The following is a 56,754-nucleotide window of genomic DNA, read 5'->3' as shown; positions in this document are numbered from 1 at the left end:
CTCTTCCGGGATGGGCTGCCCGCAGACGGTGCAGCGCCCGTACGTCCCTTCGTCCATGCGGGTGAGCGCCTGGTCGATCTCCTTTAGCGTCTCCCGGTCCAGACTGTCCAGCGCGAGGTCTTTTTCGCGCTCAAACAGCTCGCTGCCAATGTCGGCCGGGTGATTGTCGTACATGGAAAACTCCTGCAGGGATGTCGCCATCTGCTCCCGCATGCCGTAGTGGGCCTGCACCCGCTCCTCCAGCTCCCGCTTTTCCTGCAGCAGCCGCTCCCTGAATCCAGCCAGCTTCTCCTTGTCCACGCATGCCACCCTCCTCTGTTTGATTTCCTTGATGGGTAGTATGTCTTGCGGACAGTGAAAATAACCCTCGCCTGCCCCTCGGCAGTACCGGCAGCGGTTGGCCGCCTTTTTGGAGGGACCCGGCAGACAAAAAAACAGCCCTGCCTCACCACAGGGGCACAGGCAGGGCCGTACAGCTTGTCGGATGAAGTTATTCCGCCACGTGGGCGTAGTGTTCGTGTACAATTGTCGCGCAGCGCTTGCAGAGGGTCGGATGGGCGCTGTCCGCTCCGACGTCCTGCTTCACCACGCGGCAGCGTTCGCACTTGACACCGTCAGCGGGAGCGACGACGACCGCGATGCCTTCCAGCGCAGCCGCTTCGGCCGGCACGCTGGCACCGTGCGGATGCAGATCCACATGGGCGACGATGAACAGGTCGGCCAGGTCATCCATGGCGGACAAGACGCGTGCCACCTCTTCCGTTTGCGGATAGAGCGCCAGCTTGGCGTCGACGGAGTTGCCGAACACTTTGTTGCGGCGTGCTTCTTCCATCGCTTTCAGCACTTCGTCGCGCACCGCCAGGAACGCGTCCCACTTGCTCTCCATGTCTGCCGCGAAGCCGAGATGCTGTTCGTTTGCCTCCGGCATGTCGGTCAGCTGCACGCTTTCCTCGGCCACGCCCGGGATGTAGCTCCACACTTCGTCTGCGGTGTGCGGCAGGATCGGCGCCACCAGCTTCACCAGGTTCAACAGGCAGTCATACATGACGGTCTGCGCGGCGCGGCGCTTGATGCTGTCGGGCGCTTCCACATAGAGCCGGTCTTTGCAGATGTCCAGATAAAAGGCGGACAGGTCAATGACGCAGAAGTTGTGAACGGCGTGGAACACCGTGTGGAATTGATAGTCGTCGTACGCCTTGCGCACCCGTTTGACCACCTGCGCCGCCTTGGCCAGCACGTAGCGGTCCAATTCGCCCAGCTGCTCGTACGGGACGCGGTCCTTCGCCGGATCGAAGCCGTTCAGGTTGCCCAACAGGAAGCGGAACGTGTTGCGGATCTTGCGGTACACTTCGGCGATCTGGTTGAGGATCGCGTCGGAAATCCGCACGTCCGCCTGGTAGTCCACGGACGCTACCCACAGGCGCAGGATGTCCGCCCCCAGCTTGTCGATCACCTCTTGCGGCACGATGACGTTGCCGAGCGACTTGGACATTTTGCGTCCTTCGCCGTCGAGGGCGAAGCCGTGGCTCAGCACCGCCTTGTACGGCGCCGTCCCGTAAACGGCCACCGACGTGGAGAGCGACGAGTTGAACCAGCCGCGGTACTGGTCCGAGCCTTCCAGGTAGAGGTCAGCCGGCCATTTCAGCTCTTCCCGCTCTCTCAGCACCGCTTCGTGGCTGGAGCCGGAGTCGAACCACACGTCCATGATGTCCGTCTCTTTGCGGAACTCCGTGCAGCCGCACTTTTCGCAAGTCAGGCCCGGCGGCACCAGTTCGCTCGCTTCCCGGGCAAACCAGACGGAAGAGCCCTCTTTGCGGAACAGCTCCGCGATGTGGTCGATCGTCGTGTCGTTGATCACCGGCTCGTTGCAGGATTTGCAGTAGAAGATCGGAATTGGCACGCCCCAGACGCGCTGACGGGAGATGCACCAGTCGCCGCGGTCGGCCACCATGTTGGCCAGGCGCGTTTCGCCCCAGTGCGGAAGCCACTGCACGTTTTTGATCGCTTCCAGCATCTGTTCGCGGAAGCCGTCGATCGATGCAAACCACTGCTCGGTCGCCCGGTAGATGACCGGCTTTTTCGTCCGCCAGTCGTGCGGGTAGGAGTGGGTGATGAAGCCCAGCTTCAAGAGCGCTCCCGCTTCTTCCAGCTTTTGTGTAACCGCCTTGTTGGCGTCCTCGTAGAACATGCCTTCGAAGCCCGGCGCTTCGGCGGTCATCTTGCCCTCGTGGTCAACCGGACAGAGCACGCCGAGACCGTATTTCTGGCCGACGTTGAAGTCGTCTTCCCCGTGACCCGGAGCGGTGTGGACGCAGCCCGTACCGGCGTCCAGGGTGACGTGTTCGCCCAGGATCAGCGGGGACGGACGATCGTAAAACGGGTGCTTGGTCACGACGCCTTCCAGTTCGCTCCCCTTGAAGGCAGCCAGCACTTCCACGTTCCCCCAGCCGATCTCCTTGGACGCTGCTTCCAGCAGACCGCTCGCCAGCAGGAATTTGCGGCCGTCCGCCTTCACCACGTTGTACTCCAGTTCCGGGTGAATCGAGATGGCCAGGTTGGCCGGAATCGTCCACGGTGTGGTGGTCCAGATGACAACGCCGGTGTCCGTGTCCAGTTTGCCCTTGCCGTCGGTCACCTGGAAGCTGACGTAAATGGACGGCGAGCGCTTGTCCTTGTATTCGATTTCCGCGTCCGCCAAAGCCGTCTCAGACGACGGGGACCAGTAGACGCAGCGCAGCCCTTTGTAGATGTAGCCTTTTTTCGCCATCTCGCCGAAGATGCGGATCTGCCGCGCTTCATACTCCGGTTTCAGCGTCACGTACGGATTTTCCCAGTCGCCGCGGACGCCGAGCCGCTTGAACTGATCCCGCTGCTTTTCGATGTAGGACCAGGCGTACGCTTCACAGCGTTTGCGGAAGTCGTTTACCTCAATGTTGCGGCGGTCCAGCCCCTCGGCGTTGATGATCGCCTGCTCGATCGGCAGCCCGTGGGTATCCCAGCCGGGCACGTACGGCGCGCAGAAACCGGCCATCGACTTGTAGCGGACGATGAAGTCCTTGAGGATTTTGTTCAGCGCGTGGCCGATGTGAATGTTTCCGTTGGCGTACGGAGGACCGTCATGCAGAATGAATGCGGGACGTCCTTTTGTCCGCTCCTGCACTTTCCGGTAAATCTCCTGCTCATCCCAGCGGGCCTGTATCTGCGGTTCGCGGGTCGGCAGGTTGCCGCGCATGGGGAAGTCGGTTTTCGGCAGCGATAACGTTTTGCTGTAATCCATGGCCTGTTTTCACTCCTACTTGGTATCAAAATAAAAGCCTTCCCTCATCCCAAAAGGGACGAGAGAAGGCTCCCGTGGTACCACCCTGATTGAACGGAACGCATCCTGCCGCAAGCCGGCAGTCGCTGCTCCGCTCCACTCGTTTCATTCGTAACGGGAATGACGCGCTCCCTTACTCGCCCGCCGGACGTGACGTCGGTAGCAGGCTTTCAGTTGTGAACTCCCGGGTGATTTTCGGCGACGGCAGCTGGCCGGGCTTTCACCTCTCCCCGGCTCTCTGGGCAGCGCTTGGTCACGTACTCTTCCCGTTCATCGTTGGTACAGTGATGAAAAGTTTGCAAATATTATAGTACCATCATGGCCTGAACGTCAACGGTTTATTCCGCCAACAGGGCGGACGTCGTGGAATCAGCCTGCTCGAGATCGTCCCACGCCCCGTTTTCCAGCATCTCCAACTGGGCTTCGAGCAGGGTGCGGAAGCGCATCCGATAGACGGAGGCGCGCTTTTTCAACTCTTCGATTTCAATTGCGATCTTGCGGGATTTCGCCAGGGCTTCGTTGACGATCCGATCGGCGTTTTTCTCCGCTTCCTTCAGGATCAACTGCGCTTCCTTGCGGGCGTTGGACTTGACATCCTCGGCCGTTTCCTGGGCCACGAGGATGGATTTGCTCAGGTTCTCCTCCAGGCTCTTGTAGTGCTCCACCCGCTCGTTCAGCATGGCGACGCGCTCTTCCAGTTCCTTTTTTTCCTTTATCAGGAGTTCGAAGTCCTTGATCACCTGATCGAGGAACTCGTTCACTTCGTCAATGTTGTATCCGCGAAAACCCGTGCTGAATTCCTTATTGTGTATGTCCAATGGCGTTAAAGGCACATGAACCCCCCACTTTTCCCGGTAGTCGTACCCATTCTCTTCGACAGGCAGAGCCGCATTTCCTGCCGGATTTTGCAAAATTATTGAGCCTGCTCTCAGGTGAGTAGCCCGACGATCATGCGCAGCCGTCCACTCCGTGTCGGACCGGTCACGTCCAGCAGCTTGAACCGTCCGAATCCGGCCAGCGACACCATGTCGCCCGGCTCCAGCAGATGCGACGGGTCGTCCACCACTTTCCAGTTGACCTTCAGCTTGCCCGCCCGGATCGGCACCAGCGCCTTTGCCCGCGACAGGTTGTACACCTCGCCGACGACCGCGTCGACGCGCGGCGACGGAACAGTGACTGTCTTTTCCGCAAACCGGGGAGCGGGCGGCTGAAACGACTCCCAATCAATCCGCTCGAATTGGACCGGCGTCCGGTGAATATGCGTCACCTGGGAACAGACGAAATCGGCCACTTCTTCCGCGATGACGACATGGATCGCCTCCTCGGCCACGATCATGTCGCCGAACTTCTCCCGCTTCAGCCCCACGTTCAGGAGCGCTCCCATCACATCCCGGTGCTCCAGTGTCCGGAAGCGCTGGTCGGCGGCAATCCGCAGCAGGGCCAGGCGGTAGTCCTCCGGCTCGGGCACGAGGTAATCGGGATGGAGCAGCACGCGCACCCGCTCCGCTCCGTCGTAGCCCCCGCTGGCCGAAACGGAGACGTCACGCACCTGCGAGGTGAGGCTCTGCATGATCGCAAGCTGCCTCGGGTCCAGAAAATCAGTAAGGCGCATGGCCTGCTTCCGCTCTGTCAGCGTCAGCATCTCCAGCGCCCGTTCCGCAAAGGGACGTTCCTCTTTTCGAAAATGATCAAACACGCTCATGCTGTCACGCACCTCACAGCAGCAGTTGCTGCAGGATCGCATTGAGACCCCTGTGGGCGAAGTTGAGCGCGATCAGCGCCACGATCGGCGAGATGTCGATAAAGCCGAGCGGCGGGATAAAGCGGCGAAACGGCGCCAGAAACGGCTCCACCAACCGCTCCAGCAGTTGGCCGATGGGCGTTTCCCGCATCTGCGGCACCCACGACATGAGGACGTAGGCAATGACCATGAATTGATAGACGGTAAAAGCGTAATACACGATGGTAAATATGGCCGTTGTCATTCACTCACCCTTTTTGCTGAGTTCTCTTACTCTTCGACGACACTGGAGATCGTACCCTGGATGTCGACGTGATCCGGCGTGCAGACAAAGATGTAGTCGCCTACCTTTTGAATGTCTCCGTTCAGCGCGTACACCGTTCCGCTCAAAAAGTCGACGATGCGCTTGGCCTGTTCCTTGTCCACCCGCTGCAGGTTGACGACGACCGGCCGGCGGTGACGGAGGTTGTCAGCGATGTCCTGCGCGTCGCTGTAATGCCGTGGTTCACATAGAATCAACCGAATGCCCTCCTTTTCCCGCGCCTGAAACGGCACCACGTTGTTGGCGCGAGGCGCCGGCTGCCGTTTGGTGAAAGACTCCCGCTCCTGCTCTTCGCGCTCCTCTTCCAGTGTCTCTTCAATGTACTCTTCGTTTTCCAATCCCAGGAACCCCATGATCTTGTTCATTACGCCCATGGCCATCCTCCTCTCGTGCGGCGTTTCGGTCATTCCGGCTTAACCAGGACCGACCCAAGCCGGACATATGTCGCTCCTTCTTCAATCGCCACTTCAAAATCGTTGGACATGCCCATCGACAGCTCTTCGATTGCGGCGTGCGGAAAGTTCCATTCGTTGATCCGTTCTTTCCATTCCCGCAGGCCGCGGAAAACGGGACGCGCCTCTTCCGGATTATCGACAAAAGGCGCCATGGTCATTAATCCGACGATCTTTATATGTTTCATATTACTGGTTTCCTGCAAGAAAGCCAATACGTCATTGGGACTAAGCCCAAATTTTGTCTCTTCTCCGGAGATATTGAGCTGCAGAAAACAGGAAACGACACGGTTCAGCGCTTCGCCGCGCTTGTTCAGCTCCCGGGCGAGCGACAACCTGTCCAGCGAGTGGATGAACGGAAACTTCCCTACAACGTCTTTTACCTTGTTGGTCTGCAGATGGCCGATGAAGTGCCACGTCCCCAGGTGGCCGTAGCGCTCGAACTTGGGCAGCGCATCCTGCACGCGGTTTTCCCCGATGTGCTCCACCCCGATGGCCAACAAATCGCCGATCGTGTCGGCGTCGACGTACTTGGTGACGGCGATGACTTTCACCTCTTCCCGCTTCCGGTTGGCCCGGGCGCAGGCGGCCGCGATGCGCTCTTCGACGGCTGCCAGCCTCTCTTTCAGCATTTCCCTCTCTCTCGTCACGATTCGTTCACAGCTCCTTTTCAGACTCTCTCCACCCGATAAACGACGCCATCCGTCCCGTTTTCCCCGCCTCTTTCCGGTGGGAGAAAAACAGGTCGGTCCGGCAGCTTGTACACCATCCCGTACGCAGCACACACTCTGGCGCGACGCCGCATTCCGCCAAAATTTCCTCGTTCAGACGGGGCAGATCCAGCATGTACCGGCCGTTTTCCCGGGGAATCACGGCCGCTTCCCAGCGAGCAGCCGCCGTCCGCACCCGTTCCATGATTCGTTCGTCCACTTCGTAGCAGCAGCCGCCGATGGCAGGACCGATCGCCACCAGCAGCTCCTCCGCCCTGCTGCCGTAGTGACGCTGAAACGCCCGCACCATTTCCTCGGCAATACGCGCCACCGTCCCCTTCCAGCCGGCGTGGGCCAAGCCGATCGCCCGCGACGCCGGATCGAGGAAAAACAGCGGCACGCAGTCGGCATAAAAGGACGTGAGCAGCACGCCCGGCTGATCCGTATGCAGGCCGTCCGTCGCCGGTATCACGTCGTCCAGGCTCTCCCTGCCCGCACCTTTGGATTGGGACGTCACCTGGCATACCCGACTGCCGTGCACCTGGTCCGCGCACGTCCAGGCTTCAAACGGCATGCCCAGCTCCGCCGCCAGCTTGCGCCGGTTGGCCACCACGTGTTCCGGGTCGTCCCCCACGTGCAGGCCCATGTTAAAAGAGTGGTACGGCCCTTCGCTCACACCCCCGGTCCTGAGGGTAAACCCGGCCGCCAAGCCGGGAAAGCGCTCTTCCCACTCCCGCAGATGAAGCAGCGCGCCGCCCTCTCTGCCAACAAACGGTTCGTTCATGTTGTCACCTTCCTTATATGGCTTATGATACCACAGCCCAAAAGAAAAGAAAGGCTCTCTCTCGCCTTTCTTACGCCCGGTATTCGTCTTCCCCGCTGGTTTTCGCCTCTACCCGCAGCGACTCCTCCAGGCGAACCAGAACGACGTCCTTGCCGATCTTGATGATGTTGCGCCAGGGAATCACGTAGTCGTTGCCCGCTGAAAAGAACCCGAGGAATTTGCCCGGTCCGGGGACGACAATCGCCTCCACCCGCCCGTGGCGTAGGTCTATCTCCAGGTCGGATATCTGCCCCAGCCGCTTGCCGTCCAATATGTTCACCACTTCTTTGGTTTGGAAGTCCGAGATCTTGACCATTTTCCTCACCCACTTTTTCTCCGTTAGTTCAAGTATATGACCGGGCAGACAAATATGCCCCGTGAAAAAGCGGAGAAAGATTGGACCGGCGTCACGGCAAGTCGTTTGCGGCGCCATACTGGCCGATCAGCTTGGTCAATTGCGGACACACACTTTTCTTTGCCATACATAAGGGTGAGAGGTTGGCCATGCAATGGAGGTTCTCGGCGGTGGATACAGGCGACACGACCCGGAAACCCAGATTGCTTGATTTTCGCAAAACCATTCATTCCCAATTTGGCGAGGATGGCATTATTGAAAAGATTTTCGAGATCATCGGCACCACGTCAAAAGTATGCGTGGAATTTGGCGCGTGGGACGGCTTCTTTCTGTCCAATACGGCCGCCTTATGGACAAAAGACTGGAAAGGCGTATTGATTGAAGAGGAACAAAACAAGTTTCTTGCGCTGTTGGACAATGTGAGAAACTATTCGTGCGTGCCGATCCTGGCAAAGGTCGGGATCGACGAAGACAACCATTTGGAAACCATTTTGCACCGACGGGGCATCACGGAACCAATCGACCTGCTGTCGATTGACATTGACGGGAACGACTACTACATTTTTCAAAGCCTGACCACCCTCAGACCGCGTGTGATCATCTGTGAATACAATCCGACCATGCCGGCTCATATCGACATCTACCCCGATTACGACAACCACACCGGATGTTCGGTGGCCGCGCTGGTGAGAGTCGCCCGGTCGAAAGGGTATCAGTTGGCCGCGCTGACAGAGGTGAATGCTTTTTTTGTCGTTGAGGAGGAATTTGCGAAGCTTTCGTCATTTGAGACTCGTCTGGAGCAGATCAGAATCGATCGGCACTTGACGTACCTGATCCTGTCATTTTCCGGGGAATACCAATTGGTTTCGCTCCAAAGCGAAATGCCTTTCGAAATCACGGCACCCCTGCGGCACAAATTGCGGGGAACGTTCCATCAGCCCATCCCGCATGTTATCTGCATTAATCCGAAGCGTAAATAAACAGCAAACAAAAACCTCCGTCGCTGTTGGCACGGAGGCGGCATATGATGAGCGTTACGATTGCACGTGTTTTTGCATGTGGGCGATGGCCGCTTTTTCCAGCCGGGAGACCTGCGCCTGGGAAATGCCGATCTCCTCGGCCACCTCCATCTGCGTCTTTCCTTCGTAGAAGCGCATCGAGAGAATCATCTTCTCCCGTTCGCCCAGCCGCTGCATGCCCTCGCGCAGGGCGATCTCTTCCACCCAGGTGGCATCCTTGTTTTTCTCGTCGCTGATCTGGTCCATCACGTAGATGGGATCGCCGCCGTCCTGATAGATCGGTTCAAACAGCGAGACCGGGTCCTGAATGGCGTCCAGCGCGAACACGACGTCTTCCTTGGGCACGTTCAGTTCCTGGGAAATCTCGGTGATGGTGGGTTCCCGCGAGTGCTTGTTGGTCAGATTGTCCCGCACCTGAAGCGCTTTGTAGGCGATATCCCGCAGGGACCGCGACACGCGGATCGGGTTGTTGTCCCGCAGATAGCGGCGAATCTCCCCGATGATCATCGGCACGGCGTACGTGGAAAACTTCACGTTTTGACCGAGGTCAAAGTTGTCGATGGCCTTCATCAGTCCGATGCAGCCCACCTGAAACAGGTCATCCACGTACTCGCCCCGGTTGTTGAAGCGCTGGATTACGCTCAGCACCAGCCGCAGGTTTCCGTTGACCAGCTTCTCCCGCGCTGCCAGTTCGCCGCTCTGCAGGCGTTCGAACAGGTCCCTCATCTCTTTGTTGGTAAGCACCGGAAGCTTAGAGGTGTCCACCCCACAAATCTCTACCTTGTTGCGCGTCACGTCTTTCCCTCCTCGAAGCAAGAAAGTTCCCAACCCGGTTGTCTTGAAAGGCCGCGTACCGACGCATGGCCGGATGAAAGAAAACTCGGCGATGGCCGAGCTTCCGGCGAGAGCGGAGCCGTGTGAAGGCGGTAGTACGAGCAAGTGGCACTGCCACTGTCTGGCACGGTTTAGGAACAGTATCTCCTTCGACTGGGAAAATATGCGCTACACCATTTTGTTGAACTCTTTTCGCAACCGTTTTATAATTCGCTTTTCCAGGCGGGAAATGTACGACTGGGAGATGCCCAACAGATCGGCGACGTCCTTTTGCGTCTTCTCTTCTTCGCCCGCCAATCCGAAGCGCAGTTCCATGATGATGCGCTCCCTCTCCGTCAGCTTATCCAGCGCTTTTTTCAGCAGCTTGCGGTCCACCTGGTCTTCGATATTCTTGTAAATGGTGTCATTATCCGTCCCCAACACGTCGGAGAGCAGCAGTTCGTTGCCGTCCCAGTCGATGTTGAGCGGTTCGTCGAACGACACTTCCGAGCGGATCTTGTTGTTCCGCCTGAGGTACATGAGAATTTCGTTTTCGATACAGCGGGAAGCGTAGGTGGCCAGCTTGATGTTTTTCTCCGGATCAAACGTGTTGACCGCCTTGATCAAGCCGATCGTCCCAATGCTGACCAGATCCTCGATGTTGATCCCCGTGTTCTCGAACTTGCGGGCGATGTACACGACAAGCCGCAGGTTGCGCTCGATCAGCATGCTGCGCACGGCGGGATCGCCGGACGGCAGCCGGCTCAGGAGAATCTCTTCTTCTTCTCTGGTCAGCGGCGGCGGCAGGGCTTCACTTCCCCCGATGTAGTAGATCTCTTCGGCGCGTGCACCAATCCACAGCAGGAAACGGTACCAGAGCAATTGGAGTTGTAGGCGAAGTTTCACATACATACTAGCCCTCCTGTTCGCGTAAGGGAGTAAGGTTTTGGTCATCTTGTATGATGGCGGGGTGCACGATGGCTTGATACCGGCCGTCGGCGGCCAACGGGATCGGATTGAGACCGATCAGCACTTTCCTGGTACAGTAGCGGGCGCCGTTTTGCACGATGATCACTTCGTCCGGCTTGACGGCGAGCAGAACATCCATCCCCCGGGACACGCTGCGGTAGGGAATCAGCCGCAGCCGCGGCTGCCATTCCGCGGGCACCTGCTCGAAGAGGCCGTCCAGGTTTTCCCATGCCGTCGTGCCGCCGGCGATCCGCTGGCGAAGCGAAGCCGGCAGGATATGGGCAACCCGTTCGCTCTCCACAATCATCACCGGCTGGCGGGTAATCGGCTCGTGGAGCTGGTTGCCGGTGTCCACCAGTCCGCGGCAGACGACGCGTTCCCCTGCGATCGTCACCGTCACCTCGGCGAGGAACGCCTCGATCCGTCGCGGCTCCTGAACGGCATGGTAGCTCTTCCGGCTGAGGACGCAGACGAGGGAAAACCCCACGGCAAGAACGCCCAGCGTCGGCTTGAACCCGACGCCGAATCCGTCGCTGTGGAGGGACACCAATCCGTTCAGGATCTCGTTGTGCGAGGCGAGGAAATACTGCAGGCCAAACACCCCGCCGCCGAAGATGAAGGCCACGAAGTAGAAAATGGCGAGATTTTGCAGGAAGGCGCGCAGTCTTCGATTGCCAAACGCGATCCACAGCATGAGGACGGAAAACAGCAGCTTGACGGTCCACTGGTACATCGAGGCGAAGGAAGGGAGAAAGAAAAACACCAGGTACATCGACCCGAACAGAGAAGCCAGCAGGATCCTCCACCATATTACCCGCTCTTTGCGAAAATAGGCCGTAAACCAGAGCAGCAAGGTATCAATGGCCATATTCAGGAGTAGAATGATATCGAGATAGACGATCACTCTGCCTTCACCCCCGCCCGGCAAAGACAGTATATATCAATGTGTATGTAAAGTCTGTCAATTCTTGACCGTGTTTTTTCGGATTTTTTGTAGAAGAGACCAAGCGGGCTGTGGGCGGTTACGGACGGGGCGCATGACCGAAAGCAAACGGAAAGGGCTGTCGCTACGATACGCACGACAGCCCCTTTTTTCGTTTCAATCGTCACAGGCGAAAGGCGCGCGATTTCAGCTCCACCGGAATGCCCGCCGTCACCAGAAACACCTGGTCGCTCGCTTCCGCCACCCGATGATTCATGATACCGGCCGCATCCCGGAACATCCTGCCGAGCGGATTGTCGGGAACGATGCCGTACCCCACCTCGTTGGAGACCAGGATGATCGTTCCCGGAAACGACCGCAGCGCTTCCACCAGTTCGTCCACCTTTTCCAGCGTGTGCTCCATCGGCTGCTGCCGCTCATGTCTCAGCAGCCAATTGGAGAGCCAGAGCGTCAGGCAGTCGACCAGAACCACGCGCTCGCCCGAGCCGATCGCCGGTTCGGAGGAGAGCCGGCGCAAAAAGCCGGCGAGGTCGTACGGGATCTCAAACGTCTCCCACGAAAACGGCGACCGCTCGCGGCGCTGACGATGGCGGCGTACCCTCTCCCGCAGTTCCTCGTCAAAAACGGGGGAAGTGGCGATGTACACCCCTTGTGAACCGAGACGGGCGGCGTACGCTTCCGCAAACGTGCTCTTGCCGCTCCGCGCGCCGCCTGTAACCAGCACGATCATGACGATCCCTCCTCTTGTTTCGGACACGCCCGCGATGAGCCGCTATTCGCTTCCCGATTGCAGCAGGATTTGCGGCGATTGGCGCACCGGGTGATCAATTACGATCGGCTGGGTGCCGTACACTTCCCGAATCACATCGGCGCGCACAATCTCCCGCGGGGTTCCGATCCGGCACGGCCGCCCCTTTTGCAGCAGGAGGAGCCGGTCGCAGTACAGCGACGCCAGATTCAAATCGTGCAGGACGGCGATCACGGTCACGCCCTCCTTTCGCTGCCAGGCGCGGACCATATCCATGAGCTGCACCTGATAGCCGATGTCCAGGTACGTCGTCGGCTCGTCCAGGAGCAGAAGCCGGGGCTGCTGGGCCATCGCCTTGGCCAAGGCCACCCGCTGCTTCTCTCCCCCGCTCAGCCATTCCAGCGTGCGGTGCTGCAGGTCGCTCAATCCGAGCATCTGGATGATTGCGTCAATCAACTGGGCGGCATCCTCCCGCTCTTCCCCGAGCCAATTCTGAAACGGAAACCGGCCCATTTCCACCACGTCCCTGACCGTAAAGCCGACGGCCGGCAGGGGCTCCTGCTGCAGCACGGCAATCCGGCGGGCCCGCTCCTTGCGCGAGTGCGCTTCGATCGGCCGGCCGTCCAGCCAGATGTGCCCCGCATCGGGGGATTCAACGCCGGACAAGAGCTTCAACAAGGTGGATTTCCCGCTGCCGTTGGGGCCGATGATGCCGAAACATTCTCCGCTTTCCACCGAAAAATGAACGTTGTGCAGGATCGGAATGCCGTCGTACGCCTTTCCCACTCCGTCGACCCGTACCATCCGTCTACCTCCTCGCCAGCCGTTTGTTTTTCTTCAGCAGATAGGCAAAGAACGGCGCGCCCAGAAAGGCGGTGACCACCCCAAGCGGAATCTCCGTCGGGGCCAGGATCGTTCGTGCCAGCGTGTCCGCCCACAGCACATACGCGCCACCGTAAATCACCGACAACGGCAGCAGCAGGCGGTAGTCCGGCCCCGCCAGCAGGCGAACCAGATGGGGCACCACCAATCCGACAAAGCCGACGACCCCGGCGATGGAGACGGCAGCGGCGGTCAGCAAAGCGGACACGCACAAGACCACCAGTTTCGTCCGTTCCACATGAACCCCCAGGTGAGCGGCCTGCCGTTCGCCCAGCGCAAACAGGTTTAACGTCCGGCTGTAAGCGGCCAGCACGACCAGTCCGCCACAGAGGTAGGGAACCAGCACGGACGAAAACGCCCATCCCCGGTACGCCAGGCTGCCCATCAGCCAGAAGACGATCTCGTTCACCACCTGGTCGGAGAGCGAGACCATGAACGAGACCAGCGACCCCAGGAACGCCTGGATGACGACGCCCGACAGCAGCAGGGTTTCGACGTGAAACGTGCCGTTCGTGTTGGCCAGCCGGAGGACCGCCCACAGACTGCCCATGCCGGTCAAAAAAGCGGCGATCGGAACGGTCCATTGGCCGAGCAGGACAAACTGGTAGCCGAACAGGATGAGGAAAGCGGCGCCGACGGCAGACCCCGAAGCGACTCCCAGCGTGTAGGGATCGGCCAAAGGATTGCGCAGAACGCCCTGAAAACCGGCGCCGGCCAGCGACAGACAGGCCCCGACGAGAACAGCCAGCATGATCCGGGGAAAACGCACTTTCATCACGATCTGCTCGGACGACGCCGGCCAATCGACGGGGACATGCTGGCCGATCACCGGAAGCTGATGAAGCAGGATGGCCCAGACCTGCGCGAGGGGCAGTTGGGCCGCTCCCAGCGACAAGCTGACCACGACCGACAGGAAAAGGAGCAGGCAGCCTGCTCCTCCCCACAGAAACAATCGCGTTCTCATCATTTCACCCGATCCGGGTAAATCGCTTTGGCCACCTCATACAGCCCCTGGGTAATCCGGGGGCCCGGGCGGGACAGCAGATTCTGGTCAACGCCGACGACCCGCTGATCGCGAACGGCCTTCATCTTGTCCCAACCGCTCCGCTTGCGGATGATCTGCTCCAGGGTCTGGCCGCTTTTCTCATCCGTCACGCCGCTCGCGTACAGAATCACGTCCGGGTCTTCTTTCAGCACCTTCTCCTCGCTGATCGGATTCCAGCCTTCCATGTCGGCGGCGATGTTGACGCCTCCCGCCAGCGTGATCAGCTCGTCCATGAATTCGCCCTTTCCGACGGTCCAGCCGGGCGCGAATTCGACGTACACCTTTTTCCGCTCGTTCGGCTTGACGTCCTGCACGGCGTTTTTCACCCGCTGGATGTCTTCCTTCATCCGCGCGACCACCGCCTCCGCCTGTTCCTGCCGGTTGGTAATCTGCCCGATCAGCAGGATGTTGTTCATGATGTCCGCCGTCGTGCGGGGGTTGGTCTTCCAGACGACCAGGCCAAGCGAGCGCAGCTTTTCCGCCACCTGGTCCTGCATGGAAATGCCCGTAATCACCAGGTCCGGCCGCTGGGCGATGATCGCCTCCTCGTTGGGGTTGACCACGCCCCCCACTTTCGGCTTGGCTTTGGCTTCCTCAGGGTAATCGTCGTAGTCAGAGACGGCCACCACGCGGTCGCCAAGCCCCAGGGCAAACAAGATTTCCGTTTCGGCCGGGGACGTGGAGACAATCCGCTCCGGGGCCTTGGCAAAGGTATGGGCGGTCCCGGTCGCATCCTTCACGGTGAGGGGATAGCTCGTCTGTTTGGCGCCTGGAGAAGTTGTCTGGCCGGACTTCTGTTCTGTGCCGGCCGCCGCCGGCGTGGGCACCTGCTCCGGGCCGCCCGCGGTTTGTCCGCTGCCGCCGCAGCCGCCAAGCAGCGCCATTACCAGCGCACCCATTACGAGCCACAGGGATCGTTTCATCGTTCACTCTTCCTTTCCGTATGTATGAAAACCTTCTGACAGCCTGCCGCAAAGCGAAAAAACCCTTTGCATCCGCCGGGAAACAAAGGGTTAGCAAGCACCCGCTGCCGGAACACGATTCGATGGGACGTACGTCGAGTCCGTCTGTCATTATATCATTGGGGCGGCAAAAAAAGAAGATACACGGCACAGGGAAACCTGTCGCCGCATATTTTCTCCCTCCTGCTGCCCTACGCAGTTTGTACACCGCCCGGGACGGAGCCGAGCGCGAACCGGACCGCCGCCGGGCGCGAAGCCTTTCCCTTCCGCACCGGCAGCCGGCTCCGTCCGCTCCCGTTTACCCAAGACGTTCTGCGCGGCTGGCACCTCCATACGCGAATGCCTGGCCGTCCTCCCCGATGTACAGATGCTCCGGATGGGGATGGCTGAGAAAGTCGTGGTGGGAAATGGCCCACCCGTAGGCTCCGGCGTACAGGAACAGGACGATGTCGCCGACCCGCACGCGGGGGACGGAGACGTCTTGGGCCAGCACGTCTTTGGGCGTGCACAACTGGCCGACGACGCTGATCGCCGCATCGGTCCATTCCGTGCGGGGATAGGGATACGCCCACTCTTCCCGGGGGATGATCCGGAACGGATGACTGTGCTGCCAGGAGGCCGGCAGGCGGAAGTGATGGGTGCCGCCGCGGATGACGGCATACTTTTTACCGTGATTTTCCTTGAGGTCGATCACCTCGGCGGCGTAGTAGCCGCAGGAGGCGGTCAGGTATCGGCCGCACTCGAATACGACGGTGACGCCGGGCGGACACTTGGCCGCGAGCAGGGGGCCGAGGCGGGCGGCAAAGTCGTTCCAGCGAAACTGCCTTCCCAGGTCGGCATAGTTGACGCCGATGCCGCCGCCGACATTCAGGCAGGTGACGGTCAAACCGAACTGCTCGATCCAGCCCGTCAGCCGGTCGAGATAGGTGCCAATCAGGTGGAGATGCTGTCCGTGGTCCAGGTTGTTGGAGATCGAATGGAGGTGAAACCCTTCGATCCGAACGGACTCGTACTGCCGGGCGATCCGGATCACATCCGGCAGCCTGGCCTCGTCAATGCCGAACTGCGTGGGACGGCCGGCCATCGCCAGCGTCGCCTGCGGCAGCGGACCGCGCAGGTTCACCCGCAGCAGCACGGGCATTTGGATGCCGCGTGCGGCGGCGATGTGGGCCACCTTGTGCAGCTCATGCTCGCTTTCCACATGGATCAGGCTGACGTTGTGGCGCATCGCCCCCTCAATCTCCTCGCGGGTCTTGCCGGGACCGCCGAAAATGATCGGGATGTCCGGATCAACCGCCCTCACTTTTTCAATCTCCCCCAAGGAGGCCACTTCAAAGCCGTGGACGATGCCAGCCAGGGCCTCCAGGATCGGACGGCTGGAGTTGGCCTTGACAGCGTAAAACAGCCGGCACGACGGCGGGAGCGAATCGATCCGCCGGGCGGCATGACGGCGCAGGTGTTCCAGATCGTACACGAACGCGCAAAGCGGCCGGTCGCTTTGCCGGTGCTCACGCATCCGTTGGTGCAGAAGCTCTATCACTTTTTCCATGAAGCCCCTCCTGATTGATTGATGAAATGGATTGGCGTGCCGGACATGCGACGGCGTTTCTGCCCCGCCGCGGACAGCAGCGTGCAGCGTTGGCCGTGGCCGGCAGCGCGTGGGTATCCCTGACAAAGACGCGCACTTCCGTGACGACATCCTTGCGATGGTCAAAACTGGAAGGTACAAGATCAGTTTATTTGATAATGATTATCGATGTCAATTGTAAATCCGGACAGCTTCCATTGTTGCAATATTCTGTTGATAAACGGCATTCCGGTCGCCCAACGAACATTCCCTGGGACGAGGTTCCGCACGTTCCCGGGATTTGGCATGATGCGGTAGGCATCTACCGTTGCCGTTTTCCCCCGGCCCGCATGTGATGTAGGAAACGGCATTTTCACGAAAGGCGGTATTCCCTTGCGACAAAAACGGCAAAAAGGGCACTCCCACTCCATCGATTTCATCCGCTTCGCGGACACTCCGGAACACATTCATGCCTATTCGACCCGAACCAGTTTCAACAACGGGCACCGCCACCAGGTGCAGGGACGGACGTCGGGTCCCTACCGGGGGACGGGGCGGGGTCACGTCCACTACTACGAAGGCGTCACCTCGTTTGACGACGGCCACGTTCACTATTTCCGCGGATGGACCGGTCCGCCCATTTCGCTTCCCGGCGGCGGCCATTATCACACATTCGCGGGCGACACGACGCTCAACGACCGGCATATTCATTCCTACCGGGGCCGCACCAGCGAAGGCTACCGCTGACACACCAGCGAAAGCTACCGCTGACACACCAGCGAAAGCTACCGCTGACCCGTCCCGCTGTCCCGCCGCAGAAATTCGAAAAAAACCTTGTTCCTCTTGCGGAACAAGGTTTTTTTCTGTCTTTCCCTATTTTTTGTTGCGACGGCGGTTGCGCAGAAACGCCGGGATGTCCAGGTTGTCCAGATTGCTCATGGAGAAGAACGATTTTTCTTCTTCCTCTTCCTTGCTGCGGCCCGTATTGGCATTGGAGATCGGCGTCGGACGGTTGGTCGCGATCGGCTGCTGGGTACGACGGGCTGCTGACGCCTGTTTTTGGTTGTCTTCAAAACCGGTGGCGATGACCGTCACCACAATCTCGTTCTTCAAGTCCTCGTTGATGACGGCACCGAAGATCATGTTGACGTCCGGATCGGCAGCGGACGACACGATGTCGGCGGCTTCGTTCACCTCGTACAGGCTGAGATTGGTACCGCCCGTAATGTTCATCAGCACGCCGCGAGCGCCGTCGATGGACGTTTCCAGCAGCGGGCTGGAAATGGCACGGCGAGCTGCCTCGGCCGCACGGTTTTCTCCGCTGCCCACCCCGATGCCCATCAGGGCGGAGCCGCGTTCGGTCATGATCGTCTTCACGTCAGCGAAGTCCAGGTTGATCAGGCCCGGCACCGCAATCAGGTCGGATATGCCCTGCACGCCCTGGCGCAGGATGTTGTCCGCCTCGCGGAACGCTTCCAGCATGGGCGTGTTTTTATCCACGATTTCCAGCAGACGGTCGTTCGGGATCACGATCAGCGTGTCCACTTTTTCCTTCAGTGCGGCAATGCCCATTTCCCCCTGCATGGCGCGCTTGCGCCCTTCAAACGAGAAGGGACGGGTGACCACGCCTACGGTCAATGCGCCCAGTTCCTTGGCGATTTCAGCGACCACGGGAGCGGCGCCGGTACCGGTACCGCCGCCCATCCCTGCCGTCACGAACACCATGTCCGCGCCGCGCAGGGCGTTCTCGATCATTTCGCGGCTCTCTTCCGCTGCTTTCTTGCCGATTTCCGGGTTGGCCCCGGCACCCAGACCGCGCGTCAGCTTCTCCCCGATCTGCAGCTTGATCTCGGCGCTGGACAGTTGAAGAGCTTGCGCGTCCGTGTTCAGGGTGATGAATTCCACTCCTTTGACGCCGCCGGCAATCATGCGGTTCACCGCGTTGCTTCCGCCACCGCCGCAACCAATCACTTTAATTCGCGCAAAGGATTCCATATCCATATCAAATTCCAGCATCTTGCTAGTCCTCCCCAATTCAACTTGAGAAAAGCTTCGGCTGATGAAGCCTGCGGGCAAAACGGCAGGCGGCCATATTGTTTGGCCGCGTGCGGGATATTGTCAATCCTCTGCCGTTTCGCCCGATTGGAAATGTTTTGCGGTTGCAGTCGGTTAGATAAACTCGCTGAACCAGTTTTTCACTTTCTCCATGAAGCCGCCGCCTTCCTTCGGTTTGGAAACGGCCTGCTTCTGCGCCCCTTTAAACGGAGCGGTGTTGTTTACGCTGCGCCGCTCCATCTGCTGCAGGGCGTACTGAATCAGACCCACGCCGGTGGTATAGGCGGGATCCCGTACCCCGATGTAATCCGGGATGGCGATGCGGACCGGCGCGTCCAGTTCTTCCTTGGCCAGTTCCAGCATGCCCGGCATCGCCACGGTTCCCCCCGTGAGCACGTACCCGCCGGCGATTTCGTCGCGGAAGCCCAGCTTGTACACGGCCTCTTCCACGAGGTTGAAAATCTCCGCTGCACGCGGTTCGATGATCGTGGCCAGATCCACCTGGGTAAACTGTTTTTCCACATCGCTGCCGATGCGGGTCACTTTAAAGGTGACGTCGTCGGAAGCTTCGTCAATCAAGGCGCAGCCGTGCTTCATCTTGACCCGGTCGGCCACGTCGGTATGCGTACGCAGGCCAAGCGCAATGTCATGGGTGATATGGTCGCCACCGATGCCGATGACGGTGGTGGCAGCCAGTTTCCCCTGTTTGAATACACCGATGGTTGTGGAACCGGCACCGATGTCGACCAGGACGACGCCCATGTTCTTGTCGTCCTTGGAAAGCGCCACGGTGCTGGAAGCAAGCGGCTGCAGGAAGATTCCCGCCACGCGCAGGTTGGTGCGTTCGGCGCAGCGCACAATGTTATGTACGACCGTCTTGAGTCCGGTTACAATTGTTCCTTCCATTTCCAGCCGGACGCCGATCATGCCGCGCGGATCCTTGATGCTGCCTTGTCCGTCCACGATGTATTCATTCGGTACGACCTCGATAATTTCCCGGTCAGGCGGAATGGCGACAACTTTCGCTGCCTGAATGACGCGTTGAATGTCTTCCTCTCGTATTTCACGGTCCTCGCTGGAAACAGCGACAACCCCTTGAGTTTCATGCAGCTCAATGTGGTTCCCGGTAATACCGACATACACTTCGTCAATCGATACTCCCACCATGCGTTCCGCATGGTCAACAGCTTCCCGGATGGCATGCACGGTTTGGTCGATGTCGACGATCACCCCTTTTTTGATCCCTTCGGAGTGAGCCTGACCGACACCGATGATGTTGATGGAACCGTTGTTGACCTCGCCAATCATGACGCGTACTTTGGACGTTCCAATATCTAGGCTGACGATAAGTTCATTACTTACCAAACCTGTGACACCTCCCCTGCTACGACTTTCGTCTTCGAGTAGTGAATGCATCTGCGTATTTTATTCCACACAGGACTACCATTCCCTTTTTTTCATCATGAATTTTTGTAAAAATATGACCTTCCTCCCAAAAAGCGCCCTACTCCTGTTCGTTGATCCAGCGGGACAATACGATCCGGCGGATGACCGCCAGGTTGTTGAACAGGCGGACCCCAAACGCAACAATGGCGGCGAGGTACAGGTCAATGCCCAGAAAACCGCCCATAAAGGCCAGTCCGGCCGCAAACAGCGTGTTGAAAAAGAAACCGGACATGAAGATGCGCACGTTGAACGTACGTTCCAGGTACGAGCGGATGCCGCCGAAAATTGTGTCCAGTCCGGCCAGGAGGGCGATGGAGAGGTAGCTAGCATATTCCTGCGGCACTCGCCAATCCAGCAGCAAGCCGACAGCGATGCCGACGATCAAACCGACGAGCGGGAGCCACATGTTACGAATCTCCTTTTTCTTTGACAGGTTTCATGTATTGGATGACGTGCGGCTCACGATTGGCGGGAATGATGAGCTTGTCCCGCTTCTCGGCCACAATGGTCTTGTTGGCGAGCTTGAAATTCTCCTCCACGCCCTCCAGCTTCAAGGCGGACAGGAGCACATCCGGCTCCCCCAGCGCCTTCAGTTCATACGGCGGCTGAATCGTCTTCGTGTCGACCTGGATGGCGTCGCCGACCAAGCGGATGGACGTTGTGGCGATCAGGCGGTGTCCGTTGATGGAAACCGCTTGCGCGCCGTTGGCAAAGAGGATGTTGACCAGCCAGCGCAAATCCTCGTCGTCGACCGTATAGCCGCCTGCAGCCGGTTCGTGGGGGGACCCGTCCACCGCCGGATCGGCCGGCGGCTGCTGGGCTTCCACGATCCGCAGCACAATCCCTTCTCCCTCCACGCTGACCATGCCCGCCATGCGGCGGTTGCGCGCCAACTCTTCCTTCATGACCGAGATGCTCTCGTCTTCGTTGAGAGCCGTCTCGTACTGATAGTAGAGTTGGTTGTATTTGGAAATATCGGCCAGCAGATTCTTGTGTCTTTCTAACTCTTTCTGCAGCGTCGTGCGCAGTTCTGCGATGCTGCGGGACTCCTTGTGCACCGGATGCAGGTTGCTGCGAAGCTGTACCGTCAACATAACACCTATGATAGCACTAATAAAGGCAAGAATAAACGTGATTTTACGGCTTTTTTGCGACATGGGAAACGCTTCCTTCGCTAGGAGTGTTTGGTTTTGGCGTCACCGACAAAGGCAGGCAGGGTTACCTTGTCCTTTTTCGCCACCTCGATCTGCACGAAATCCCGCAGCGTCTGCAGGACGCCGCCCGGCAGATTGAGGGCGCTTTCCAGCGTGTTCGGATCGCCGATGGCCGTAATGACGAACGGGGCGGCCGACTTGATGCCGTTGACGATGATCGTGGGGCCGACACAGCGGATGGACGAGTTGCTGACCAGCCGCTGACCGTTGATGCTGATCGCTTCCGCTCCGGCGGCCCGCAGTTCGTTGACCACCAGGCGCACATCCTGCTCGTGGACGATGTAGTTGGTCACGTCGGCGCTGTTCGCCGCATTTTGACTGTCCTGCATCGTCACGACGACGCCCGGTCCCTCGACCGGCACGACACCCGCCATCATCCGCGCCGCTTCCAACTGGCTGAGAATCTCCGCCGCTTCCGACTTGCGCTGAGCCATCGCCTCCTCCACCTTGCCCACCTGACGCTGCAGGTCCAAGAGCTGGTCCTCGAGCTGGCGGTTCTGCTCCTTTTCTGCCAGGATGCGCTCGTTGAGCTGTGTCTCCTGCTGAAACTGCAGGTCGTTCAAACGTTCCGTCCGCAGCAGCTTGGTCGTTTCGATCGAAGTGGCGACGAGAAAGCCGGTGCAGAACGTGACGATGGTTAAATACAACTGAAACTTGTGGCGACCCATTGGCTGCTTCCCCTTTTACACGATACTAAGACTGTGGAGGCTGTGCTTCACCGGACTGCAGCGGGATCGGCGCATCCGGAGTTCCGTACGGCACGAACCACGGCTGCTCAAACAGGGAGAGCACTCCCTTGACGCCCTGCGGCAGTTCCTTGGCGATCGTCGGATACCAGTTGAGCATGGTGTCCAGTTTGTACAGCACGCTTCGCACCTCGTTGCCGTCGCGCATGTACAGCGTCACGCGCTGCTTGTCGTACACCGTGGGCGTCAGCGCGATGTCGGAGATCTCGCCGAGCACGCCCGGCGACATCTTGGCCAGCGCCTTCGCGAGCTGCGGGAGCAGTTCCGGTGCCGACCAGGAACTGATCAGCGGCCTGTCCACCACGCGTTTGGCAAAATTGACCTGTCTGAGCACCCGCCCGTTCTCCAGCAGCGGGTAGCGGCTGCCGTCCTGTCCGTTCCAGAACGCGACGCGCCGGTACTCCTGCACGTGCAGGCGGATCACGCCGGGAAAGGAACGCTCGACGGACACCTCCTTGATGCCTTCCAGCGGCTTCAGGCTTGTCCGCACATCGGATTCCCACACGTTGAGAAACTGCATCCCGATGACCAGGCCGGAGTTTTTCACAATTTGCTCGGCAGGGTAGATATCGTTGCCGTACACCTGAATCTGCTGAACCTTGCTGTATGGAGAGCGAATAAACACGATGATGAGAACGATCAGAAAGAACAGGCCGAGCAGAAACACCAGCTTGCGATTGCCTCTGCGCCTGGGGCGCTGTTCCTTGACATGCGGAATGCGTTCTTCGTATACCGCCATGAGCCTACCCTTCCTCACTAAACAAACTGTCGCGCGTGCAACCCCGAAACACCGAATGCGCGGCGTCTTCGTACACACGGTTTCTACACAAAAAATGGATGGTCATGGAATATCTGACACCATACAAAACAGGGAAAGCGGCATAGCCTTATGCCGCTTGTCACTCTGCAACCTTACCTGAGCTATGTCGACGTGCGGGTGATTTCGGCGCCGAGCTGGCGAAGCTGCAGCTCCAGCCGTTCGTACCCGCGGTCGATGTGATGAATCTGCGCAACCGTGGTGGTGCCTTCCGCGGCCAACCCGGCGAGCACAAGCGCAGCGCCTGCCCGTAAATCGGTTGCTTCCACGCTCGTTCCCGTCAGCTTGTTGACGCCGCGAATGATCGCGGACCCCAGGTCGACGTATACGGAGGCGCCCATTCGCGCCAATTCGTTTACATGTTTGAACCTTCCCTCAAAAATGGTTTCCTTGATGACGCTCGTTCCCCTGGCCTGCGCCAAAAACACCATCAATTGCGCCTGCAAATCCGTCGGAAACCCCGGGAAGGGCGAGGTGATGATCCGTTCGTAGGCGCGAGGACGAGTCGTACTCTTGACTTCCATTATATCATGGTAGGTCTTGATTTCAACACCACAGCTACGGGCTACCTCGATCAGGGCGGTGAGATGTTCGGGAATGGTGTTGGTCAGCTCGATATGTCCCTGGGCGACGCCGGCCGCCAGCAGAAAGGTGCCCGTCACGATCCGGTCCGGAATGATCCGGTAGCTGACCGAACGCAGTCGCGGAACGCCGCTGATCTCGATCGTATCGGTGCCGGCGCCGCGGATCCGCGCTCCCATGGCGTTCAGGAAATTTTGCAGGTCTACAATCTCCGGCTCACGCGCCGCGTTGCAGATGCGGGTCGTCCCCTTGGCGAGCACTGCCGCCATCATGATGTTTTCCGTCGCTCCCACACTGGGAAAGGACAGAAAGATGTTGGCCCCGCGCAGCTGCTGTGCCCGAAACGTGATGAAGCCTTCCGCTTCTTCGATTTTCGCGCCCAGTGCGGTCAGTCCCGCCAGGTGCAGATCGATCCGGCGCTCCCCGATATCGCATCCGCCCGGTCTGGATATGGTTACCTCGCCCAGGCGAGCGAGGAGCGGCCCCGCCAGAAAAATGGAAGAACGCATTTGGCCCATCAGTTCATCTGGCACGTGCGGTACGGAAACAGACGTCGTATCCAGATCAACACATCCGTCCGCATGCTTCGCCTTGGCCCCCAGGGCCGTCAGGATCTGCAGCATCACCTCGATGTCCTTGAGGTGGGGAACGTCGTAGATATAAAATTGCCCTTCCGTCAAAACGGATGCGGCAAGGATGGGAAGGGCAGCGTTCTTTGCTCCTTGGATCCGAAGCGAGCCGGACAGAGGTCTTCCGCCTTCGATCGTAAAAGTCTCCAAACTTTCACCTCCGTGTTACCCCTCGCCCACCACCAACACTTCCGGATGCATCTCGACGCCGAATTTTTCTTTGATCGTACATCTGATGTGATCCATCAGGGTGAGGACGTCGGCAGCCGTGGCCCCTCCGCGATTGACGATAAAGTTGGCGTGTATCTCAGAGACCTGAGCTCCTCCGATCTGAAAGCCTTTTAACCCGGCCGCCTCAATCAGCCGTCCGGCGTGATCCCCCGGCGGATTGCGGAACACGCTGCCGGCACACGGCATCTGCAGGGGCTGCGTCTGCCGGCGGCGATCCTTGTACGAAGCCAGCGTGGCCGCAATCTTTTTGCGGTCGCCCTCGCGCAGCCGGAAGCGCGCCTCGAGCACGATCCCCTTGCGCTTTTGCAAGAGAGACGTACGATAGCTGAAGCTCAGCTCTTCATTGCTCAACACCCTTACCTCGCCATTTTCGAAGAGTATCTCGGCTTCTAGTAGAATACGTGAAAGATCTGATCCGTGCGCCCCCGCATTCATGTAGACGGCCCCGCCTACTGTACCAGGAATGCCTCCCGCAAACTCCATACCTGTTAACCCCATCTTGCCTGCCTCCACCGCCAGGCGGATCATGGAATATCCGGCACCCACACACACCTCTTCGCCCCTGAACTCGCAGTGACTCAAGCCCTCAGCCACCTTGAGCACGGCTCCGCGAATCCCTCCGTCCCTCACCAGAAGGTTGGAGCCGCGCCCGATAACACTCCAAGGAATTTCGTGACGATGGATGATTTGCAAGGCTGTCAGCAAGGATGCTTTATCCTTGGGCTGGATTAACAAGTCAGCAGGACCCCCGATCCGCCACGTCGTATGGTTGGCGAGAGGTTCATTGGTCCACACTTTTCCAATACCTGCTTGCCTCAACTCATCTGCGATTTGTTTCATCTGTGAACCTCCTGATACACATGCTAGGTCGGACCTATGTCTTATCACGTGTTTGCTTCATCCTATGCGATCGCCCATAACGGCGTGACAATCGCCCAGATGTCAGTTTTCGCCTCACAGGCTTTTCATCAGCCGATAGATTTCCGTCGCCGCCTGCGGCATGCCCAGCTTGAGCGAGGCGTCCCGCATGGACGTCCAGCGCTCCCGGTCGTCCAGCAGGCCGGTCAGCGACTGGCGCAGCCGCTCGCCTGTCAGCTCCCGCTCCAGGATCACTTCGGCCGCCCCGGCCTTCTCCAGTCCGCGCGCGTTTTTCTCCTGATGGTTGTTGGTCACGTACGGGGACGGGATCAGGATGGCGGGGATGCCCAAGGCGGTGATTTCCGCCAGCGTGGATGCGCCTGCCCGGCTGACCAGCACATGCGTGGCCGCCAGAACATCCGGCATATTGTGGACGAACGGCAGGAGGGAAATGTTGCGCGGCAGGTTTCCCTTTTCCCGCAAGGCGGCGGAAATCGCCTCGTAGTGAACCTCGCCGGTCACGTAGACAAAGTGGGTATCCTCAAATTGCTCCAGCTCCGGCACGATGGCCAGCACCGCTTCGTTGATCGCTTTCGCCCCGCGGCTGCCGCCAAACATGAGGACGATACGCTTGTCCCCGCCGACGCCCAAAAACGAACGGCCCGCCCGCTCGTCTCCGTGCATCACTTCCGTCGCCCGGGGATTGCCGGTCAGCACGCTTTTCGCCCGGGGAAATAACGACAGGGACTCGGCAAACGAGACGGCCACCTTGTCGACGAAACGGGCCAGAAATTTGTTGGTCAGGCCGGGTACCACGTTTTGTTCGTGGATGATGGTGGGAATCCCCAGCCGGGCCGCCGCGTAGACCACGGGACCGCAGACGTAGCCCCCGGTGCCGACGACCACGTCCGGCCGGAAGCTCCGCAGCATCCGTTTCGAAGCGGAGACGGCGCGGAAAAACTTCCACAGCGTCTTCACGTTGTCCAGGGTGAGCTTCCGCTTCAAGCCGGCGATTTCCACCGCTTCAAACGGAATCCCGGCCCGCGGCACGATCTGGGCCTCCAAGCCGTGCTTGCTGCCGATATACAAAAAGGCCGCCTGCGGTTCCTGGCGGGAAACTTCTTTCGCCACCGCAAGCGCCGGGTAAATATGTCCACCTGTGCCTCCGCCTGTGAGGACGACACGCATATGATCACCTTCTATTCTATCTGGAAAAACGCGAAATGTTTAACAGCACGCCGACCCCGGTCAGCATCAGCGTCAGCGACGAGCCGCCGTAGCTTAAAAACGGCAGGGTGATCCCGGTAACCGGAAACATGCCGGTCACCACGCCGACGTTGATGACCACCTGGATCGCGATCATCCCGATGATGCCCAGCGCCAGCAGGCTGCCGAACAGATCCGGCGCCGTAATTGCCGTGCGCATGCCCCGCCACAACAGCAGCAGGAACAGGAGGAGCACCAGCGTTCCGCCCACAAAGCCAAGCTCCTCGGCGATCACCGAGAAAATAAAGTCGTTATACGGCTCCGGCAGGTAGAAGTGCTTCTGCCGGCTCTGCCCCAGCCCCAGGCCAAACAGTCCGCCGGGACCGATGGCGTACAGGGACTGGATGATCTGGTAACCGGTGTTCAGCGGGTCCTGCCAGGGGTCGAGAAACGAGGTAATCCGCTTGATCCGGTACGGCGCGGACAGGACCAGGCCGACAAACCCGGCCAGACCGAGCACGCCCAGACCGGCGAAGTGGCTGATCTTTGCCCCGGCGGCGAAAATCATCACCAGCGCGGTTCCCATCAGCACGGTACCCGTCCCGAGGTCGGGCTGCAGCATGATCAGGCCGAAACAGACGGCCGGAATCGCCAGCGCGGGAACCAGCCCTTTGCGAAACTGCACGATCTGCTTCTGATTGTCGGAGAGCCAGCGGGCCAAAAAGGCGACGACGCCCAGCTTGGCGAATTCGCCCGGCTGAATCCCGAAGGCGCCGATGCCCAGCCAGCTTTTGGAGCCGTTCACCTCGATGCCGATGACAAGCACCAGGATCAAGAGGCCGATGCTGGCGTAAAACCCGATTTTGGCCCACCGCTTCCAGATCCAGTAGTCCAGGTTCATCGTCAGGTACATGGAGGTGATCCCCAGGAGGGCAAAGATCAACTGCCGCTTGGCAAAGAAAAACGGGTCGTTGAACTTCTGCGCCACGATCGCGCTGGCGCTGTACACCATCACGATGCCAATTCCCAATAAAAAAAGTGTTGCAAAAATAATCACGAAGTCGGGAGCGGAGCGTGACTTGCTCATTGTGACAGGTCATCCTTTCTCGCGCCGTCCTTCGCTGATGGCAGCAACCCTGCTGTATGGGACGGACGTTATGCTAGGCTTGTTCTAAGTCTATGCACAGCGTCCTTAAACATGCTCCCCCGCACTTCGAACGAAGGGAACATGTCCCAGCTTGCGCACGCCGGACTGAGCAGCACCGCGTCGCCCGGCGCGGCCTCGCCGCTGGCGGCAAGAACGGCTTTTTCCACAGTATCGACATGGATGAGCCTGGTAATTCCTGCTTCTTTAGCCCGCTCCAGCAAAATCGGGGCGGTCTGCCCGAGCGCGACCACCGCTTTCACCCGCGGCCCGATGACCGGCACCAGCTCGCGAAAATCCACGCCCCGGTCCAGCCCGCCGCAGATCCAGACGATCGGTTCGTCCAGGGCCTGCAGCGCCCGCGAAGCCGCTTCCGGGTTGGTCGCCTTGGAGTCGTTGTAGTATTTGACGCCGTGAATCGTCGCCACGTACTCCATGCGGTGCTCCACGCCCGGAAAAGTGGAGAGCACCTTGGCGATGGACTGCTTGTCCGCTCCTGCCAGCCTGGTCACCAGCGCGGCTGCCAGGGCGTTGTCCAGATGGGCGACGGACAGGTCGGCCGCGGCCATGATCACGTCCCGCTCCCCCTCCGGCCCGACGAAGACGATGTCCCCGCCGTCCACATATACGCCCTGCGGCACCGGCTGCCGCTTGCTGAAATAGTAGGTGGCTGCCTTGATCTCCCCGCATTTGGCCAGCACGTCCGGCTGGTCGTACGGCAGGATGGCGATGTCGTCCGCCGTCTGGTTGGCAAACAGCTTCAGCTTGGCGGCCAGGTACTCGTCCATCGTGTGATGGTAGTCGAGGTGGGCCGGATACAGGTTCAGAAGCACGCCGATATGCGGCTTGAACGCCTGCGTCCCCATCAGTTGAAAGCTGCTCAGCTCCGCCACCAGGAGCTGGTCGGGCCGGGCCGTTTCGGCGAGCGAGCACAGCACCGTGCCGATGTTGCCCCCCACCAGGGAGTCGATACCCGCTTCCTTGAGGATCAGCCCGATCAGCGTGGTCGTGGTGGTCTTGCCGTTGGAACCGGTGATGCCGATGATCGGCGCCTGCGAGATGAGGTAGGCCAGCTCCACCTCCGTCACCACCGGGATGCCGAGCGCCAGCGCTTTGGCCACCGGCGGCGCTTCGTAGGGGATGCCCGGGTTTTTCACCACCAGCGCCACGCCTTCGTGAATCAGGTCATCGGGGTGATGCCCGCAGATGACCGGAATGCCGAGCGCTTCCAGTTCGTCGGCTCCGGCCGCTTCCTCGCGCGGCTTTTTGTCGTTGACGACAACATGCGCGCCAAAGCGGTGCAGCAGTTTTGCCACCGCCACACCGCTTTTTGCCATGCCCAACACGACAATGTGCTGATTGTGATAACGTTTCATCGCATTGCCACCACCTCTAGGTACACGCCCAGTCCGGCAAAGATGATGCCCACCAGCCAGAAGGTGACGACAACGCGCCACTCCGACCACCCGGTCAGTTCAAAGTGGTGATGAAGCGGACTCATCCGGAAAATGCGCTTCCCTCTCGTTTTAAAGGAGACGACTTGCAGAATGACGGAGAGCGTCTCCACGACAAACACGCCGCCGATGACGGCCAACAGCAGCTCCGTCTTGGTCATGATCGCGATTCCCGCCAAGGCGCCGCCGAGCGCCAGCGACCCCGTATCCCCCATGAAGACGCGGGCGGGATGCGCGTTGAAGACGAGAAAGCCGAGAACGGCCCCGACGACGGCCGCACTGAAGATGGCCGTGTCAAAATCCTGGCTGATCCAGGCGATGATGGCGTACGCCCCGAAGGCGATCGCGCCCGTCCCGGCGAGCAGGCCGTCCAGTCCGTCGGTGAGGTTGACGGCATTGGTCGTGCCTACCAAGAGAAACAGCAGAAACGGGAAGTAAAAGAGGCCGAGCTCCAGCTTCCACGGCGTCCCCGGCAGATGCAGCGTCGTATCGTGTCCCATCTGCATCAGGAGGTAATACGCGCCGACGGCCAGGAGGACTTGGCCGGTAAATTTCTGCTTGGCAGTCAGCCCGAGATTCCGCTTCCGGATGATTTTGATGTAGTCATCCAAAAATCCGATCAATCCGTATCCAAGTGTCACCAGCATCAAAAACAGGATTTCCGTAGTGATATTGGCGAACTTCAGCACGGTAAAAATAAGTGCCATCAGGATAATCGTCCCACCCATGGTGGGAGTCCCTGCCTTTTTTTGGTGGGATTGCGGCCCTTCCTCCCGGATCGCCTGCCCGAATTTCAGGCGGCGCAGCACGGGGATGAACAGCGGACCGATCAGTACGGCAATGAGAAACGCGGCGACGATCGTGACGAGTAGTACATTGTCAGCGAACATGCCCGACCCTCCTTTCTCTGATGCTATTCACGGACGCGTGCCTCTATTCGTTCCGCCGTTCGGCGATGGCCTCCCGGGCCACTTCACGGTCGTCAAACGGCAGCACCTGTCCTTTGATGATTTGGTATGTTTCATGTCCCTTTCCGGCGATCAGGATGACGTCGTCCTGCTTGGCCTGCGCCACGGCGTAGCGGATCGCTTCCCTTCTGTCCACCATGGAGACGTATCGCTCCTTGGCCACTTCGGTGAGGCCCGCCAGCATGTCGTCAATGATCGCCTGCGGATCCTCGGAGCGCGGGTTATCTGACGTTAAGACGGTCAGGTCGGCGTATTTTGTTGCAATCCGCGCCATAATTGGGCGCTTGGTCCTGTCGCGGTCTCCGCCGCAGCCGACCACGCAGAAAATCCGCCCCTTGGCGAACTCCTTGACGGTCGCAAGTGCGTTTTCCAGGCTGTCCGGCGTGTGCGAGTAGTCAACCAGCACGGCAAACGGCTGGCCCGCGTCGACGGGTTCAAACCGCCCGTTTACGCCCGACACCGCCTCCAGGCTCGCCTTGATCTCGTCGAGCGGCACGCCTTCGGCCAGAGTGACGGCGATGGCGGCCAACGCGTTGTAGACGTTGAATTTGCCCACCAGCTTCAGATTGAGCCGGATGGAACCGGCGAAGGTGTGGGCGGTAAACGACGTGCCGCGGCTGGTAATCTCGATCTCGGCGGCCCGCACGTCGGCCGGATTGTCGATGCCGTACGTGATCACCCGGGCGGGTGTAACCCTGGCGTACAGCTTCGACGCCTCGTCGTCGGCGTTCAGCACGGCCGTCTTCAACCGGTCGGGATCGTAGCTGTTGCCCAGTTGGGAGAACAGGAGCGACTTGGCGTAGCGGTAGTTCTCCATCGTCTTGTGAAAATCCAGGTGATCCTGCGTCAGGTTGGTAAAGACTGCGGTATGTACGTCGCAGCCGCGTACGCGCCCCTGCTCCAGGGCGTGGGAGGACACCTCGATGATCGCGTATTCCGTGTCGACATCGCGCATGCGGCGAAAAGCGTGCTGCAGATCCAGCGCGTCCGGCGTGGTGTTTTTCACCTCTTCGGTGACATCGCCGATCCGCATGTGAATGGTGCCGATCAGCCCCGTGCGCTTGTTCTGGTCGCGCAGGATCTTGTCGATCAGATGGGTGGTGGTCGTCTTGCCGTTGGTTCCGGTCACCCCGATCAGCTTCAGCTCCCGCGTAGGCGACCCGTAAAAACGGTCAGCCAGCATAGCCATTGCCCGGCGGGTATCCGGCACCCGGACAACGGTCGCTGGCACGTCCACATCCTGTTCCGCGAGCACGGCGACGGCTCCGTTTTCCACCGCCTGCGCCGCGAAGGCATGACCATCCACGGTGAAGCCTGTCAGACAGACAAACAAGCAGCCGGGCTGGACTTTGCGTGAGTCTGCCGTCAATCCTGTAATCTCCAAGCTGTCGTCTCCCGTTACCCGCACCGGCAACAGAGGAGCAAGCAGATCCCGTAACAGCATAAAACAGGCACCCCATTCTCTCCCTATTATAGACAAAAGCCTTGCGATTTCTACAAAACGCGGCGGGTGAGGCTCCCGTGAAGCCTCCCCACCCCGCTTCCGAAATCTCATTGTATAGCTAATCGGCCGATTTGTCACCCAGATGGATACGAATTTTTGAGCCTTCCTCGATTTTTACTCCCGGGGCAGGCGACTGGCTGATCACGTGGGTTCCCTTGCCGGAGACGACCAGCGGCAGCGTGTCGTAGGTGGTGACTACTTCCTGCATCGAAAGTCCCACCATGTCGGGCACTTCCACGTAACGCGTCTGGCCGAGGGCGGGATTGTACTCCCGCGCGATGCCGTTCTTCCGTTTCGGCACGCCCATGTGCTGCAGCGACGATTCGATAATGCTTTTGACGCTTGGCGCGGCGATCAGCCCCCCGAAGGCGAGCGCCTTGGGGTTGTCGACGGCGAAATAGACCAGAATCTGGGGGTCGTCCGCCGGCGCGAAGCCGATAAAGGAGACGATGTACTCCCCGTTTACGTACCTGCCGTTTTTTACCTTCTGCGCCGTACCGGTCTTGCCGCCGACGCGGTAGCCCTCGATGTACGCCTTGTTCCCCGTTCCGCGCGCCACGACGCTCTCCAGCGCGTAGCGAACCTTGGCGGATGTCTCGGGCGTGATCACCTGGCGCACCTCGGTGGGAAGCGTCCTGCCCACCACGTCATGTGTCACGCTGTCCCGCCACTCTTTGGCCACATACGGCTTCATCAGCTTGCCGCCGTTGATCGCCGCAGCCACGGCGGCCATCTGCTGGATCGGCGTGACGGACACGCCCTGGCCGAACGAAGTGGTGCCCAATTCCACCGGCCCCACCCGGTTCATGTTGAACAGCAGGCCGTTTTCCTCCCCGATCAGATCGATGCCCGTCTTTTGCCCAAAGCCAAACTTTTTGATGTAGTCAAACAGCCGCTCCTTTTGCAGCCGCTGCCCCATCGTCACAAACCCCGGGTTGCAGGAGTTTTCCACCACTTCCAGCATGGTTTCCTGGCCGTGCCCCTGCCGTTTCCAGCAGCGCAGCCGCTTTCCGGCGACGACGATGTAGCCCGGATCGTAGAACCCTTCGTTCAGGCTGACCACGCCTTCGTTCAGCGCGGCGGCCAGGGTCACGATCTTGAACGTTGATCCGGGCTCATACGTCTTCCAGATCGGCAGGTTGCGGTTGTACACCTCGGACGGATAGTCTTTGTAACGGTCGGGCTGAAAGGTGGGGCGGCTGCCCATGCCGAGAATCTCGCCCGTCTTTGGATTCATGGCGATCGCCAGCACGTCGTCAGGCTGATAGGCGACCATCGCCTGATCCAGTTCCCGCTCGATAAACGACTGAATCGTGCTGTCGATGGTCAGGTACATGTCCATCCCGTCAACCGGGGCGATATACTGCTCCTCCCCGCCGGGCATCGTCTTTCCCCGCGCGTCGGCCAGGTACGATACGTAGCCGGGCTGGCCTTTGAGATAGTCGTCGTACAAGCGTTCCAGACCGGTCAGTCCCTGGTTGTCGATCCCGGTAAAACCGAGCAGATGGGCGGCCATCGTGCCGTGCGGATAGAAGCGCTGGGTATCTTCCACCACCTCGATGCCGGGCAGGTTCAGCTCCTGAATCTGCTTGGCTTTCTCCGTGGAGATTTTCCGTCCTCCCGGCACGCGGTTAATCATCTCTCGTTTCGTAATGTCCTTGTAGACCTTTTCTTCGTCCTGGCCCAAAATGACCGCCAGCTTCCGCGCCGTCTCGCGCGCATCTTCCAGTTGGACCGGGATGGCCATGACCGTGGGAACGCTGATGTTGGTGACCAGTTCGTCGCCGTTGCGGTCGAGAATGCGTCCCCGCTTGGCTTCGAACGGAATGTTGCGGTTCCACAGCTTCAACGCCTTGTCCTGCAGCCAAGGCCCCTGCACCAGTTGCACGTATCCGAGACGGGTGATCAGCGCGGTGTACAGGACGATGCCGATCACCAAGGCGACAAAAATGCGGCGGCGCACAGTTACATTGGATACCCGCAAAGCGAGTCCCCCCTCACGGCGTAGGTTGTCTCTTTCCTACCCTATTCGCGGGGGGGACGGGTTAGAACTTACGGCGCCGGGGTTGTACCGCCTGCCGGGACGGCGCCGGCATCCGGCTGTCTGCCCGGCGGGACTTGACCTGCCGAGCCGGCTGTGCCCTCTGCCGCCGAAACCGGCGCGGTTGACGCGGCTCCCGATGCCCCGCCGGGCGGGGCGCCTCCTGTCGGCGCTCCGGTCGCGGCGGGCGTCTGCGGTAGTTGGGAAGCGGGCTGCAGTGTTACCTGCAGCTTTTCGCCTCCGTTGAGCACGGTGCCGGGCTTGATGCTCTGCTGGGTGACAAAACCGGTCCCGACCTGCGTGACCTGGATGTTCAAGAGCGAGGCGAACTCCATCACGTCACGCAGCGACCTGCCGGTAAAGTCCGGCATTTTCGCCCCTTTGACCCGATCCGTCACGAGGATCACGCGGGTGCCGGGGGGCACTTTTTCATAAGCGGCCGGGAACTGGCTGACGATCTTCGTGCCGGTTCCGACCACGTTCACGTCCAACTGGTCCTGCTGGGCCCGAAGCTGTGCGGCCGTCGTGGACATGCCGACCAGCTTGGGCACCGTCAGCTCCTTGACGGGCTGTGCCGGCGTCAGGGAAGCGGCCGCCGCGGTCGTCTTGTCCGACGCCTGCTGCACCTGCTGCAGGTCGGGCTTTAGCTGCAGATACTGCAGGCTGCGCCCCATGACGGATGTAAAGATCGGCGCCACCACCTTGGCGCCCCACGTCCGATACGACTCGCCCACCTGCGGGTCGTCCACCACGACGTAGACGAGCAGGCGCGGATTGTCCTTGGGCGCAAAGCCGATGAAGGAGACGATGTAGTGGCCTTCCATGACCTGACCGTTGTCCGGGTTGTACTTCTGCGCCGTACCGGTCTTTCCGGCGACGTGATAGCCTTCGATCTTGTACGCTTTCCCCGTACCCTCATCGGCTGTGACGACCGTCTCCAGAATGTCGCGCACCTGCTTGGCGGTCGATTCCGTCACCACCCGGCGGACCACTTCCCGCTCGTTGCGCTTGACCACCGCGCCGGTGTTGGGATCGCGCAGTTCCTTGACGATGTGCGGCTTCAAAAGCTCGCCGCCGTTGGCGATCGCTCCCACCGCCATCACCTGCTGGATGGCCGTCACGGTCACCCCCTGGCCAAAGGTGGTAACCGCGACGTCGCGGGGCGAACGCGGATTTTCGAGGTTGTTCAGGTTGCCGGCCTTTTCGTTTGGCAGCTCGATGCCGGTAAGCTGGCCCATCCCGAAGTCCTTGAAGTACTTTTTCAGACGGTCCTGCTTCAGCCGGTCGTACCCCAGGATGACAAAGGCGACGTTGCTGGAGCGCTGCACGCCTTTGAGGAAGGTGATCGTGCCCCAGCCGGCCCCGTTGTTGTGGTCGCGGATCGGCGGACCGGGAATTTTCCTGTATGTACCCGACTGGTAGGTTTCATTCGGGTTGAACAGTCCCTCTTCGATGGCGGCCGCCAGCGTGATGATCTTGAACGTGGAGCCCGGTTCAAACATGCTCGTGACGGCGTGGTTGGTGTAGTTGGGAATCCCTTTGTAATACTCGTTGGGGTTGAACTGCGGCCGGTTGCCCATGGCCAGGATTTCGCCCGTGTTGGGATCGCTCACGACCACCGTCATGCCCTTCGGCTTGAACTCCTGTTCCGCCTTGTCCAGCGCCTGCTCCACGTAGCCCTGGATCGTCCGGTCGATCGTCAGGTAGACGTTGAGGCCGTCCTTGGCCGGTTTGTACTTGCGCTCCCCGTCCGGGAGCTGATACCCCAGCCTGTCCGTCAGCACCTGCATCTCGCCCTTTTCGCCGCGCAGTTCCTTGTCCAACTGCAGCTCAATGCCCATGCGCGGCGTGCCTTCAAAGTCCAGATAGCCGAGGACGTGGGTGGCAAAGCTGTCGTTGGGGTAATAGCGGCGGGTGGTTTCAATCAGCGTGATGCCGGGAAGCTGGTTCTCATCCACCTTTTGCCCGTTCGGCAGCGTCGGGTACTGCAGGGCGAGAATGCGGTTGCGCTGCTCTTCTGTAATCTTGTTGCCCCAGCGGCCCAGTTCCACCACTTTGGCGGTGGGGTTCGTCAGGTATTTGAGCAGTTTGTCCACCGGCGCGTTCAGAATGGGCGCCAGTCTGGAGGCTGTGTAGTACGGGTCTTTGACGTAATCCTGGTCCTTCTCATCCTGCGGCTTCAGCCTGGCGTTTACCGTGTACGCCTTGCCTTCGAAGGCCAGCTTCTCGCCGTTGCGGTCGAGAATCTCTCCCCGCTTGGGCTTCAGCGTTTTTTCCATGTCGTCCCATTGGATTTTGGCGTAGTCCAAAAGCTTTGCCGCTTCCACGGTCTGAAGCCACCAGAGGCGCACCGTCAGGCCGGAAAACAGTAAGATGGTGCAGAGCGCCAGAAGCAGGATCCGCCAGTTGACGCGTCGTTTCGTGTCCATGCCCTCTCCCTCCAACACGACGGATGATGGCCGCCCCGCCGTGCAGGGGGGCGGCTAAAAAGAAAAGCTTCTCCGATCCCCTGTCGGTGAAGCTGATGTCAGCATGTTGAACCTGTGAGTACGGCCGTATCCGCATGTCCCCGTCAGGAATTCGTTTTCGGCGGAGCGGGCTGTTTCGTCTTCGCATTTTGGTCATTCGGCATGGGCCCGTTCGCCGGACTCGTCTGCGGCGATCCCTGCCGCGCGGACTTCCCCTTGGGTTGACCGATGAGGTGCACGGCTTCCGGATTGTAAACCATTCCCATTTTTTGCGCTTCCCTGAGAATCCGGTCGCTGTTGCTCAACTGCTCGACCTGCAGCAGCAGCGCGGCGTTTTGCTCCTTCGTTTCCTTGATCTCTTTTTTCAGGCGCTGGATTTCGTAGTTGTACTGCGAGATTTGCGAGTAACGGACGCCGACCAGACCCACTCCCGCCACGATCAGCGAGATCAACAGCAGGTACAGCAGCTTTTCCTTGGTCGGAATGGACGGTTTGATGCGGATGGTTCGCTTGGTTTTGGTCACGGTGCGCGACTTTTCCAGTTCCACCGCAAGATTTCCCCGGTAGTAGTAGCTCATCTCGGTCTCCCTCCTTTGCGTGCAAGCCCGCGGGGCCTTACAGTTTTTCCGCCACCCGCAGCTTGGCCGAACGGGCCCGCGGATTGGCCGCCAATTCCGCTTCCGAAGGCAGAATCGGCTTTCTCGTTATGATTTTGACAGACGCCTGGTTCCCGCACGTGCAGACGGGAAACGACGGCGGACAGGTGCAGCCTTTGGCAAAATCCTGAAACACCTGCTTGCAGATCCGATCCTCCAGCGAATGAAACGTGATCACGCTGACCCTCCCCTGGGGCCGAAGCAGGCCGATCGCGTCCACGACCGCCTCGCGGAACGCGTCCAGCTCGTCGTTGACCGCGATCCGGATGGCCTGAAACGTGCGCTTCGCCGGGTGGGGTCCACTCCGGCGGGCCGCTGCCGGAATCGCTTCCTTGATCAGCTCCACCAGCTCCCCGGTCGTCCGCACAGGGGCATGTTTGCGCCGCTGTACGATTTGCCGGGCAATTCGCCGCGAAAATTTCTCTTCGCCGTACTCCCAGATGATCCGGGCCAGCTCTTCCTCGTCCCACTCGTTGACGACGTCGTAGGCGGACAGCGGCGCATCCTGATCCATCCGCATGTCCAGCGGCGCGTCGGCATTGTAGCTGAAGCCGCGCTCCCCCTCGTCCAACTGGGGGGAGGAGACCCCCAGGTCAAACAGCACGCCGTCCACGCCGTCCAACCCGAGGTCGTTCACGACGTCTCGGATCCGGCGAAAGTTGCTTTTGACCAGCGTCACCTTATCGATGTAGGGAGCCAGCCGTTCGCGGGCGTTGTCCAGCGCCCAGTCGTCCTGATCGATGGCGATCAGGCGTCCGCCTGCGCCCAGCCGGGACGCGATCAGGCTGCTGTGTCCCGCTCCGCCCAACGTGCAGTCCACATAGACGCCATCCGGCCGGATGTTCAGCCCGTCTACGGCTTCCTCCCTGAGTACGGTCACATGATGAAACGACAAAGGTTGTCACTCCCGATTCAAACGCGTAAGAAAAGGGTTGCCTGCCTTTTCAAACCGGATATTTTGCGCTGCCTGGACTCATGCTGTTACAAGTTGAAATCCACCAGCTTTTCGGCAATGTCCCCAAACGAACCCTCCGACTGAGCGAAATACTCTTCCCAGCGCTCCTTGCTCCAAATCTCCACGCGGTTGGAGACGCCGATGACGACGCACTCCTTTTGGATGTCGGCGTACTGGCGCAAGGTGGGCGGTATGTTTACCCTTCCCTGCTTGTCCCACTCGCATTCGGTCGCGCCGGAAAAGAAGAACCGCGTGAAGGCACGGGCGTCGGCCTTGGTAAAGGGGAGCGTCTTCAGCCGCTCCTCCAGCACTTTCCACTCTTCCATCGGGTAGACAAACAAACATTGATCGAGGCCGCGGGTAATGACGAAGGACGTGCCGAGCCCTTCACGGAATTTGGCAGGGATGGTCAATCGGCCTTTTTCATCGATGCTGTGCTGATATTCACCCATGAACACGGCCGCTTCCCCCACTTTCCTCCCACTGGGCTCCACTTTCCCCCACTTTTCCCCACTTGCTGCCTAGTTGTTATTATAAAAAAAAATCCTGCTTTTGTAAGCAGGATTTTTTCGCTGTTTTTCTCGCCGGAGTTGGACGGGTTTCACGGGTTATTCGACCCAACTGTCCAGGTACGCTTTCTGTTCCTCGGTCAGTTTGTCGATGCCGATTCCCAGCGCCTCCAGCTTGTAGCGCGCCACCATTTCGTCCAGCTCGTACGGAACGTTCAGCACGCGCTTGCCGATCGACTGGTAGTTTTTGTTTACGTATTCCAGGGAGACCGCCTGGAGGGCAAACGTCATGTCCATGATTTCCGCCGGGTGGCCGTCGCCCGCCGCCAGGTTGACGAGGCGTCCTTCTGCCAAGAGGTACAGTTTTCGACCGTCCGCCATGACAAATTCCTCGATGTCTTTGCGGACCGTGCGCTTCGATTTCGACAGCGCCTCCAGCTCCACCTTGTTTACTTCGACATCGAAGTGGCCGGCATTGGAGAGGATCGCCCCGTCTTTCATCACTTCGAAGTGCTCTTTGCGAATGACGTCGCGGTTGCCGGTAACGGTGACGAAGTAGTCGCCGTGCTTGGCCGCTTCGCTCATCGGCATCACTTCAAAGCCGTCCATGTACGCTTCGACCGCCTTGATCGCGTCCACTTCGGTCACGATCACTTTCGCCCCGAGGCCTTTGGCGCGCATCGCCACGCCTTTGCCGCACCAGCCGTAGCCGACGACGACCACGGTTTTGCCGGCGACGACCAGGTTCGTCGTGCGGTTGATGCCGTCCCAGACGGACTGCCCGGTACCGTAGCGGTTGTCAAACAGGTATTTGCAGAACGCGTCGTTGACCGCCACCATCGGGAATTCCAGCTTGCCCTCTTTTTCCAGCGCTTTCAGTCGCAGGATCCCGGTGGTCGTCTCCTCCGCGCCGCCGCGAATCTGGGCAAGCAGATCGCGACGTTCGCTGTGCAGGATGGTCACCAGGTCGCCGCCGTCGTCTATGATCAGGTCCGGCCGGGTCTCCAGCGTTTTGATCAGGTGCTCCTTGTACTCGGCCGGCGCCGGATTGTACTTGGCAAATACGCGGATGCCGTCTTCCACCAGGGCCGCGCAGACGTCGTCCTGCGTGGAGAGCGGGTTGGAACCGGTAATCGTCACTTCGGCGCCGCCCGCCTGAATCACTTTGGCGAGGTACGCCGTCTTCGCCTCGAGGTGAAGCGAGATGGCCACTTTCAGGCCGGCAAACGGCTTTTCTTTTTCAAACCGCTCCCGGATGCGGTTCAATACCGGCATGTGCTCCTTGACCCAATCGATCTTCAGATGACCGCTGGGCGCGAGCGACATGTCTTTTACAATGCTTTCAGAAACCATCGTCATGACTGATGAACCTCCTTCATCTCAAAACACCTTACGTCCTATCTTATCATACGCATTTGCGGCCATCATCCCCCAATTCCCGTCGGTTCCACATTTGCCATGTGCCGCCAGCAATCCGGACTATTCCGCTTTGTCTTTGGTGCTTCACACGACGATTATACCTCCATTTGCCCGCCCGTCAACAGTTCCACAAAGCGGCGCAGCGCCTGCGGCATCCATTTCTTCTTGTGGTAGACGATCTGCCGGTAGACGCGGATGTCGGGATGGGAGAACGGCAGGATGGCCAGCGTGCCTTTGCGCGCCTCTTCCTCCACGGCGATCCGGGGCACCAGGGCGATGCCCAGACCGTACGCCACGCACTGCTTGATCGCTTCCAGGCTGCCGAACTCCAGCGCGTTCTCAATCGTCGCGCCGCAGTCGCGCAGCACCGCTTCCAGCATCGAGCGGTAGCTGCAGCCCGCCTCGGTAAAAATCCAGTTCTCTCCGGAAAAGTCGGCTGCCTCCACCCGCTCCCGGCGGGCCAGCGGATGATCGGGGGCGGCGATGACCACCAGCGACTCCTCCCCCAGGTTGATACAGGTCAGCTCCGGCTGGCACTGCAGCCCATCCAGCACCACGGCAAAATCGTAGGTCCCCTCCTTTACGCCCTGGCGCAGGTCGTGGCAGATACCCGGATGCAGCATGACGCGCATGCGCGGCTGTTCCTGCCGAAACCGGCGCAGGATCGGCGGCAGGTAAAAGGCGGCCAGCGATTCCACCGTGCCGATGGACAGCGTCCCGGCCAACTGCGCCTGTTCCGAAAGCTGGGCGCGCGCCTCGTCCAAGAGCGCCAGCATCTGCTCGCTGTAGGCCAGGAGCGCTTCGCCGGAATGCGTCAGCCTGATTTTCCGTCCCCAGCGCTCAAACAGGACGACGCCGAACTCCTGCTCCAGGTTTTGAATCTGCGTCGTGACGCTCGACTGCGCGTAGCCCAGCACTTCTGCGGCGCGGGTAAAACTCTGCCACTTGGCCACTTCGCGAAAGGTTTGCAGATAGCGGATATCCATGGGTTCCTCCTTTTTATCGAAAAGTCCGATTCAAACTATCAAATATTATAGATAACTCCGATGATACGGTCTATGCTACACTACGTGTGCATATGACACTGTGCAAAGTGAGGGATCGCCCATGGAGAAAACGTCGGCGAACGCGGCCGGTCTGTCGAAGACGCTGTCGCTGCCGCAAATCGTCGCGCTGTACATCGGGGCCGTCCTCGGGTCGGGGGTGCTGTTGATCCCCGGAATGGCCGCCGAAAAGGCCGGCCCCGCCTCCATCCTGGCCTGGCTGTTCATGTCGGTGCTGGTGGTGCCGATGGCCGTGACCATGGGGCTGCTGTCCGCCCGCTATCCCAGTTCCGGCGGGGTCTCCACGTTTGTGCGGATGGCCTACGGCGACCGCTTCGGCAACATGGTCGGCTGGTTTTTCCTGCTGTCGGTGCCGATCGGCGCCCCGATCGTCGCGGTGACCGCTTCCAAATACGCGGCCGTCCTCCTCAAGTGGAGCGACGCGCAGGTGTACGCGATGGCGGGCCTCATCCTGCTCGCCGTCCTGATCATGAACACGTTTGGCCTGCAGGTGGCCAGCCGCGTGCAGACTGCGGTGGTGGCGCTGATTCTGGCGATTCTGGTGCTGGCCGTCGCCGCCGCGCTGCCGCATGCGTCCGCTTCCCACTTCACTCCGTTTGCCCCCCACGGCTGGCTGAGTGTGATAAAGGCGGCGGGATTATTGTTCTGGTGCTTCATCGGCTGGGAGGCGGTGACGCACCTCTCCGAAGAATTTGTCGATCCTCGAACAAACGCCATTCGCGGCGTGCTGTGGAGCGCCGGCATCGTGGCCCTGCTGTACGCGGCCGTGGCGCTGATGACGGTGGCTACCCACAGCTACGGCAACGGCTTGTCGGAGGCCTCGCTCAGCGTGATGGTGCAGTTGTCGTTCGGACCGGTCGGCGGGTGGGCCGTGGCGGTCACCGCCCTGTTTATCTGCGTCGCGTCGGTGAATGCCTACATCGGGGCCGCTTCCCGGATCGCCTATGCCCTGTCCCGGGAAGGGAGCGCTCCCCGCTGGTTCGGCCGCCTGCACGCCACCTACCGGACGCCGGTGGGGGGATTGGCCTTCCTGGCGTGCTGCTTTGCCGCCGTTCTCGGCGTGCTGTTCCTGGGATGGGTCGATCTCGCCCGGCTGATCGAACTGCCCAACGCCACGTTTTTTGCCACCTACATCGGCGGGTGTATCGCCGGCGTGCGCCTCCTGCACGACAGCCGGATCGGCCGGGCGGCCGCGTGGACGTCGCTGGCGGTCACGGTCGCCCTCTACCCGTTTCTGGGATGGTCGGCCCTGTATCCGCTGGTGATCGCCGCCGCCCTCCTGCTGTGGGAAAATCGAGTAGGAGGGGGCGACTAACCCCCGTCCTCTCACACCACCGTACATACCGTCCGGTATACGGCGGTTCATCAAGCTTGACGAAGTGCGAAATATCGCTGCACCAAACTCATGAGCCCTTGTTGTTGCCAGTAGGTAATACCAAGGGCTTTGTGAATGTGCGGAGATTTGGTTGTTCGCCATGCACCCTTGCGGGTATTTGCAATCTCCAGTGCTTTGCTGTGGGGAAGACCGAGGGAACGAAGTTCGCGGTATCGCGTACGGATTCGTTTCCATTGCGTCCACAGGCAGAGACGGAGCCTTCGGCGAATCCATTCCTCAATCCGCAGGAGGTGGGTTTTCGCCTCAGCCAACGCAAAATATCCGATCCATCCCATGAGGTATTGGTTGAGTTTTTGAATTCGCTCCTGTATAGGGATGCTCCAATGCGGGTTGGTCAGTTGGCGAATTCGTTCTTTTAACCGGATGATCGATTTGGGATGCAGGCGTATCCGTGCCTCTTTTCCCGGAGCAAAGCTAAAGCCGAGGAACTTTCGATTGCACGGCCGATCTACCGCACTTTTCTGTTGGTTTATCTTGAGTTTGAGCACCCTGGTCAAGTATCGCTCCACGCTCGCCTTTACCCGTTCCCCCGCGCGTTTGGTGCGGACATAGATGTTGCAGTCGTCCGCATAGCGGCAGAAACGGTGTCCCCTCCTTTCCAGTTCCTTGTCCAAGTCGTCCAGCAGAATGTTGGCCAACAACGGACTCAGGGGGCCACCTTGCGGTGTACCCTCTTCCGTTGAGACGCACACTCCGTTGACCATAACTCCGGATTGCAGGTAAGCGCGGATTAGTTTAAGGAGACGCTTGTCCTTCACCTTGCGGGCTACCCGGCTCATCAGGATGTCATGGTTGACCCGGTCGAAGAACTTCTCCAGGTCGATGTCGACCACATACCGGAATCCTTCCTTGATGTACTGTTGCGCTCTCTGCACAGCATTGTGAGCGCGGCGACCCGGGCGGAATCCGAGGCTTGAATCGGAGAATTCTGGGTCAAAGATGGGAGTCAATACCTGCAGGATGGCCTGCTGGATGAAGCGATCTACCACGGTAGGGATGCCTAGCAACCGTATTCCCCCGTCAGGTTTCGGGATTTCGACCCTGCGAACAGGAGTCGGTTTGTAGGTTTCCGTCTCGATTTGCGACCGGATGGTCGCCCAGTGCAGGCGAAGGTAGTCGCGCAGTTGTTCAGTTGAAACACCGTCGACTCCCGCAGCGCCTTTGTTGGCTTCCACTCGTTTGAGGGCGGCCGTGAGGTTGTCCCGAGACAGAACCTTCTCCAGCAGATCCATAACGATACTCCTTCCTCCGCGCACATGTCGCCAAGCTTGCCGTACGATGCTCAGCCCTTCTCTGTACCCTCGGGGCTTCACCCCTACTCTCCAGAGGAAGTTCCAGTTCTGAATTCTGCTTCGACACACCGTATCGAAAGAGGTTGGGACATATGCTGACTTGATGTTCGGCCCTTCCCCCTCAGGCGTCCCCGATTGGGGTACTATGGCCTCTGCTGACTTCTGCATGTTCAACGCCCCCTCACGGAGGCGGTTGCCAACGATAGTAGGCGTACCATGCAGACCTCCCCGGGTAAGAGCGGTAGCCTTCGTCCCATGTACCTGCCCAATTTACTGTTGTACCCTTTGGCTGTATGGGGCTTCACCTTGTGCGGCAGGCTCGCCCAAGTACAACAGCCTCAAATCGGGTTCGTGTACCTCAGGTCGGGACTTTGCCGCCGGCTTCCTTCAGATTCCGCCTCGCGGCGGACACCCTTGCCTTAGGCTAACGGTTGGTACAGCCAACCCCCGTTCGGGACTTTCACCCTATAGCTACCGCCCATGCCGGGCGCACCGCGAAAAAAAGAGTAAGGCGTGCTTCGCCTTACTCTTTTTCAAATCGGTAAGAAGAAAAGGGAGCGTTCTGAACGCCCCCGAATCACCTGTGCTTTTCATTTATAGATGTAATCGATATAGGCGGAAAGCCATGTCACATCCGTATTTCTGGACCTGGCGTACTCGCTCCAACAGGACGCAAATGCGTCCATATCCAACGGCCAGCGGGGATAGAAACGCCTAAACGCCGCCATAAATTCGCTGGAGCCGCCCACGACGGCGTGATCTTCAGCGGACAGGATGACGCCCCATCGGCCGGAACGTGAATAGAAGGCGTTTTCCAGCACGATCGTGGTATCCCGGTACGCTTGGTACGGACATGCTGCGCTCGACTTCCAATGGGTAGCGCGTTCGGGATCGTATCGTCTGTCAAACCCATCCGGCATTTCAATTTCGGACACGTACAATTCCGTATCGTCAGTGAACGCAGCAGCCTGCACCAGCGCGTGATACTGCTCTTCCGTCAGGTGCATTCCCTCAATGGGAAACGATCAATATCTCAGCGATATGGCGCTGGTACATGGGTTCAAAAGGAGACGTGCCGAGAAAAATCCGTTCATAGCGGGCCTTGAGCTCCTGCCATTTGCTGACGTCTGTTACGGGCAGCACACAGTTCCCCCCACGCTTCGAACGCTGCGCCGGATCCCGTCGCCGCCGAGGGACCGGTTTCTTCGGAATGGCTTCCCTTCTCCGTTTGCTCGACCGGGGCCGTTTCGCGTGCGGAACATCACCTGCGCAGCCTGCTCGCTTCTGTTGCGGCCGCCTCTTTGTCTGTCAGAAAAGCCCGTCGTTCCGCCGCCCGCAGCCCCGTGATTCTCTATTCGTCTTTGCCGATCAACTGAAAGGTTTTGCCGTCTTTGGATGAAAGGTAAAACGTCTTGTCCACGCTTCCGCCCAGATCCCCGGCGTAATACTGCACGGTCATCCGGTACTTGTCCGGGCCGATTTTGGCGTAGTAGATCAGCTCGTCAAACCGGGGGAAACGGATGAAATCGTACACCTCGTACCTCATGAACGAAAAGTGTTCCTGCAAAAACTTCTCCGTCACCGGCAGCTTGCGCTCGCGCACGTACCGGAGGAGATCGTCAAAACGGTGGATCTTTTGCTGATCCATCACGTCCTGCACAAACGTCCGCACCGCCTGCGTCATCGCCCGCTGCTCGTCCGGCGTCACCCGGCCCGGGTAGAGCTCGGCGATTTTCTGTTTGACCCGCCCCAGCAGCACGACCGCCTGCGCCCGGCTGACCGCTTCGCCGGGGCGAAACGCGCCGTCCGGGTAGCCGGTCATCACGCCCAGCTTGTAGACGGGGTAGACCGTCAGCACCCGGGATTCGTCAGCAGGGGAGATGTCGGTAAAAAATCGGGCCTTGGTCCCGCGGTATTTCTCTCCTTCCGACTGGTGCCCCAGCGCGGCCAAAAGCAGCCGTGCCGCCTCCAAGCGGTTCAGCGTGTCAAACGGCTTTCCCGTCGGAACGATGCCCGCCGCCAGCAGATGAACGTACGTGTTTTCCGACCAGCGTCCGCGCACGGCGGACAGATCGTGTTCGCGCGCGACCGCATCCGCCTCGTGGCCCTCGAACGGCGGCAGCACCCGTTCCACCAGCGCCATGAACTGCTCCTGGGTAACCGGCTCGTCGGGCCGAAACGTCCCGTCGGGAAATCCGCGCAGCAGGCCGGACTTGGCCGCCTCGGCGATCTCCCATGCGGCCCAATGGCTTTGCGTATCGGCAAACACGCCGTTCGGCGGCCCGCCTTCCGTCCGGGCCGCAGCCGTTGCCGCGCCGCCCGCCCATCCGGCCAGCACGGCCGAAACCGCCAGCGCCAATCCGGCCAACAGCCGCATTCCTCGCCGCATACTGCGCTGCATGTCGCCACGACCACCTTTCGCAGGTTTTCCGCCTGTCACTTGTATGACGCAAGGGGGCAAAAAATGTTTCGACAACAGGGACTAACACCTTTTTCCATTCGACAGCAAGCGGACTGCCTCACGCCCGCTGCGACACCGCCGGACGCGGACCGCCGCGTGATGCCGGCGGCGGTCCGGATGAACATGCCGAAGCTCGAAAAATGGCCAAGCCCCAAAGGCTTGGCACTGCAGTCCGTGCGTTTACAGATAGATGACCTGATGCGTGCCGTCGTGCACTAACGGCGCTTCCACCAGACGGTCGACCAGGTCGAGTCCGTGCTTGTTGGCAAAGGGAACAAACGACAGCTTCCGCTCCTGCCATGCTCCCTCGGGAAGGAGCGCCGCCTCCAGCCGCCGCACGCGCACCCTGCCCACGTCTTCCCGCTGGTCCAGCGAGCGGAGCAGCCGCTTCTCCAAAAAATCCACCTGGGCCATCAGCATGCCCACATTCTTTTCGGCCAACTGACGCATGCCCGGTTCCAGGCGGACGACCTCGTCCACGAGCGGACGGTAGAGGTCGAGCAGGGCTTCCCGCACCTCTTCGAAGCGTCCGGCCAAGGGGTGCGGTTCCCGCCGCGCCTCCCATTCCGCTTTCCACCCGGCAAAATCCTTCAGCATCCGTTCGACGGTCAAGCCGCACTCGCGCAGCAGCCGCTCCATCGCCCCTTCCACCAGGGTGACCGACAGGCGGGGCAGCACGATCGGCAGGCGAAGCCCAAAGTGTTCAAACACCTCTTTGAAATACGCCCAGTACGCCACTTCTCCCGGCCCCGCCACAAAGGCGAGCGTGGGAAACAGATGCTCCTGCATCAGCGCGCGGGTCACCACATTGGCGCTGAAGCGCTCCGGCTCCGTCTCCGCCAGCCGCATCAGTTCCTCCCGGGTGTAGCTGCGGCGCCGCGTCACGAAACGTTCGCCGCGGCGCTCCAGGAGCAAACGGTCCCCGTCCTCATAGAGAAACAGGTTGGCCTGATGCGCCTCCACCTGAAGCTGCAGCGGGTATCCGGCCGCTCCAATCCGTTCGGCGGCGTCCAGCAGCAGGCTGGCCAGCCGTTCGTTTTGTTCGAGGATCGCGCGGAACATCGGCTGTTCCAGCTTGCGGACAAACGGCAGGCTGGACTCCACCAGCACCAGGCCGTGCTTGCCGAACAGGCGGGCCATCAGGCGGGCGAACCAGTCCGTCACCGTCTCGGAGGCGGCCAGCGTTTCTTCCAGCAGATCCCGAATGACGGCGGTTTCCGCCGTTTCCGTCTGGTCGGCAAAAAACCCGGCCAGAAAGCGGCGGCACTCGTCCGGGTCGAGGGGCAGCATGCTGGCCGACGGACGCCCTTTGCGCGGCAGAGCCAGCCGCCCTTTGCGCAGAGCCGTCCCCCCCTCCGCCAGCCAGTAGAGGTGGTCAATTTCGTCAATATCGTGGTCTTCGCCGGCAATCCAGAACACCGGGACGACCTCCGTCTGCAGTTCCGCCGACAGCCGTTTCGCCGCCTGTACCAGGTGGACGGCTTTGTAGATCGTATACAGCGGCCCCGTCAGCACCCCGGCCTGCTGGCCGCCGACGACGACCAGCGTCTGCGTACATCGCAGCCTTTCAATCTGCGCCAGCGCCTCCGGGTGATTGCCGATCTGGCTGTTGTAGGCATACAATCCGTCCGCCAGTTCTTCCCGGTGCGGGATCGGCCGGGCCTTGAGCCACGCGATCCGCTCCCGGTACGAATCGGAACGGTAGGGATGGTACGCAAAAAATTGCAGCGCATCGGCTTTTCCCTGCTGGTACGCATCGGCCAGCGGGTTCGCCAATGGAAGCGCAACGCATTCAATTTTCATCGATGCTCACCTTTCTTACGCCATGTCACTGCAAATTATACCATGCCCCCTTCCCGTAAAAAACAAGACAACCCGTCCCATGGATTGTCAAAGTGCTGTCGGATGTGCTGTCTCAAAATTGCGGCGGTGTCACCGACCAGATCAGCACGGCCTCGCTGTCTCCGGTATTTTCGATGGTGTGGGCTTTGGAACTGTCAAACGAGATGCTGTCGCCCGCTTCCAGTTCATGCTCCTCGTCGTTGAAGCGCGCCGTCACGCGTCCCTGGATGACGACGAAACACTCTTCGCCTTCTGCCTGCACAAACTTGTCCGCCGCCATCTGCCCCGGCTTGAGCCGCACTTCCAGCATGCCCAATTTGCCGCTGCCGCCGGCGGAAAGCAGGCTGTAGGTGCCGGTCGATTCGGGGAAGATCATCTGTCTGCGCTTCTCTTTGCGGGTGACGTGTACCTGCTTCTGGTCGATGTCTTCGAAAAAGTGAATGATCGACGATTCGAGCGCTTTCGTGATCTTCCACAGCGAATCCAGCGAGGGCTGGGAAATGCCGCGCTCCACCTGGCTGAGCAAGCCCTTGCTCAGTCCTGTCTTGTTGGCCATGATTTCGAGCGTGAAGCCACGCTCTTTCCGAATCGTTCGAATCTTGTGCCCAATCGACTCGATGGGAAGCCGCATCATTGTCCTACCTTCTTTCTTTTCAGGATATGTATCGGTACCGCCGGTGATTCAGACGACGCTCATCGTCTTGACGATCCCCATCGCAAAGAGCACCACGTAAACCAGTCCAAACAGGGGAAACGACAACCGCCACGCGGAAAAACCGGCCTTCCGCAGGGAAAGTTTTCCCTTCCACTTCACCTGCAGCCAGCTCAGCAAGCCAACGGTCACGAGGAAAAACACGGTCACCCACCACCAGGCGGACAGCGCGTCCGGCCAGATCACGCCATAGGCGGCCACGACGGCGCGAATGAACAAAAAATTCGTGATATTTACCGCCCAGCGGCCCGCCAGCCGCCGGTCCCGTTTCCACGCGTGCACGATCAGATACGCCAGCGGAAACCCGAGAAAAGGAAAAACGGTCAGCAGGGCCCACACATGGGTCAGCGCTGCCCAGACGAACGACCAGAGATTACCCAGAACGGTCATGTGCCGCCTCTCCTTTCGCGGTTTCCATGCCTGATTTCAGGAGCACGGCGCGCAGCAGCGTTTCGTGCAGCGGAACGGGCGTTCCGGTCCGTTTCCCCTTTTCCACGAGGTACCCGTTGATCGCGTCCACTTCCGTCCGGTTGTGCCGTCTGATATCCTGCAGCATGGAGGAAAGATTCCGGGAAGTATTTCGGCAAATGGATACAATTTCCTGCCAGTCCGCTTCGTCAATTTTTTGACCGCAGCGGTTGGCCACGGCGGCGGCTTCGTCAAACAATTCCCGCATCAGCCTGAGCGTGTGCGGCGAATCGAGCAGCATGCCGTTGGGAATCTCGAACAACGCGGTCAAGGGGTTGATCAGCGCGTTGGCCAGCAGTTTGCGCCAGGCGTACGGCTCGACGGCATCCACGTATTCGGCGCGGATGCCGCAGCGGTTGGCCCAGGCGACAAACGCGGCAATCAGCGGATCGCGTACAGGCTCAGCCGTCCAGGGTCCGACGCGCAGGAGGCCGGTGCCGGTGTGTTCCACGTCGGTCGGCGACAGGCGGCGCGCCCCCTCCGTATTGATGGCGTAAAAACGCTGCTCAGGCGCCAGCACCTCCGCCAATCGCTCGTGCTGGCCCATGCCGTTTTGCAGGGCCAGCACCCGCGCCGAGCGGGGCAGTTGGCGCAGCAGCGGCAGCAGCTCGGCAATGGCGGTCTGCTTGACGGCCAGCAGGTAAAGATCGCCGGCCGGCAATCCGTCCTCAATCGGAGAAGCGTTGACCGCGACCGTTTCCTGCCGGCCGTCCAGCGTGTACAGGGACAGCCCGCGTTCGCCCAGCAGCGCGGCCTGCTCGCGGCTGCGGGTAACCAACTCGACCGACTGGCCGTTCAGCAAAAAACGGGCCGCATACAGCAGTCCCACGGAACCGCCGCCGATTACCACCGGGTGGAAAGTTATCGCTTCCGACTGCATTTGTTCACCTACATTAATCAATACTTATCTCAAGAATAGCAGGTTTGCGGCGAATGTTCAATTGAATGTGCGCAAAAGATCGAAATTATCGAACATTTTGCTTCCGGACGGTCACGTCAGAACAAGTGCTTACAGCAGCGGTCAATCGGAGTGAAAATAACGTCAATCCAAAAAATCCTCTCAGGTTGAGAAGAAGTCGCTACCGCAGCAGGGCTAGTCGCCGCTGGACTGGGCGTGTCGCTCCTCAAACTGCGACACAGCCCGTTTTTCACACAAAAAAACAGACTGCCTCCTCGCCGAAGACAGTCTGTTTGGCGCGTCTACACCGGGTATACCGGGTGCTTGCGCTCGGAGAAGATTTGCCGTTTGCTGCCGTAGACGCCGAAGCGGCGGATCAGCTCGCCGCGCAGTTCGCTCGGCGGCACGATGGCGTCCACGATCAGGTTGGAGGCGAGCAGGTAGATGTCGATATCCTGCTGGTACTCGCGCCGTTTTTCCATGATAAACGCCTGCCGCTCCTGCGGGTCTTCAATCGCCTGGATCTTGTTGCTGTAGACGGCGTTGACCGCCGCTTCCGGCCCCATCACGGCGATCTGCGCGCCGGGCAGCGCCAGGCAGGCGTCCGGTTCAAACGCCGAGCTGGCCATCGCGTACAGGCCGGCGCCGTACGCCTTGCGCACGATCACGGAGATCTTCGGCACGGTCGCCTCCGCCATGGCCGCGATCATTTTCGCCCCGTGCCGGATGATGCCGGCCCGCTCCACGGCCGTGCCGATCATGAAGCCCGGGACGTCGGCGAGAAACAGCAGCGGAATCTGAAAGGCGTCGCACAAGGTAATGAAGCGGGCCGCCTTGTCGGCCGAATCGACGAACAGCACGCCCCCCTTCACCCGCGGCTGGTTGGCGACGATGCCGACCGGCTTTCCGTCCAGCCGGGCAAAACCGGTGATCAGCTCCTGGGCGAACAGCTTCTTGATCTCGAAAAAGGACCCCTCGTCCACCAGCGCATCAATCAAGTCGTACATGTTGAAGGGCGTGTTCTGGTTTTCCGGCACGATCTCGTTGATGTCCCGCGCATCCGGCTTGGGTGGCCGGGCCGCTTCCACGGGCGGCTCTTTCGTGTAGTCGGCCGGGAAAAAGCCGAGGTAACGGCGGGCGGCCTGAATCGCTTCCGCTTCATTGGCCGCCAGAATGTCGCCGCAGCCGCTCACCGAGCAGTGCATGCGGGCGCCGCCCAGCTCCTCCAGCGTCACCTTTTCGCCGATCACCATTTCCGCCATGCGGGGAGACCCGAGGTACATGCTGGCGTTTTTGTCCACCATGATGACCACGTCGCAAAACGCCGGAATGTACGCCCCTCCTGCGGCGGAAGGGCCAAACAGGATGCAGACCTGGGGAATCTTGCCGGAGAGCTTCACCTGGTTGTAAAAGATCCGGCCCGCCCCCCGCCTGCCGGGGAACATCTCCAGTTGATCGGTAATGCGGGCGCCGGCGGAGTCGACCAGATAGATCAGCGGCACGCGCATTTTCTCCGCCGTCTCCTGGATGCGGATGATCTTTTCCACCGTCCGCGCTCCCCACGAACCGGCCTTGACCGTCGAATCGTTGGCCATCACGCAGACGGTTCGCCCGTTTACTTTGCCGATGGCGGTCACGACCCCGTCGGCCGGCAGGTCGCCCGCGGTGAAATTGGCAAACAAGCCGTCTTCCACCATGAACTCGCCGTCAAACAGCAGCTTCAACCTGTCGCGGACGAACAGCTTGTTCTGCTCCTTCAGCTTGGCGTGGTACTTTTCCTCGCCCCCCTGCTCCACCTGGGCGATCCGTTCTTTCAGCGTCTGTTCCAACTGCTTGCTCATCTGCCGTTCCTCCCGTCATTCTCCGCGATATACCGGTTTTCGCTTTTCCCTGAACGCTTCCAGCCCCTCCAGCCGGTCGCGGGTGGGGATCAGCACCTGGTAGGCGCTGCTCTCCATCGCCAGTCCCGTCGCCAGATCGGCCTCCATCCCGTAATCGATGGCGAACTTCGCCTGGGCGAGCGCAAGCGGCGCGTTGGCGGCCATCTCCTCGGCCAGCGCCAGCGCGGACGCCATCACCTGGTCTGGCGGAGTCGTGCGGTTGACCAGCCCGATCGCCAGCGCCTCCTCGGCGTGGACGCGGCGGGCGGTAAAAATCAGCTCCTTGGCCTTCCCCTTGCCGATCAGGCGCGGCAGCCGCTGCGTCCCGCCCGCTCCGGGGATGATGCCGAGCGACGTTTCCGTCAGCCCCATCTGGGCCGACTCGCTCATCACCCTGAGGTCGCAGGCCAGGGCCAGCTCCGTTCCGCCGCCCAGCGCCACGCCGTTGATTGCGGCGATGACCGGCTTGGGCAGACGCTCCAGCTCGCTGAACGTGTCCCGGATGGTGCGGATGTAGAGCTGCACCTGAAGGTCCGTCATCGTGCGCCGCTCCTTTAAGTCGGCGCCGGAGCAGAACGCCTTCTCCCCCGCGCCGGTCACAATGACGGCGCGAATCTCCCTGTCCGCATCGATCTCGGCAATCAGCCGTCGCAGCGTGAACAGCGTCTCCAGGTTCAGACAGTTGTACACCTCGGGCCGATTCAGCGTCAGCACGCCGACGGCCCCCTCTTTTCGCAGCAGCACGCTCATGCCGTATCCCCTTCCGCCTCTTTCTTTGCGCAGGTTTCCGCCTGCGCCAGGCTGGCCGCAAGCACCTTGGACGGCAGGGGGCGACCCAACTGCCGCTGGATGTAGCTGCCCGCCTCGATCAGCTTCTGCAGATCCACGCCGGTCTCATAGCCCATGCCGTGCAGCATGTAGACCAGATCTTCGCTGGAAATGTTGCCGGTCGCCCCCGGCGCGTACGGGCATCCCCCCAAGCCGCCGATCGAGCTGTCAAAGGTGCGGATTCCCTCAGCCAGAGCAGCCGCCACGTTGGCCAGGCCCGTTCCCCGGGTATCGTGAAAATGACCGGCCAAGCGCTCGCTCGTAACATCGTTCACAAGCACCGCGAACGTCTCCTGCACCTGACGGGGCGTGGCCACGCCGATCGTGTCGCCGATGGAGACTTCGTAGACGCCCATCGCGAGCAGTTCGTCCGTCACCCGCCGGCTGTTGTCCAGCGGAACGGCCCCTTCATACGGGCAGCCGAAGACGGTGGAGACGTATCCCCGCACGCGCATGCCCAGCGCCAGCGCTTCCCGCGCCACTTCCCTGAGGACGGGGAAGGTTTCGCTGATGCTCTTGTTGATGTTCTTGCGGTTGTGCGTCTCCGAGGCGGACATGAACACGGCCACCTCCGTCACCCCGCACTCCCTGGCCCGCTCCAGCCCGCGCAGATTGGGCACGAGCGCGCTGTACGTCACGGCGGGGCTGCGCGGCAGTTGGCGAAAGACGTCCGCCGTGTCGGCCAACTGGGGAATCCAGCGCGGATGGACGAACGAGCCGGCCTCGATCCGGCGCAGTCCCGCCTCGGCCAGCAGGCCGATCAGCCGGATTTTCGCCTCGGTCGTCACCGTTTGGGTTTCGTTTTGCAGGCCGTCACGCGGCCCTACTTCTACGATCTGCACCTGCATGCAGGCCACCTGCCTTTCCTAGCGGGCGCTCAGTTTGGAATCATTCCAAAACTACTCCAGGACGAGGATGACATCGCCGTCGTTGACGAAGTCCCCGACATGCACTTTCACTTCCGCCACTTTGCCGTCCACTTCCGCCTGGATCGGCACCTCCATCTTCATCGACTCCAGCACGACCACGTCCTGGCCGGCGTTCACCTGGTCGCCTGCCTGCACCAGCACGTTGATGACGGTTCCTGCCATGGATGCTGTCACGTTTTTCATCGCTTTGCTCTCCTTACGTCGTTTTCTCTTTCCGCTCTTCCACAAAGCGCGTGGTGTACGCGCCCCGCCGGAATGCTTCGTCGCCCAAGACCTCCAGCAAAAACGGAATGTTGGTCTTGATGCCGGTGACCTCAAACTGCCGCATCGCTTCCTGCGCCCGCCGTATCGCTTCTTCGCGGTTTGTGCCGGAGACGATCACCTTGGCGATCATCGGGTCGTAGAACGGCGTCACCTGCGTGCCGGTTTCCACGCCGTCGTCCACCCGCACCCCGTCCATTTGCGGCGGCCGGTAGAACGTGATCGTGCCGGGAGACGGCAAAAAGGTGACGGGGTCCTCGGCGTACACCCGCAGCTCGATCGCATGGCGCAGCGCCCTTACCTCCGCCTGCGCGACGGGCAGCGCGTTGCCGCGGGCGATCTCCAACTGCAGCGCGACCAGGTCGAGGCCGGTCATCTCTTCGGTGACGGGATGCTCTACCTGCAGGCGGGTGTTCATTTCCAGGAAATAGAAATTCTTTTTCCCGTCCATGATAAACTCCACCGTGCCGACGCCGGTGTACCCGACCGCCCTGGCAGCCGTCACCGCTGCTTCGCAGAGCCGCTGTCTCGCGAGCTCGTCGAGGAACGGGGACGGGCTTTCCTCCAGCACCTTCTGGTGGCGGCGCTGGATGGAGCATTCCCGCTCCAGCAGGTGAATCACGGTGCCATGCGCGTCTCCCGCGATCTGCACCTCGATGTGGCGGGGGCTTTCCACATACGCTTCCACGTACATGGCGTCGCTGCCAAAGTACGCCTTGGCCCTGCCCCTGGCCGACTGGTACGCCTGGCGCAGTTCCGCTTCGTCGCGGCACACCTGCATGCCGATGCCGCCGCCGCCCGCGCTGGCCTTGAGCATGACCGGATAGCCGATCCCGGCCGCCACCCTTGCCGCTTCATCCGGCGTGTTCACCGGATCCTCGCAGCCGGGCACCACGGGCACGCCCGCTTCCCGCATCACGCGGCGGGCCGTCAGTTTGTCCCCCATCTGCGCGATCACCTCGGGAGACGGCCCGATGAAGACCAGCCCTTCGTCGCGGCAGCGCCGGGCAAACGCGGCGTTTTCCGACAGCAGGCCGTATCCCGGATGGACGGCATCCGCGCCGGTCTCTCTGGCGGCGGCGATGATCGCCTCCACGTTGAGATAGCTGTGCGGCACAGGGGGCGGCCCGATGTGGACGGCCTCGTCCGCTTCCCGGACAAACGGCAGGTTTCGGTCCGCCTCCGAGAATACGGCTACCGTCGCCACTCCCTGGGCCCGGCAGGTGCGGATGATCCGCCGCGCGATTTCCCCGCGATTGGCAATCAGTACTTTGCGCATGGCAACGCTCCTTTCCGCGACCAATCGTCCGCTGCTCGAAACCGCTTTCAACGCATGCGGGGCGATTGTTCGAAATTGTTTTGCTACTCTCTATTTTGCCATGAGACCGTCCATAGTTCTAGCTGAAATTTAAATTTCTTCCATGAGAGCGAATCCATTTCCTGGAGCTCCCTCGAAATCAACGCGAGAAAATCGCTCGGGGAGGAGGTTTTTGGTGTATAATGAAGGTAGGCCATGGAGGTTAGGCAATGCGCGTGAGAGGAGTGGCAAGCGATGTATGAAGTAAAACGTTTACGGATCAATTACAAGACCCTGGAGGAGTTTCAAAAATTCCGCGAATTTGGCCTGGAGGAGCTTTCCATGAAGGAAGACCTGGAGGCGAACATCGTGGAGAACGATTCGGAATCTCCTTTTTACGGGATCTACGACAACGATCTGCTGGTGGCGCGGATGAGCCTGTACAAGATCGACGGCAAGTACGACCGCTATTTCAAACCGGCTCAAGACTATTACGAATTGTGGAAACTGGAAGTGCTGCCCGATTACCGCGGCAAGGATTACGGCACGGCTCTGGTCAACCACGCCAAGAGCTTTGGTGCGCCCATCAAGACCAACTCCCGCTGTCGCGCCGACCAATTCTGGCTGAAAATGGGCTTCACGCCGGTCAAGTACAACCCGATCCGCGACCGCGGCGAGAACCCGTACGTCTGGCTGCCCGAAGGTGTCGGCCTGCAGGACTGAGGGCATTCGCGCCGTCCATCGCGTCGAAAACAAAAGAAGCGGTTTCGTCCGCTTCTTTTTTGTTGGCACGATTTGCACTCACTTTTCCACGCGCTCCAGGTTGCCGTTTTCATCCATCTTGAAAATCGCCTTGGGCGCCTCCTCTTCCTGCAGGAAAGCGAGCTTGCGGGCGCGGTCCATGATCTGCACGAGCGCCTTGTAGTCCTCGTTAACCCCCCGCACCTGCTCCAGCTCTTGTTTCATCCGGTCGTTGGCCTCTTTCAATTCTTTTATCTCCGCACTCTTTCCTTCCAATTCTTGTTCCAACTGCTTCAATCGGCGCACGATGTCCTTCTGGTTGGCCAAGAGCCGGATGACGGCTTCGATGTGCTGCTCGTCGTCCGCTTCCGCCGCGCCCTCTCCCTGCGGGATGTGGCTCCCCCGCTTGGTCGCGTACGCGGCCGAGTCGAGCCCGGTGTTTTGCGCGTTCAGCCGGCCCATTTTTTTCAACTGCTGCCGCTGGTTCTTGGCGATCGCGATCGCCGCGTCGTATCGCTTGCGCACGCAGCTGTTCCAGCGAAACCCGCAGGCGGCGGCGGTGCGGCCCAGCCGCTGCCCCACTTCTTCAAATGCGGCGAGCTGTGTCCCGCCCTCGCGAATATGGCGTAAGGTGACTTCCGCCAGCACCAGATCGTCGTCTTCCGTCCATGCATCTTGTCTGGAAGCTACCATGGATGATGTCCCTCCCGTTACCTTTAAAGGATGATGATGTAATTCATCCTATGCTTTTTCCTACTCTGGTAGAATCGCTTTCTACTAGAAAAAGTATGTCCAGACACGAAAGGGTTTAAACGGGAGGGCCCCCCGGAGGTCACGCCGCTAGTTTTTCCGCAGAAACCGCTGCACCGCGCGAAGGTGTTCGTCGCTGCCCCACAATCCGGCGCACTGGCTGACCTCGCCGCGGATGCGCTCGTCCAGGCTCATTCCGTCCCGCTTCCAGCGCAAAAGCTGCAGGTACGCCCGGATGCCGGCGAGCGGCTGAGCGGCGATCTCGGCGGCGAAGCGTTCCGTCTCCTCGCGCAGGCGATCCGGGGGATACACCGCGTCCACCAGCCCGCAGCGCTCCGCTTCCCGCGCGCTGATCCGCTTTCCCGT

At 60.2% G+C, this 56,754-nt stretch carries 57 protein-coding genes and 1 other annotated feature (2 of these 58 running past the window's edge); of the genes, 5 read left to right on the top strand and 52 right to left on the bottom strand.

Annotation, left to right across the window (positions count from 1 at the left end; translation table 11 throughout):
* The 9 genes from A6764_RS08365 to A6764_RS08325 all read right to left on the bottom strand — a co-directional run.
* A protein-coding gene (locus A6764_RS08365) for a TraR/DksA C4-type zinc finger protein (RefSeq protein ID WP_029099977.1) crosses the window boundary here: on the bottom strand, positions 1-300 show its start. It extends 462 nt beyond the left edge of the window; the window shows 300 of its 762 coding nt (coding positions 1-300); the start codon lies at positions 298-300; its stop codon lies beyond the left edge, outside the window.
* 190 nt (positions 301-490) lie between these two features.
* Positions 491-3,277: an isoleucine--tRNA ligase gene (gene ileS / locus A6764_RS08360; protein ID WP_065066830.1), complete on the bottom strand. Its 2,787-nt coding sequence runs from the start codon at positions 3,275-3,277 to the stop codon at positions 491-493.
* Positions 3,278-3,328: 51 nt separating this feature from the next.
* Positions 3,329-3,599, bottom strand: a binding site (T-box leader).
* A gap of 55 nt (positions 3,600-3,654) precedes the next feature.
* Positions 3,655-4,149 carry a DivIVA domain-containing protein gene (locus A6764_RS08355; protein WP_029099975.1) on the bottom strand — a complete coding sequence of 165 codons (495 nt, stop codon included), beginning with the start codon at positions 4,147-4,149 and terminating at the stop codon, positions 3,655-3,657.
* Positions 4,150-4,244: 95 nt separating this feature from the next.
* Complete coding sequence (locus A6764_RS08350) at positions 4,245-5,018, bottom strand: YlmH family RNA-binding protein (RefSeq protein ID WP_065066831.1); 774 nt, start codon at positions 5,016-5,018, stop codon at positions 4,245-4,247.
* 13 nt (positions 5,019-5,031) lie between these two features.
* Entirely contained in the window at positions 5,032-5,301 is a 270-nt protein-coding gene (locus tag A6764_RS08345) for a YggT family protein (RefSeq protein ID WP_029099973.1), read from the bottom strand.
* A 26-nt stretch (positions 5,302-5,327) separates the two neighbouring features.
* Complete coding sequence (locus tag A6764_RS08340) at positions 5,328-5,753, bottom strand: cell division protein SepF (RefSeq protein ID WP_065066832.1); 426 nt, start codon at positions 5,751-5,753, stop codon at positions 5,328-5,330.
* A gap of 29 nt (positions 5,754-5,782) precedes the next feature.
* Complete coding sequence (locus tag A6764_RS08335) at positions 5,783-6,481, bottom strand: YggS family pyridoxal phosphate-dependent enzyme (protein WP_065066833.1); 699 nt, start codon at positions 6,479-6,481, stop codon at positions 5,783-5,785.
* A 7-nt stretch (positions 6,482-6,488) separates the two neighbouring features.
* Positions 6,489-7,325, bottom strand: coding sequence for a peptidoglycan editing factor PgeF (gene pgeF, locus A6764_RS08330; protein ID WP_065066834.1), 837 nt, complete (start codon positions 7,323-7,325; stop codon positions 6,489-6,491).
* A 70-nt stretch (positions 7,326-7,395) separates the two neighbouring features.
* The gene (locus tag A6764_RS08325; protein ID WP_029099969.1) at positions 7,396-7,680 is read right to left on the bottom strand and encodes a YlmC/YmxH family sporulation protein; all 285 of its coding nucleotides are present in this window, start codon (positions 7,678-7,680) and stop codon (positions 7,396-7,398) included.
* A gap of 80 nt (positions 7,681-7,760) precedes the next feature.
* On the opposite strand from A6764_RS08325, the gene A6764_RS08320 reads away from it, so the two are divergent.
* Entirely contained in the window at positions 7,761-8,699 is a 939-nt protein-coding gene (locus A6764_RS08320) for an FkbM family methyltransferase (protein ID WP_141669637.1), read from the top strand.
* A 54-nt stretch (positions 8,700-8,753) separates the two neighbouring features.
* Here the strand turns inward: A6764_RS08320 and sigG are convergent, their stop codons facing one another.
* The 8 genes from sigG to A6764_RS08280 form a co-directional block, all read right to left on the bottom strand.
* Positions 8,754-9,533, bottom strand: coding sequence for an RNA polymerase sporulation sigma factor SigG (gene sigG / locus A6764_RS08315; RefSeq protein WP_029099968.1), 780 nt, complete (start codon positions 9,531-9,533; stop codon positions 8,754-8,756).
* Between the two features lie 207 nt (positions 9,534-9,740).
* Positions 9,741-10,463, bottom strand: coding sequence for an RNA polymerase sporulation sigma factor SigE (sigE, locus tag A6764_RS08310; protein ID WP_029099967.1), 723 nt, complete (start codon positions 10,461-10,463; stop codon positions 9,741-9,743).
* A 1-nt stretch (position 10,464) separates the two neighbouring features.
* Positions 10,465-11,424, bottom strand: a complete 960-nt coding sequence (spoIIGA, locus tag A6764_RS08305; protein WP_065066836.1) for a sigma-E processing peptidase SpoIIGA — start codon at positions 11,422-11,424, stop codon at positions 10,465-10,467.
* A gap of 202 nt (positions 11,425-11,626) precedes the next feature.
* Positions 11,627-12,193, bottom strand: a complete 567-nt coding sequence (gene cobU, locus A6764_RS08300; protein WP_065066837.1) for a bifunctional adenosylcobinamide kinase/adenosylcobinamide-phosphate guanylyltransferase — start codon at positions 12,191-12,193, stop codon at positions 11,627-11,629.
* 42 nt (positions 12,194-12,235) lie between these two features.
* Positions 12,236-13,015: an ABC transporter ATP-binding protein gene (locus A6764_RS08295; protein ID WP_065066838.1), complete on the bottom strand. Its 780-nt coding sequence runs from the start codon at positions 13,013-13,015 to the stop codon at positions 12,236-12,238.
* A gap of 4 nt (positions 13,016-13,019) precedes the next feature.
* On the bottom strand, positions 13,020-14,057 hold the full coding sequence (locus A6764_RS08290; protein WP_065066839.1) for a FecCD family ABC transporter permease: 1,038 nt from the start codon (positions 14,055-14,057) through the stop codon (positions 13,020-13,022).
* The gene (locus A6764_RS08285) at positions 14,057-15,061 is read right to left on the bottom strand and encodes an ABC transporter substrate-binding protein (RefSeq protein ID WP_065066840.1); all 1,005 of its coding nucleotides are present in this window, start codon (positions 15,059-15,061) and stop codon (positions 14,057-14,059) included. Before A6764_RS08285 ends, A6764_RS08290 begins: the two co-directional genes overlap by 1 nt.
* A 337-nt stretch (positions 15,062-15,398) precedes the next feature.
* Entirely contained in the window at positions 15,399-16,649 is a 1,251-nt protein-coding gene (locus tag A6764_RS08280) for a type III PLP-dependent enzyme (protein WP_051188241.1), read from the bottom strand.
* Between the two features lie 411 nt (positions 16,650-17,060).
* Between A6764_RS08280 and A6764_RS08275 the strand changes: the two genes are divergently transcribed.
* Entirely contained in the window at positions 17,061-17,414 is a 354-nt protein-coding gene (locus A6764_RS08275; RefSeq protein WP_081656567.1) for a YmaF family protein, read from the top strand.
* A gap of 126 nt (positions 17,415-17,540) precedes the next feature.
* On the opposite strand, the gene ftsZ is transcribed toward A6764_RS08275, so the two are convergent.
* From ftsZ to A6764_RS08175, 20 genes are all read right to left on the bottom strand, one after another.
* Positions 17,541-18,683, bottom strand: coding sequence for a cell division protein FtsZ (gene ftsZ, locus A6764_RS08270; RefSeq protein WP_029099960.1), 1,143 nt, complete (start codon positions 18,681-18,683; stop codon positions 17,541-17,543).
* Positions 18,684-18,836: 153 nt separating this feature from the next.
* The gene (ftsA, locus tag A6764_RS08265) at positions 18,837-20,087 is read right to left on the bottom strand and encodes a cell division protein FtsA (protein ID WP_029099959.1); all 1,251 of its coding nucleotides are present in this window, start codon (positions 20,085-20,087) and stop codon (positions 18,837-18,839) included.
* A gap of 139 nt (positions 20,088-20,226) precedes the next feature.
* On the bottom strand, positions 20,227-20,574 hold the full coding sequence (locus tag A6764_RS08260) for a small basic family protein (protein ID WP_029099958.1): 348 nt from the start codon (positions 20,572-20,574) through the stop codon (positions 20,227-20,229).
* A 1-nt stretch (position 20,575) separates the two neighbouring features.
* Positions 20,576-21,325, bottom strand: coding sequence for a DUF881 domain-containing protein (locus A6764_RS08255; protein WP_029099957.1), 750 nt, complete (start codon positions 21,323-21,325; stop codon positions 20,576-20,578).
* 17 nt (positions 21,326-21,342) lie between these two features.
* On the bottom strand, positions 21,343-22,050 hold the full coding sequence (locus A6764_RS08250) for a DUF881 domain-containing protein (RefSeq protein ID WP_029099956.1): 708 nt from the start codon (positions 22,048-22,050) through the stop codon (positions 21,343-21,345).
* Positions 22,051-22,075: 25 nt separating this feature from the next.
* On the bottom strand, positions 22,076-22,867 hold the full coding sequence (locus A6764_RS08245) for a cell division protein FtsQ/DivIB (RefSeq protein ID WP_044899399.1): 792 nt from the start codon (positions 22,865-22,867) through the stop codon (positions 22,076-22,078).
* Between the two features lie 182 nt (positions 22,868-23,049).
* Positions 23,050-24,306 (bottom strand): UDP-N-acetylglucosamine 1-carboxyvinyltransferase, encoded by a 1,257-nt coding sequence (gene murA / locus A6764_RS08240; protein WP_029099954.1) that lies wholly within the window; start codon positions 24,304-24,306, stop codon positions 23,050-23,052.
* Between the two features lie 15 nt (positions 24,307-24,321).
* Positions 24,322-25,227: a UDP-N-acetylmuramate dehydrogenase gene (murB, locus tag A6764_RS08235; RefSeq protein WP_065066841.1), complete on the bottom strand. Its 906-nt coding sequence runs from the start codon at positions 25,225-25,227 to the stop codon at positions 24,322-24,324.
* A gap of 114 nt (positions 25,228-25,341) precedes the next feature.
* The gene (gene murG, locus A6764_RS08230; protein WP_044899397.1) at positions 25,342-26,433 is read right to left on the bottom strand and encodes an undecaprenyldiphospho-muramoylpentapeptide beta-N-acetylglucosaminyltransferase; all 1,092 of its coding nucleotides are present in this window, start codon (positions 26,431-26,433) and stop codon (positions 25,342-25,344) included.
* Positions 26,434-26,449: 16 nt separating this feature from the next.
* Positions 26,450-27,538, bottom strand: coding sequence for a stage V sporulation protein E (gene spoVE / locus A6764_RS08225; RefSeq protein WP_035295233.1), 1,089 nt, complete (start codon positions 27,536-27,538; stop codon positions 26,450-26,452).
* A gap of 68 nt (positions 27,539-27,606) precedes the next feature.
* Positions 27,607-28,971: a UDP-N-acetylmuramoyl-L-alanine--D-glutamate ligase gene (murD, locus tag A6764_RS08220; protein ID WP_044899396.1), complete on the bottom strand. Its 1,365-nt coding sequence runs from the start codon at positions 28,969-28,971 to the stop codon at positions 27,607-27,609.
* Positions 28,968-29,939 (bottom strand): phospho-N-acetylmuramoyl-pentapeptide-transferase, encoded by a 972-nt coding sequence (gene mraY / locus A6764_RS08215; RefSeq protein WP_035295236.1) that lies wholly within the window; start codon positions 29,937-29,939, stop codon positions 28,968-28,970. The genes murD and mraY overlap by 4 nt, the downstream gene beginning before the upstream one ends.
* A 43-nt stretch (positions 29,940-29,982) precedes the next feature.
* Complete coding sequence (locus A6764_RS08210; protein WP_065066844.1) at positions 29,983-31,461, bottom strand: UDP-N-acetylmuramoyl-L-alanyl-D-glutamate--2,6-diaminopimelate ligase; 1,479 nt, start codon at positions 31,459-31,461, stop codon at positions 29,983-29,985.
* Between the two features lie 118 nt (positions 31,462-31,579).
* The gene (locus A6764_RS08205; protein ID WP_065066845.1) at positions 31,580-33,505 is read right to left on the bottom strand and encodes a stage V sporulation protein D; all 1,926 of its coding nucleotides are present in this window, start codon (positions 33,503-33,505) and stop codon (positions 31,580-31,582) included.
* 68 nt (positions 33,506-33,573) lie between these two features.
* A complete protein-coding gene (locus tag A6764_RS08200; RefSeq protein WP_035295241.1) occupies positions 33,574-35,991 on the bottom strand; it encodes a penicillin-binding protein in 2,418 nt (805 codons plus the stop codon).
* A 143-nt stretch (positions 35,992-36,134) separates the two neighbouring features.
* Complete coding sequence (ftsL, locus tag A6764_RS08195) at positions 36,135-36,608, bottom strand: cell division protein FtsL (RefSeq protein ID WP_081656566.1); 474 nt, start codon at positions 36,606-36,608, stop codon at positions 36,135-36,137.
* Between the two features lie 37 nt (positions 36,609-36,645).
* A complete protein-coding gene (gene rsmH, locus A6764_RS08190; RefSeq protein WP_035295244.1) occupies positions 36,646-37,581 on the bottom strand; it encodes a 16S rRNA (cytosine(1402)-N(4))-methyltransferase RsmH in 936 nt (311 codons plus the stop codon).
* 86 nt (positions 37,582-37,667) lie between these two features.
* Positions 37,668-38,099, bottom strand: a complete 432-nt coding sequence (mraZ, locus tag A6764_RS08185; RefSeq protein ID WP_029099944.1) for a division/cell wall cluster transcriptional repressor MraZ — start codon at positions 38,097-38,099, stop codon at positions 37,668-37,670.
* A gap of 150 nt (positions 38,100-38,249) precedes the next feature.
* Positions 38,250-39,509 (bottom strand): adenosylhomocysteinase, encoded by a 1,260-nt coding sequence (locus A6764_RS08180; protein ID WP_035295246.1) that lies wholly within the window; start codon positions 39,507-39,509, stop codon positions 38,250-38,252.
* A gap of 155 nt (positions 39,510-39,664) precedes the next feature.
* The gene (locus A6764_RS08175) at positions 39,665-40,555 is read right to left on the bottom strand and encodes a LysR family transcriptional regulator (protein ID WP_065066846.1); all 891 of its coding nucleotides are present in this window, start codon (positions 40,553-40,555) and stop codon (positions 39,665-39,667) included.
* A gap of 121 nt (positions 40,556-40,676) precedes the next feature.
* On the opposite strand from A6764_RS08175, the gene A6764_RS08170 reads away from it, so the two are divergent.
* Positions 40,677-41,948, top strand: coding sequence for an APC family permease (locus A6764_RS08170; RefSeq protein ID WP_264622477.1), 1,272 nt, complete (start codon positions 40,677-40,679; stop codon positions 41,946-41,948).
* Between the two features lie 50 nt (positions 41,949-41,998).
* Here the strand turns inward: A6764_RS08170 and ltrA are convergent, their stop codons facing one another.
* The 4 genes from ltrA to A6764_RS08150 form a co-directional block, all read right to left on the bottom strand.
* Complete coding sequence (ltrA, locus tag A6764_RS08165; protein ID WP_065068426.1) at positions 41,999-43,261, bottom strand: group II intron reverse transcriptase/maturase; 1,263 nt, start codon at positions 43,259-43,261, stop codon at positions 41,999-42,001.
* Between the two features lie 650 nt (positions 43,262-43,911).
* The gene (locus tag A6764_RS08160) at positions 43,912-44,328 is read right to left on the bottom strand and encodes a hypothetical protein (RefSeq protein WP_065066848.1); all 417 of its coding nucleotides are present in this window, start codon (positions 44,326-44,328) and stop codon (positions 43,912-43,914) included.
* A 4-nt stretch (positions 44,329-44,332) separates the two neighbouring features.
* Positions 44,333-44,464, bottom strand: coding sequence for a hypothetical protein (locus A6764_RS08155; protein ID WP_255309647.1), 132 nt, complete (start codon positions 44,462-44,464; stop codon positions 44,333-44,335).
* A gap of 208 nt (positions 44,465-44,672) precedes the next feature.
* Entirely contained in the window at positions 44,673-45,722 is a 1,050-nt protein-coding gene (locus A6764_RS08150) for an S-layer homology domain-containing protein (RefSeq protein WP_264622476.1), read from the bottom strand.
* A 63-nt stretch (positions 45,723-45,785) separates the two neighbouring features.
* On the opposite strand from A6764_RS08150, the gene A6764_RS08145 reads away from it, so the two are divergent.
* Positions 45,786-46,001, top strand: coding sequence for a hypothetical protein (locus tag A6764_RS08145; protein ID WP_264622475.1), 216 nt, complete (start codon positions 45,786-45,788; stop codon positions 45,999-46,001).
* Here A6764_RS08145 and bshC read toward each other — a convergent pair.
* From bshC to A6764_RS08100, 9 genes are all read right to left on the bottom strand, one after another.
* Entirely contained in the window at positions 45,963-47,585 is a 1,623-nt protein-coding gene (gene bshC, locus A6764_RS08140; protein ID WP_065066850.1) for a bacillithiol biosynthesis cysteine-adding enzyme BshC, read from the bottom strand. The genes A6764_RS08145 and bshC overlap by 39 nt on opposite strands.
* A gap of 112 nt (positions 47,586-47,697) precedes the next feature.
* On the bottom strand, positions 47,698-48,255 hold the full coding sequence (locus A6764_RS08135) for a helix-turn-helix domain-containing protein (protein WP_029099937.1): 558 nt from the start codon (positions 48,253-48,255) through the stop codon (positions 47,698-47,700).
* Positions 48,256-48,306: 51 nt separating this feature from the next.
* Positions 48,307-48,726 carry a DUF3397 domain-containing protein gene (locus A6764_RS08130; protein ID WP_035295258.1) on the bottom strand — a complete coding sequence of 140 codons (420 nt, stop codon included), beginning with the start codon at positions 48,724-48,726 and terminating at the stop codon, positions 48,307-48,309.
* Positions 48,710-49,684: a ketopantoate reductase family protein gene (locus tag A6764_RS08125; RefSeq protein WP_264622474.1), complete on the bottom strand. Its 975-nt coding sequence runs from the start codon at positions 49,682-49,684 to the stop codon at positions 48,710-48,712. Before A6764_RS08125 ends, A6764_RS08130 begins: the two co-directional genes overlap by 17 nt.
* A 320-nt stretch (positions 49,685-50,004) precedes the next feature.
* Complete coding sequence (locus tag A6764_RS08120; protein WP_065066851.1) at positions 50,005-51,543, bottom strand: acyl-CoA carboxylase subunit beta; 1,539 nt, start codon at positions 51,541-51,543, stop codon at positions 50,005-50,007.
* A 15-nt stretch (positions 51,544-51,558) separates the two neighbouring features.
* On the bottom strand, positions 51,559-52,332 hold the full coding sequence (locus tag A6764_RS08115; protein WP_065066852.1) for an enoyl-CoA hydratase: 774 nt from the start codon (positions 52,330-52,332) through the stop codon (positions 51,559-51,561).
* Positions 52,329-53,258, bottom strand: coding sequence for a hydroxymethylglutaryl-CoA lyase (locus A6764_RS08110; protein WP_065066853.1), 930 nt, complete (start codon positions 53,256-53,258; stop codon positions 52,329-52,331). Before A6764_RS08110 ends, A6764_RS08115 begins: the two co-directional genes overlap by 4 nt.
* Before the next feature lie 51 nt (positions 53,259-53,309).
* Positions 53,310-53,522: an acetyl-CoA carboxylase biotin carboxyl carrier protein subunit gene (locus A6764_RS08105; protein ID WP_065066854.1), complete on the bottom strand. Its 213-nt coding sequence runs from the start codon at positions 53,520-53,522 to the stop codon at positions 53,310-53,312.
* Between the two features lie 13 nt (positions 53,523-53,535).
* The gene (locus A6764_RS08100; protein ID WP_264622473.1) at positions 53,536-54,879 is read right to left on the bottom strand and encodes an acetyl-CoA carboxylase biotin carboxylase subunit; all 1,344 of its coding nucleotides are present in this window, start codon (positions 54,877-54,879) and stop codon (positions 53,536-53,538) included.
* Between the two features lie 273 nt (positions 54,880-55,152).
* Here A6764_RS08100 and A6764_RS08095 point away from each other — a divergent pair, with 273 nt between their 5' ends.
* On the top strand, positions 55,153-55,620 hold the full coding sequence (locus A6764_RS08095; RefSeq protein ID WP_029099929.1) for an N-acetyltransferase: 468 nt from the start codon (positions 55,153-55,155) through the stop codon (positions 55,618-55,620).
* Between the two features lie 78 nt (positions 55,621-55,698).
* Here A6764_RS08095 and A6764_RS08090 read toward each other — a convergent pair whose 3' ends face one another.
* The gene (locus A6764_RS08090; RefSeq protein WP_035295264.1) at positions 55,699-56,331 is read right to left on the bottom strand and encodes an RsfA family transcriptional regulator; all 633 of its coding nucleotides are present in this window, start codon (positions 56,329-56,331) and stop codon (positions 55,699-55,701) included.
* Positions 56,332-56,478: 147 nt separating this feature from the next.
* Positions 56,479-56,754, bottom strand: partial view of an enoyl-CoA hydratase/isomerase family protein gene (locus tag A6764_RS08085; protein ID WP_065066856.1) — the 3' portion only. The gene runs 483 nt beyond the window's last position; 276 of the gene's 759 nt are visible here — the last part of the coding sequence; its start codon lies beyond the right edge, outside the window — the gene reads right to left on this strand; its stop codon occupies positions 56,479-56,481.

The organism is Brevibacillus sp. WF146 (assembly GCF_001673705.2).
GTDB lineage: Bacteria > Bacillota > Bacilli > Brevibacillales > Brevibacillaceae > Brevibacillus > Brevibacillus thermoruber.
Note: the sequence above shows the minus strand (reverse complement) of the source record. Positions and strands in the feature narration are given on the sequence as shown.

What these genes read in the sequence shown, in the direction of transcription:
- A6764_RS08345 (WP_029099973.1), bottom strand. Translation starts at nt 5,301, where the DNA reads ATGACAACGGCCATATTTACCATCGTGTATTACGCTTTTACCGTCTAT.
- A6764_RS08150 (WP_264622476.1), bottom strand. Translation starts at nt 45,722, where the DNA reads ATGCAGCGCAGTATGCGGCGAGGAATGCGGCTGTTGGCCGGATTGGCG.
- A6764_RS08210 (WP_065066844.1), bottom strand. Translation starts at nt 31,461, where the DNA reads ATGCTGTTACGGGATCTGCTTGCTCCTCTGTTGCCGGTGCGGGTAACG.
- A6764_RS08255 (WP_029099957.1), bottom strand. Translation starts at nt 21,325, where the DNA reads ATGTCGCAAAAAAGCCGTAAAATCACGTTTATTCTTGCCTTTATTAGT.
- A6764_RS08175 (WP_065066846.1), bottom strand. Translation starts at nt 40,555, where the DNA reads ATGGATATCCGCTATCTGCAAACCTTTCGCGAAGTGGCCAAGTGGCAG.
- murB (WP_065066841.1), bottom strand. Translation starts at nt 25,227, where the DNA reads ATGAAACAAATCGCAGATGAGTTGAGGCAAGCAGGTATTGGAAAAGTG.
- A6764_RS08250 (WP_029099956.1), bottom strand. Translation starts at nt 22,050, where the DNA reads ATGGGTCGCCACAAGTTTCAGTTGTATTTAACCATCGTCACGTTCTGC.
- A6764_RS08245 (WP_044899399.1), bottom strand. Translation starts at nt 22,867, where the DNA reads ATGGCGGTATACGAAGAACGCATTCCGCATGTCAAGGAACAGCGCCCC.
- A6764_RS08200 (WP_035295241.1), bottom strand. Translation starts at nt 35,991, where the DNA reads ATGGACACGAAACGACGCGTCAACTGGCGGATCCTGCTTCTGGCGCTC.
- ftsL (WP_081656566.1), bottom strand. Translation starts at nt 36,608, where the DNA reads ATGAGCTACTACTACCGGGGAAATCTTGCGGTGGAACTGGAAAAGTCG.
- A6764_RS08130 (WP_035295258.1), bottom strand. Translation starts at nt 48,726, where the DNA reads ATGACCGTTCTGGGTAATCTCTGGTCGTTCGTCTGGGCAGCGCTGACC.
- A6764_RS08105 (WP_065066854.1), bottom strand. Translation starts at nt 53,522, where the DNA reads ATGAAAAACGTGACAGCATCCATGGCAGGAACCGTCATCAACGTGCTG.
- A6764_RS08340 (WP_065066832.1), bottom strand. Translation starts at nt 5,753, where the DNA reads ATGGGCGTAATGAACAAGATCATGGGGTTCCTGGGATTGGAAAACGAA.
- ltrA (WP_065068426.1), bottom strand. Translation starts at nt 43,261, where the DNA reads ATGGATCTGCTGGAGAAGGTTCTGTCTCGGGACAACCTCACGGCCGCC.
- A6764_RS08090 (WP_035295264.1), bottom strand. Translation starts at nt 56,331, where the DNA reads ATGGTAGCTTCCAGACAAGATGCATGGACGGAAGACGACGATCTGGTG.
- ileS (WP_065066830.1), bottom strand. Translation starts at nt 3,277, where the DNA reads ATGGATTACAGCAAAACGTTATCGCTGCCGAAAACCGACTTCCCCATG.
- A6764_RS08125 (WP_264622474.1), bottom strand. Translation starts at nt 49,684, where the DNA reads ATGCAGTCGGAAGCGATAACTTTCCACCCGGTGGTAATCGGCGGCGGT.
- A6764_RS08285 (WP_065066840.1), bottom strand. Translation starts at nt 15,061, where the DNA reads ATGAAACGATCCCTGTGGCTCGTAATGGGTGCGCTGGTAATGGCGCTG.
- cobU (WP_065066837.1), bottom strand. Translation starts at nt 12,193, where the DNA reads ATGATCGTGCTGGTTACAGGCGGCGCGCGGAGCGGCAAGAGCACGTTT.
- A6764_RS08135 (WP_029099937.1), bottom strand. Translation starts at nt 48,255, where the DNA reads ATGCGGCTTCCCATCGAGTCGATTGGGCACAAGATTCGAACGATTCGG.
- A6764_RS08145 (WP_264622475.1), top strand. Translation starts at nt 45,786, where the DNA reads ATGTTTCGACAACAGGGACTAACACCTTTTTCCATTCGACAGCAAGCG.
- A6764_RS08295 (WP_065066838.1), bottom strand. Translation starts at nt 13,015, where the DNA reads ATGGTACGGGTCGACGGAGTGGGAAAGGCGTACGACGGCATTCCGATC.
- A6764_RS08170 (WP_264622477.1), top strand. Translation starts at nt 40,677, where the DNA reads ATGGAGAAAACGTCGGCGAACGCGGCCGGTCTGTCGAAGACGCTGTCG.
- bshC (WP_065066850.1), bottom strand. Translation starts at nt 47,585, where the DNA reads ATGAAAATTGAATGCGTTGCGCTTCCATTGGCGAACCCGCTGGCCGAT.
- A6764_RS08120 (WP_065066851.1), bottom strand. Translation starts at nt 51,543, where the DNA reads ATGAGCAAGCAGTTGGAACAGACGCTGAAAGAACGGATCGCCCAGGTG.
- A6764_RS08260 (WP_029099958.1), bottom strand. Translation starts at nt 20,574, where the DNA reads ATGTGGCTCCCGCTCGTCGGTTTGATCGTCGGCATCGCTGTCGGCTTG.
- A6764_RS08100 (WP_264622473.1), bottom strand. Translation starts at nt 54,879, where the DNA reads ATGCGCAAAGTACTGATTGCCAATCGCGGGGAAATCGCGCGGCGGATC.
- pgeF (WP_065066834.1), bottom strand. Translation starts at nt 7,325, where the DNA reads ATGAACGAACCGTTTGTTGGCAGAGAGGGCGGCGCGCTGCTTCATCTG.
- A6764_RS08325 (WP_029099969.1), bottom strand. Translation starts at nt 7,680, where the DNA reads ATGGTCAAGATCTCGGACTTCCAAACCAAAGAAGTGGTGAACATATTG.
- spoVE (WP_035295233.1), bottom strand. Translation starts at nt 27,538, where the DNA reads ATGAGCAAGTCACGCTCCGCTCCCGACTTCGTGATTATTTTTGCAACA.
- mraY (WP_035295236.1), bottom strand. Translation starts at nt 29,939, where the DNA reads ATGTTCGCTGACAATGTACTACTCGTCACGATCGTCGCCGCGTTTCTC.
- ftsZ (WP_029099960.1), bottom strand. Translation starts at nt 18,683, where the DNA reads ATGCTGGAATTTGATATGGATATGGAATCCTTTGCGCGAATTAAAGTG.
- A6764_RS08280 (WP_051188241.1), bottom strand. Translation starts at nt 16,649, where the DNA reads ATGGAAAAAGTGATAGAGCTTCTGCACCAACGGATGCGTGAGCACCGG.
- A6764_RS08095 (WP_029099929.1), top strand. Translation starts at nt 55,153, where the DNA reads ATGTATGAAGTAAAACGTTTACGGATCAATTACAAGACCCTGGAGGAG.
- A6764_RS08290 (WP_065066839.1), bottom strand. Translation starts at nt 14,057, where the DNA reads ATGAGAACGCGATTGTTTCTGTGGGGAGGAGCAGGCTGCCTGCTCCTT.
- A6764_RS08350 (WP_065066831.1), bottom strand. Translation starts at nt 5,018, where the DNA reads ATGAGCGTGTTTGATCATTTTCGAAAAGAGGAACGTCCCTTTGCGGAA.
- A6764_RS08110 (WP_065066853.1), bottom strand. Translation starts at nt 53,258, where the DNA reads ATGCAGGTGCAGATCGTAGAAGTAGGGCCGCGTGACGGCCTGCAAAAC.
- A6764_RS08180 (WP_035295246.1), bottom strand. Translation starts at nt 39,509, where the DNA reads ATGACGATGGTTTCTGAAAGCATTGTAAAAGACATGTCGCTCGCGCCC.
- A6764_RS08115 (WP_065066852.1), bottom strand. Translation starts at nt 52,332, where the DNA reads ATGAGCGTGCTGCTGCGAAAAGAGGGGGCCGTCGGCGTGCTGACGCTG.
- A6764_RS08160 (WP_065066848.1), bottom strand. Translation starts at nt 44,328, where the DNA reads ATGCACCTGACGGAAGAGCAGTATCACGCGCTGGTGCAGGCTGCTGCG.
- murD (WP_044899396.1), bottom strand. Translation starts at nt 28,971, where the DNA reads ATGAAACGTTATCACAATCAGCACATTGTCGTGTTGGGCATGGCAAAA.
- murG (WP_044899397.1), bottom strand. Translation starts at nt 26,433, where the DNA reads ATGCGTGTCGTCCTCACAGGCGGAGGCACAGGTGGACATATTTACCCG.
- sigE (WP_029099967.1), bottom strand. Translation starts at nt 10,463, where the DNA reads ATGTATGTGAAACTTCGCCTACAACTCCAATTGCTCTGGTACCGTTTC.